Origin of the sequence: Epilithonimonas sp. (genome assembly GCF_032055105.1) — a bacterium.
Taxonomy (GTDB): Bacteria; Bacteroidota; Bacteroidia; order Flavobacteriales; family Weeksellaceae; genus Epilithonimonas.
Genome location: NZ_DAMBRK010000005.1, coordinates 173,014 through 215,071, shown reverse-complemented (window position 1 = coordinate 215,071; position 42,058 = coordinate 173,014). Strand labels below are relative to the sequence as shown.

35 protein-coding genes and 2 tRNA genes (1 of these 37 cut by a window edge) are annotated in these 42,058 nt (G+C 33.2%); 9 read left to right on the top strand and 28 right to left on the bottom strand.

The window, feature by feature from the left end; all coding sequences use genetic code 11:
• Positions 1 to 103: 103 nt before the first annotated feature.
• Positions 104 to 322 carry a hypothetical protein gene (locus tag RTY06_RS06395; protein WP_312823645.1) on the top strand — a complete coding sequence of 73 codons (219 nt, stop codon included), beginning with the start codon at positions 104 to 106 and terminating at the stop codon, positions 320 to 322.
• 748 nt (positions 323 to 1,070) lie between these two features.
• Here the strand turns inward: RTY06_RS06395 and RTY06_RS06390 are convergent.
• Positions 1,071 to 1,141, bottom strand: a tRNA-Gln gene (locus RTY06_RS06390).
• 100 nt (positions 1,142 to 1,241) lie between these two features.
• On the opposite strand from RTY06_RS06390, the gene RTY06_RS06385 reads away from it, so the two are divergent.
• Positions 1,242 to 2,303, top strand: a complete 1,062-nt coding sequence (locus RTY06_RS06385) for a long-chain fatty acid--CoA ligase (RefSeq protein ID WP_312823643.1) — start codon at positions 1,242 to 1,244, stop codon at positions 2,301 to 2,303.
• Position 2,304: 1 nt separating this feature from the next.
• Positions 2,305 to 2,697, top strand: coding sequence for an alternative ribosome rescue aminoacyl-tRNA hydrolase ArfB (arfB, locus tag RTY06_RS06380; RefSeq protein ID WP_312823642.1), 393 nt, complete (start codon positions 2,305 to 2,307; stop codon positions 2,695 to 2,697).
• Here arfB and RTY06_RS06375 read toward each other — a convergent pair.
• Positions 2,687 to 3,214 carry a hypothetical protein gene (locus RTY06_RS06375; protein WP_312823641.1) on the bottom strand — a complete coding sequence of 176 codons (528 nt, stop codon included), beginning with the start codon at positions 3,212 to 3,214 and terminating at the stop codon, positions 2,687 to 2,689. The two genes, arfB and RTY06_RS06375, sit on opposite strands and share 11 nt — an antisense overlap.
• A gap of 78 nt (positions 3,215 to 3,292) precedes the next feature.
• Between RTY06_RS06375 and cdd the strand changes: the two genes are divergently transcribed.
• Positions 3,293 to 3,772 carry a cytidine deaminase gene (gene cdd / locus RTY06_RS06370; protein WP_312823639.1) on the top strand — a complete coding sequence of 160 codons (480 nt, stop codon included), beginning with the start codon at positions 3,293 to 3,295 and terminating at the stop codon, positions 3,770 to 3,772.
• Between the two features lie 393 nt (positions 3,773 to 4,165).
• Here cdd and RTY06_RS06365 read toward each other — a convergent pair whose 3' ends face one another.
• From RTY06_RS06365 to RTY06_RS06350, 4 genes are all read right to left on the bottom strand, one after another.
• Positions 4,166 to 5,893, bottom strand: coding sequence for a T9SS type A sorting domain-containing protein (locus RTY06_RS06365; protein ID WP_312823638.1), 1,728 nt, complete (start codon positions 5,891 to 5,893; stop codon positions 4,166 to 4,168).
• Positions 5,894 to 6,021: 128 nt separating this feature from the next.
• Positions 6,022 to 7,128, bottom strand: a complete 1,107-nt coding sequence (gene recF / locus RTY06_RS06360) for a DNA replication/repair protein RecF (protein ID WP_312823636.1) — start codon at positions 7,126 to 7,128, stop codon at positions 6,022 to 6,024.
• A 68-nt stretch (positions 7,129 to 7,196) separates the two neighbouring features.
• Positions 7,197 to 8,996, bottom strand: coding sequence for a hypothetical protein (locus tag RTY06_RS06355; protein ID WP_312823652.1), 1,800 nt, complete (start codon positions 8,994 to 8,996; stop codon positions 7,197 to 7,199).
• 174 nt (positions 8,997 to 9,170) lie between these two features.
• On the bottom strand, positions 9,171 to 9,935 hold the full coding sequence (locus RTY06_RS06350; protein WP_312823634.1) for a hypothetical protein: 765 nt from the start codon (positions 9,933 to 9,935) through the stop codon (positions 9,171 to 9,173).
• Between the two features lie 290 nt (positions 9,936 to 10,225).
• Between RTY06_RS06350 and RTY06_RS06345 the strand changes: the two genes are divergently transcribed.
• A complete protein-coding gene (locus RTY06_RS06345) occupies positions 10,226 to 16,114 on the top strand; it encodes an MG2 domain-containing protein (protein WP_312823632.1) in 5,889 nt (1,962 codons plus the stop codon).
• Between the two features lie 353 nt (positions 16,115 to 16,467).
• Entirely contained in the window at positions 16,468 to 18,687 is a 2,220-nt protein-coding gene (locus tag RTY06_RS06340; protein WP_312823630.1) for a zinc-dependent metalloprotease, read from the top strand.
• A gap of 161 nt (positions 18,688 to 18,848) precedes the next feature.
• Here RTY06_RS06340 and RTY06_RS06335 read toward each other — a convergent pair whose 3' ends face one another.
• The 3 genes from RTY06_RS06335 to lpdA form a co-directional block, all read right to left on the bottom strand.
• A complete protein-coding gene (locus RTY06_RS06335; protein WP_312823629.1) occupies positions 18,849 to 19,529 on the bottom strand; it encodes a porin family protein in 681 nt (226 codons plus the stop codon).
• 147 nt (positions 19,530 to 19,676) lie between these two features.
• Complete coding sequence (aroB, locus tag RTY06_RS06330; RefSeq protein WP_312823628.1) at positions 19,677 to 20,723, bottom strand: 3-dehydroquinate synthase; 1,047 nt, start codon at positions 20,721 to 20,723, stop codon at positions 19,677 to 19,679.
• Positions 20,724 to 20,869: 146 nt separating this feature from the next.
• Positions 20,870 to 22,273, bottom strand: coding sequence for a dihydrolipoyl dehydrogenase (gene lpdA / locus RTY06_RS06325; RefSeq protein WP_312823626.1), 1,404 nt, complete (start codon positions 22,271 to 22,273; stop codon positions 20,870 to 20,872).
• Positions 22,274 to 22,399: 126 nt separating this feature from the next.
• Between lpdA and RTY06_RS06320 the strand changes: the two genes are divergently transcribed.
• Positions 22,400 to 23,050 (top strand): YggS family pyridoxal phosphate-dependent enzyme, encoded by a 651-nt coding sequence (locus RTY06_RS06320; RefSeq protein ID WP_312823624.1) that lies wholly within the window; start codon positions 22,400 to 22,402, stop codon positions 23,048 to 23,050.
• A gap of 18 nt (positions 23,051 to 23,068) precedes the next feature.
• Here the strand turns inward: RTY06_RS06320 and RTY06_RS06315 are convergent, their stop codons facing one another.
• From RTY06_RS06315 to RTY06_RS06235, 17 genes are all read right to left on the bottom strand, one after another.
• Positions 23,069 to 24,160, bottom strand: coding sequence for a glycosyltransferase family 1 protein (locus tag RTY06_RS06315; protein WP_312823623.1), 1,092 nt, complete (start codon positions 24,158 to 24,160; stop codon positions 23,069 to 23,071).
• Positions 24,160 to 24,948: a polysaccharide deacetylase family protein gene (locus RTY06_RS06310; protein ID WP_312823622.1), complete on the bottom strand. Its 789-nt coding sequence runs from the start codon at positions 24,946 to 24,948 to the stop codon at positions 24,160 to 24,162. Before RTY06_RS06310 ends, RTY06_RS06315 begins: the two co-directional genes overlap by 1 nt.
• A 93-nt stretch (positions 24,949 to 25,041) precedes the next feature.
• Positions 25,042 to 25,971, bottom strand: coding sequence for a glycosyltransferase family 2 protein (locus RTY06_RS06305; protein WP_312823621.1), 930 nt, complete (start codon positions 25,969 to 25,971; stop codon positions 25,042 to 25,044).
• Positions 25,972 to 25,984: 13 nt separating this feature from the next.
• Positions 25,985 to 27,154, bottom strand: a complete 1,170-nt coding sequence (locus RTY06_RS06300; RefSeq protein ID WP_312823620.1) for a glycosyltransferase family 87 protein — start codon at positions 27,152 to 27,154, stop codon at positions 25,985 to 25,987.
• A gap of 145 nt (positions 27,155 to 27,299) precedes the next feature.
• Positions 27,300 to 28,112, bottom strand: coding sequence for a 2,3,4,5-tetrahydropyridine-2,6-dicarboxylate N-succinyltransferase (locus tag RTY06_RS06295; RefSeq protein ID WP_312823619.1), 813 nt, complete (start codon positions 28,110 to 28,112; stop codon positions 27,300 to 27,302).
• A 102-nt stretch (positions 28,113 to 28,214) separates the two neighbouring features.
• A complete protein-coding gene (locus RTY06_RS06290; RefSeq protein ID WP_312823617.1) occupies positions 28,215 to 28,748 on the bottom strand; it encodes a C40 family peptidase in 534 nt (177 codons plus the stop codon).
• Positions 28,749 to 28,894: 146 nt separating this feature from the next.
• Positions 28,895 to 29,680 carry a phosphatase PAP2 family protein gene (locus tag RTY06_RS06285; protein ID WP_312823616.1) on the bottom strand — a complete coding sequence of 262 codons (786 nt, stop codon included), beginning with the start codon at positions 29,678 to 29,680 and terminating at the stop codon, positions 28,895 to 28,897.
• 17 nt (positions 29,681 to 29,697) lie between these two features.
• Positions 29,698 to 30,720 carry a sulfite exporter TauE/SafE family protein gene (locus tag RTY06_RS06280; protein WP_312823614.1) on the bottom strand — a complete coding sequence of 341 codons (1,023 nt, stop codon included), beginning with the start codon at positions 30,718 to 30,720 and terminating at the stop codon, positions 29,698 to 29,700.
• Between the two features lie 80 nt (positions 30,721 to 30,800).
• Complete coding sequence (locus tag RTY06_RS06275) at positions 30,801 to 32,630, bottom strand: LTA synthase family protein (protein ID WP_312823613.1); 1,830 nt, start codon at positions 32,628 to 32,630, stop codon at positions 30,801 to 30,803.
• Positions 32,631 to 32,828: 198 nt separating this feature from the next.
• Complete coding sequence (locus RTY06_RS06270) at positions 32,829 to 34,112, bottom strand: HAMP domain-containing sensor histidine kinase (RefSeq protein ID WP_312823612.1); 1,284 nt, start codon at positions 34,110 to 34,112, stop codon at positions 32,829 to 32,831.
• 27 nt (positions 34,113 to 34,139) lie between these two features.
• Positions 34,140 to 34,502, bottom strand: coding sequence for a four helix bundle protein (locus RTY06_RS06265; RefSeq protein ID WP_312823610.1), 363 nt, complete (start codon positions 34,500 to 34,502; stop codon positions 34,140 to 34,142).
• A gap of 23 nt (positions 34,503 to 34,525) precedes the next feature.
• Positions 34,526 to 35,203, bottom strand: a complete 678-nt coding sequence (locus RTY06_RS06260; RefSeq protein ID WP_312823608.1) for a response regulator transcription factor — start codon at positions 35,201 to 35,203, stop codon at positions 34,526 to 34,528.
• A 251-nt stretch (positions 35,204 to 35,454) separates the two neighbouring features.
• A tRNA-Ala gene (locus RTY06_RS06255) sits at positions 35,455 to 35,528 on the bottom strand.
• 132 nt (positions 35,529 to 35,660) lie between these two features.
• Positions 35,661 to 35,888 carry a DUF2007 domain-containing protein gene (locus tag RTY06_RS06250; RefSeq protein WP_312823606.1) on the bottom strand — a complete coding sequence of 76 codons (228 nt, stop codon included), beginning with the start codon at positions 35,886 to 35,888 and terminating at the stop codon, positions 35,661 to 35,663.
• Between the two features lie 65 nt (positions 35,889 to 35,953).
• A complete protein-coding gene (lat, locus tag RTY06_RS06245) occupies positions 35,954 to 37,273 on the bottom strand; it encodes an L-lysine 6-transaminase (protein ID WP_312823603.1) in 1,320 nt (439 codons plus the stop codon).
• A gap of 11 nt (positions 37,274 to 37,284) precedes the next feature.
• Positions 37,285 to 38,088: a hypothetical protein gene (locus RTY06_RS06240; protein ID WP_312823601.1), complete on the bottom strand. Its 804-nt coding sequence runs from the start codon at positions 38,086 to 38,088 to the stop codon at positions 37,285 to 37,287.
• Positions 38,089 to 39,627 (bottom strand): aldehyde dehydrogenase family protein, encoded by a 1,539-nt coding sequence (locus RTY06_RS06235; RefSeq protein ID WP_312823599.1) that lies wholly within the window; start codon positions 39,625 to 39,627, stop codon positions 38,089 to 38,091. It abuts the gene before it with no gap.
• A 186-nt stretch (positions 39,628 to 39,813) separates the two neighbouring features.
• Here RTY06_RS06235 and RTY06_RS06230 point away from each other — a divergent pair, with 186 nt between their 5' ends.
• Positions 39,814 to 40,017 carry a hypothetical protein gene (locus RTY06_RS06230; RefSeq protein WP_312823597.1) on the top strand — a complete coding sequence of 68 codons (204 nt, stop codon included), beginning with the start codon at positions 39,814 to 39,816 and terminating at the stop codon, positions 40,015 to 40,017.
• On the opposite strand, the gene RTY06_RS06225 is transcribed toward RTY06_RS06230, so the two are convergent.
• Positions 40,014 to 40,439, bottom strand: coding sequence for a DoxX family protein (locus tag RTY06_RS06225; protein ID WP_312823595.1), 426 nt, complete (start codon positions 40,437 to 40,439; stop codon positions 40,014 to 40,016). The two genes, RTY06_RS06230 and RTY06_RS06225, sit on opposite strands and share 4 nt — an antisense overlap.
• A 65-nt stretch (positions 40,440 to 40,504) precedes the next feature.
• Positions 40,505 to 41,380, bottom strand: coding sequence for a GTPase Era (era, locus tag RTY06_RS06220; RefSeq protein ID WP_116035022.1), 876 nt, complete (start codon positions 41,378 to 41,380; stop codon positions 40,505 to 40,507).
• 148 nt (positions 41,381 to 41,528) lie between these two features.
• Here era and RTY06_RS06215 point away from each other — a divergent pair, with 148 nt between their 5' ends.
• Positions 41,529 to 42,058: the 5' portion of a T9SS type A sorting domain-containing protein gene (locus RTY06_RS06215; protein ID WP_312823594.1), read on the top strand. 157 nt of this gene lie beyond the right edge of the window; only the first 530 of its 687 coding nucleotides appear in the window; the start codon lies at positions 41,529 to 41,531; its stop codon lies off the right edge, out of view.

Here is a 42,058-nt window from a genome sequence, read left to right as displayed (position 1 = left end):
ATTATTTAATTTTGTCTAAACTTTTGGGTGCAGTCTATGAAAGGCGGAGTTTTTTGTTTTTGGAATTATGATGCTTAAATTTGAAATTACTTTATTCAATAAAATGAGAGACCCTAAACGCACAAAACCCTTCTTAGAAAAAATAGAAAAAATTTGGTTAGAAAATCCTGATTATCGTTTTGGTCAGCTTATTATGGCTATTACAAGAACTAATGAGCACAATCCAAAACTATTTAATATTGAAGAGGAAGAATTTGTTAAGAAGCTTGAGGAGCTAAAAGAGCTAATAAATAAGAATAATAAGTTATCTAAAACTTGCTAACTTAAAAATGCGCAAAGAAAACTCAAGCAAATCCATCAAACAGTGCTAATAACGGAACAACTGTTACAACTCACGCAACACAAGGCACTGGCGGAGAAGGCAGACAGGCTCAAAAAAATAAATATATTGACGGGCGAAAGAATATATCTTTTGCCTATTTTTTTAAAATCAGACGTAAACTAAAAAAAAAGAAAATCTTAATATTTTTATTACTAATAATCATTTATTCTTGTTCCTAAAAAAAATCTTCAAATCAAATAACAACGAATAATCGACACTAAAAAGCTTGGGATTATCTGGATAAAAAAAACATCAAAGCCTTCATATAGTTTGAAAAAGCCAAGGATTTTTCTTAAACAAAAAAATGATTTAGGAGTAGGAAAATGCCTTATGAACATCGCAATCATCCAAGAACAATTGGGAGATAACTTTGGCAGCCAGGAAACATCTATAAGCACATTAACTTTTTTTAACGAAAACAAAGTATAACTTCCTCCAACTAAAAGACTTTTATTAAAACTTTTAAAGTTATAATGAAATTTATTTTAATAAGTATGGAAATCCGTAAAAAAATTGAAGTATTTTTGCAAAAATAACAAGGAGATTTCACAATGGAATGCAATTAAAAAACACAATTTATATATTAACCAATTATGAGGCTTCGAATTTTGAAGTCTCATATTTTTTTCTGCATAAATTATAAAAAAAATAACCAACTGAAATTCAGTTGGTTATTAACTTACGATTGTAGACCCACAGGGATTCGAACCCCGACAGGCGGTACCAAAAACCGAAGTGCTACCGTTACACCATGGGTCTGTCGTTTATTGTGCTGCAAATGTACAGCTTTTTTTTTAACTTACAAACTTTCTTCAAAAAAAATTACATATTTTTATAAAATAATTTTTCAAACAACTCAATGTTAATCAACCTTTCCAAAGCATCACCAATCAACCAAACCTCATCTAACGAATTTGAAACCAAAGTTTTAAGCTTCTTAAACGAGTGGTTTTCGGAGTCAAAAACCGTGAAAATTCAGAGTTCTGGTTCTACCGGAATTCCTAAAACTTTTTTCATAGAAAAATCAAAAATGTTGAACTCGGCAGAGATGACTTGTGATTTTTTAGGTTTGAAAGAAGGAAATTTGGCTCTACTTTGTCTTCCGATTGAATATATCTCAGGAAAAATGATGGTCGTAAGAAGTATTTCGAGAAAATTAAAACTGAAAATTGCTCCAACTTCTCTTAATCCTTTAAAAAATATTAATGAAGAAATTGATTTCTGTGCAATGACGCCTCTGCAGGTTGAAAATTCTTTGGACAAAATTCATTTGATTAAAAACTTAATTATTGGAGGAGCATCAGTTTCTGAAACTTTAAAAAAGAAAATTCAAGAATCATTAATTAAAAAAGAAAAAGGCTTCGAGAACCTCAGCCTGACAAATAATTCTCAAACCAAAATATTCGAGACTTACGGAATGAGCGAAACCCTTTCTCACATCGCTTTGAAACAGATTTTCCCAAATCCAGAAGATTGGTTTACAGTTTTTGAAGGCGTTGAGATTTCTCTGGACGAAAGAGGTTGTTTGAAAATATTTGCTCCAAAACTGAATTCGGAAATTTTACAAACGAATGATTTGGTTAAAATTAATGATAAAAAGCAATTCAGATTTTTAGGAAGAATCGACAATGTAATTAATTCTGGAGGTGCCAAGATTTTTCCTGAAGAATTAGAAAAATTGGTAAAAAAAGAAATTCCGAATGAAGTTGTTTTCCTAGGAATTGAAGATGAAAAACTAAGTCAGAAATTAGTTTTAATAATTGAAGGAGAAAATGATGAACATTTAAAATCTAAAATTTATAATTTAAAATTTGAAAAATCATTTCATAAACCAAAAGAGATTATTTTTGTAGAACAAATCCCAAGAACGCCTAACGGAAAAGTGAGTCGTCTTGAATTAAAAAAATTAATCAAAAACTAAAATGAAAGATTTTTCTACCGAAATCAGTTACAAAACTTCCCGCTCTTCTGGAGCTGGCGGACAGAACGTGAACAAGGTGGAAACAGCTGTTACCGGAATTTGGAACGTAATGGAAAGTCAGTTTTTTTCTTTTGATGAGAAACTCCGAATCTCGGAAAAACTCAAAAACAGAATCAATTCTGAAGGTTTACTGCAAATGACTTCATCTGAAAGCAGAACGCAACTCAAAAATAAAAAAATTGTGACTGAGAAAATGCTAGAACTGGTTAAAAACTCACTTTTTGTTCCAAAGAAACGACTCGCTACAAAACCTTCGAAAGGTCAAATCCAAAAACGCATCGATAACAAAAAGAAATTGTCCGAGAAAAAGGAAAACCGAAAATTCAGGTTTTAAAATCTGACAAATTCTCTATTTCTTGATTGATTTTCTCAGTATATTCATATTGTTTGTCGTGAATTCTTCCGTGATTGGTCACCGTTTCATAATCCTGCTGATAATCCTTGTAATCATCATAAATCTCAGTATAATACTTTTGAAGCGTTTTCGCATCCATTGTTTTTTCGCTGATTAATTTCCTGAATCTCCTCGCAAACAATTCGGCAATATCAAAATGACTTTGCTCGTGCATCAGAACCAAATCCGTTTTGTGTTCATTGTGCGCCCAAGATTTCGACGGAACAAAAAACGATTCTATTTTCACTTGTTTGGAAGTGAATTTTTTGGTCGGACTATTCAATAAATAAGAAATCCCGCAAAATGTTGTTGCGGCTGTTTTGGAAGTATTTGGCTGGATTCTGGACTGGAAATCCGTCCATTCCAACTTGAGATTTTTGTCCCAGAAAATTTTGTCCTGAGCATTCATCAATCCAAAGAAAAATAAGGGAATTAGTATCAAAAATTGTCTTATCATAACAGTTGGATTATTTTTTTCATTAAATGTTAATTTATTTCCACAAAACTTGTATTTTTACCTCCCTGCATTTAAAAAATGGAAAAAGAGATAAAGATCAATTTTGAAGTAATCCCGAATTACGACCAACTCAACGATATAGAAAAAACACTTTTCGAAAAAGCCAAAAACATCCGCGAAAAGGCTTATGCCAAATATTCCAACTTTGCAGTTGGATGCGCTCTTCTTCTGGAAAATGGCGAAATCATCACGGGAAGCAACCAAGAAAACGCCGCATATCCATCTGGTTTGTGCGCAGAAAGAACCACCATTTTTTGGACTTCTGCCAATTATCCCGATGTCAAAATCAAAAAAATATTTGTGATTGGAGGACCAAAAGATGTGGAAAGCTCCGTTCCAATTCCACCGTGTGGCGGTTGCAGACAAGCGATTTTGGAATACGAAGCCAAACAAAAGGAAGTCATAGAAATCTACTTTGCAGCGCCAAATGGAGAAATTATCAAAACAAAATCTGTCCGAGACCTGCTACCTTTCTCATTTGACGGAACTTTTTTATAAAATTTTTAGGAGCACGACGATTGTTTTATCATAGGACATTTCCAACCTGCTGTCCACTATATCTTTTTTGTTTTTTCACGACGTTGGTCATTCCGATTGACTAAGAACCAAAAAAAACAAAAAAGGATGCCGTTTCCATCAGGGCTATCTTGACGTTTTGTAATTTTTTTCAACAATTAAAACTTTGATTATTAAAATATCGCAGATTTGGGAGATTACGCGGATTTTACATAAAAACAGATCTGCAAAATTTGCTTAATCTGCGAGAATAAAAATTTTCTTGAATAATCTTTATCTAAGCAATTAAAAAAACTTATAAAATCGAAAAACCCATTCAAAATATGAATGGGCTTTTCTTTTTAAAATGTAGATATGGATATGAAAGTTTGGTTATTAGTTTTTAATCACCTTCTGAATAGTTTTTTTACCATTGTCTAATTGGATTTCTACAACATACACACCTTTCTCCAAACGAGAGAAATCAATAGTAGAATCTGATGTCAATTTTGCATTCACACTTTGTCCTGCAAGATTATAAACTTTATGAGTTTTGATTTTGCTTGTTGTTTTTACATTCAAAACATTTTTTACAGGATTTGGGTAGATAGAAACAGTTGTGTTTTTAACATCTGCAACACCTAAAACAGCCAATTCTTTTTCCTGAGATTTATCCGAATATTTTTTAGACGCATCTACAGATTTTACACTCCAAAAAATCTTCGAAGGTAAATTAGTTTTGTCAAGATACCAGTTTTTTGTCGTCACAATATATTTTGCTATATCAGCTTTTCCAGCTTCTGAACCAACTGACAATTCATATTGAAGAGAATTTTCTGGCGTTTTATCATCTGTTGCTCCAGACCAAGTAAACTTGACTTTACCATCGTCATCCGTTGCAGTTAAGATGGTTGGCGCATTTGGTTTTTGATTGGTCACCGTCGTTTTATTTTTGAATAATTTGGTGTAAGGCATCAAGTCTGGGTCTTCCCAATCAAAACCATTTGCTAGAATATCAAGATTTCCATCGTTATCATAATCAAAGACAGCAACAGTTCCCTGACTTCCTAAATTATAAAGATTCGCCGTTTCATCTTTTTCAAATTCTTGAAGTTGTGGATTATAAAGGAAAACTTTGGAATAGGCTACATAATCGTTATCACCTGTAACCACAAAGTCATAATAACCATCGTTATTGAAATCTCCAACTTCTACTCCACCGCCAGACAAACCTTCGTCCTCGATTTTATTTTCTGTAAAGTTACCTTGTCCATCATTGATGAAAACTGCTAAATATGGGTCATAATTTTCATCCTGCCCAGCAAATACAAAATCCTGAAAACCATCTCCGTTGAAGTCGGCAAAAGACATTTTACTATCGCTTACTTCAGGAAGTTCAGATTTCTTAACCAAACTTCCATTTTCATTAATGTAAACAGAGAAAGTTCCGTCATAATCAGCATTGTATCCGTTGACAATCAAATCTAACTCATTGTCATTATTAATATCAATGACTTTAAAACTTCCATTTTGTGTTCCTGCCGCCCAAGCTTCATTTTTTTGAAAACCTTGTGAATTATTAAGATATAAATCCAAATCGTGCGTAAAACCTACTCCTTCAACATATTGAGTTCCGTTGACTGCATAATCCTGTTTTCCATCGTGATTGAAATCGAAAACATCTAATCCACCGTAGATTTTTCCAGCTGCATTATCAACTAAAGTAAAACCAGAACCTGTATTTTTGAATCTATATTGTTGATAATTTACAATATCGTTATAACTTAAACCAGTTGTAATAACGTCCAAAAGCCCATCGTTATCAAAATCAATGAATTTAACAGCACTCAAATGAACCGAATTTTCTCCAAACTCCTGGACGGAAGAAAAATTTCCAGCCGTATTTTTGTAAAGATTATTGGAAGTCAAATCAACATTGGTATCTTCATCAGAATCTATTGCTCCAGTAAAAAAAATATCTTGAAATCCATCATTATCTACATCCGCAACTGCCGCTGCAGAATAGAAATAATTTTTAAGATTAGGCTGAGAGATTTCTTCAAAACTTTGTGCTTGGCTAATCATAGCAGATAAGAAGAAGAGAGAAACGTAAAACTTTTTCATAATAATTTTATTTAGAATAATTAAAAATTACTTCACAAAAGTATAGAGTTCTTATTACCAAAAAGTATTTTGAAATATGATATTTATCTTGTTTTGGAGAAAATTAACTTGGGTTCAGAAGATGAGAATTATGAAATTTCAAAAATTCTACTCTCTTCGTTAATGCGTTTTACAACGTTTTCTGTTCGTTCTTTATGCGTATCTGTAATGAAAATCTGACCAAAGCTTTCTTTATTTACCAATTCAATCAATTGGGAAACTCTTGTGTCATCTAGTTTGTCGAAAATATCATCTAACAGGAGAATTGGAGATTTTCCTGTCAATTCTTTGATTCGGTTGATTTGAGCTAATTTCAAGGAGATTAAAAATGATTTCTGCTGACCCTGAGAACCTATTTTTTTGATAGAATTACCATTCATTTCAAACAGTAAATCGTCTTTGTGAGTTCCTTTGGAAGTGTAAGTCAAAGCTCTATCTTTGTCAATTGAACTGGATAAAAGTTGCTTAAAAAATCTGTCAGGTTGAGCGGAGTCGAAGCCATCCAAAAGATGAGATTCATAAATCACGTTCACGATTTCTTTTCCGCCTGAAATGATTTCGTAAAAATGCTGAACAATAGGATTTAGTTTTTCTACAAAGTCTTTTCTTTTTTCAAAAATTCGGGTTCCGAAGTTTGAAATTGGGTCATCATAAATCTCCAAAGAATCTTTGTCAAATGTTCTGTTCTTAGCAAAATATTTCAATAAAGCATTTCTCTGCTGAATCGTTTTCTGATACTGAATCAAATCAAAAAGATAAGAAGAATCGGTCTGAGAAATCATTGCATCCAGAAACTTTCTTCTACTTTCTCCGGAATCAGAAATCAAATTGGAATCATACGGCGAAATCATCACACTCGGCAAATAACCAACATGGTCAGCTAATCTGTCGTAAGATTTATCATTTTTCTTAATGACTTTTTTGGATTCTTTTGGTTGGAGAATTTTGATAATATCTTCCTTTTCTTCATTCTGAATTTCGGATTCAATCACAAAAAAATCTTCGTCAGATTTCACATTATTAAGGTCAGAATTTCCAAGGAAACTTTTCCCAACAGAAAGATAATGAAGCGCATCCAGAATGTTGGTCTTCCCTACTCCATTATTGCCCACAAAACAATTGATTTGAGGCGAAAAATCAAAAGACTGTTCCGAGTGATTTTTGAAATTTATGAGTGAAAGTTTGTTAATGACCATTCTTGAAATTGATTTTACAAAAATCGTTTAAAAATAAAAGCTTTCAAAATTTATTATTAAAAAAGAATTTAGTTCCCAAAATTCACAAAGTGCGGAATGTCTGTTCCAAAATTGTTCAATGGTAAAACATTATTTCGATTGCTGTTAAAATCAAAAACCGAATTATTGTCAAAAGGAACTCGGGGATAATAAGTAAAGGAAATCTGAATCCTGTTGAAAACCAAATAAGGATTGTTAATCAAAACACCAATTCCAATTTTTGTATTAGCCGTTGTTTTAAATAACTTATCATCTGGCATTCCAAGCCAACCAACAGCGGTTGTTAAATACGGACTAAAGTGAAAATTTTTCCAAGTTTTGTTAACAAAAAGTTGAAGCTGATATCTCAAAACCAATTTCTTCGTTCCGATGTAATCTGCATTATAAACAGGAAAATCTTCAGGCGAAGAAAGATTGATTCTGTCTCTATAAGAATAATTATGTTGAGGATTTCCAAGTGCTAAAGTCGGTGAAAAGAAATGTCTGGCTTTTGCGAATTTCCAATCCATTAGATTCGTAAAATAAGTTCCGTCCAATCGGAAAGATTCGCGGTTTTCTCTTTCTTCATTAAAAAACCGACCAAACTGAGCTTTAATATTGAAATAACCAATTTTGGTAAAATCTCCGTAAGATGCAGCAACACCGGCGTAAGGCATCACTTCATTACTTCTTGACAAAAACCCTGCAGTTAAGTTGAATGTATTTCCGTAAGCAATATCTTCGGGCAAATCATATTGAAAAATGTTTTTTTCAACTGCAAATTTCCTTTTAATAAATCCCGCTGACATCAAAAAACTACTGTACGAACGGAAATATCCAAACTGGTCAATATAAGGACTATCTTTATACTGATAATTTTGAAAACGTCCTATCAATGCAATATTACTGGAGATTTTATCATCAGGATTAGACGAAACCGGAATCTGATAACCTCCCCACAAATCCTGACTGTAAACTTTGATTTGAACTTCAGGAAAAGTTGTGTCTGTTTCTATTGGGAGTAAAACATTTCGCATAAAATATTCAAAAGTGAATCCGCCTGCCCATTTTGTTAATGGTGAGAAAAAGTCTCTTTTAACATTAAAATTAATTCTTTCATTTTTCACAAAATCTCTTTCTCCCAAAACTTGAGCGTTGATGTAACTTCCAAAAAGATTGTAAGCCGTATAACTTCCGTACATATAATCTTGTTTTTCCTTAGAATCGTTTCTGTAAAGGAAATCCGCTTCGTGACCAAGACCTAGAAAATTCTCTTCTGTAACTCCAAGACCGATTTTACTTCCAGAATAACTCACTCTCGGCTTCAAACTCCAAGAATCGAGAACTTTTATCAGAACATCAATAGAATCCTTGGTAGAAGTGCTGTCAGAAATGCTGATATTAACTCTATTGATGAAAGGCATTGTTCTTAGCAAACGTTCGGATTCATAAAGTTTTTGCGCATTATATTCTTCGCCTTTTTTGAAAAGCAAATAATTATAAACCGTTGAAACTCGCGTGTTGGAATGAAGATGATTTGTAAACCAATCGTACCATTTGGACTTTTCTTTTTTCTCTTTGGTATTATATCCAAAAGGGTCAATCGTTTCAATTTTAATATTTCGGATGTATCTTCCGTCGTAAGTTCCCTGAGCTTGTTTGTCTGTTCTGGTTTTAACCGAAGCCGAATCTGCTTCGCGACGAAATATAAAACGATGAATGAATTTTGTAAATTTTCTTTTATCCGAAAATTCTTCAATTTTATAATAAAGCGAATCTTTTCCTTCCTGAGCATTAGCAAAAGAAAAGCAACTTAAAACGAAAATAAAAATCAGAATCGATTTGTTCATCAATAATCGGAAAAATATTTTAAAAATAAATAAACAACATAGGCAAAATAGATTTATTTCATCTAATTAAAAAGTTAAAATAGTTTCAACTATTTAATCTTTAATTATCAATCAACCAAGTATTATTAAACTATGTGTCTATGTGGTTTAAAGTAAAATTCAACAAAATCTGTATTAGCAATTTATAAGCCAATGCAAGAAAAGCCATAACAAAGGTAATCCGCTACAACTCTCTACCCAAAAAGAAAAGTATGATTCTTGATTGCTATTTTCAGAAAAATAAATCAATATAAATGTGATAATTATAGTCAAGAAAAAATAAATTCCGAATCCTAAATCAAGGTAAAAAATACTCAACAATCCAGAAATAAAAATCAGTATATAAGCCAGAACTTTAGTTTTCTGAACGCCAATCAGAATGGGAAAAGTTACAACGTCATCACTTTTCATATCTCTTATATCAAAAGGTAAAACCAAAGCCGAAATGAATAGCCAAGAAATTAAAAAAATCGGCCAATTAAATTCAGGAAGAATCAGCCAAGAATTGATCAAAGCCCAAGTCAATCCAACATAGAAAATCTTTAACAAAGGTATTTTTCTAATGAATTTCTCCAAGAAGAAAGAATTGTAAAGCAAACCAAGGATGACAATAATTGCCCATTTCAGAAGTCTGTATTCGTTATGATTTTTGAGAATGAGAATGACGCTGATAATTCCGCAAATACAATTAAAAATCAGAATCTTGAGAAACTTCTTTTTGTCGTACTGATATTTGGTATAAAGATAACCGCTAAAATATGTAATGAAAATCAACAGCAAAGTCGGCCATCGGAATATCTTTTGCTCCAGCATAAAAAAACCAGCCAGAAAAGTTCCCATTAATGAAACATAAACCTGACTGTCAATGAGATATTTTTTTGCTAAATTTAAAATCGACATTTTATTTTAACAAATGTCGGAAAAATTGTTCTAAATAAATAAAATCTTCAAAATGCTAAAACCACATAGACACATAAAAAAAAATAAATTATTAGTCTTGAAAACATAAAATAGAAATAAATATCTAACTATTTAATATTAAAAATTTGAAAAAACTATGTGCCTATGTGGTTATTAATTTTAATAGACTTTACATTTCAAAAAAATTAGTTCTCTTTCCAACCTTATGATAAAATAATGCATCTTTATAAAGTGATTCAGTCACTCATTCAAAAAAATACAATCTACATATGAAACTCCTAAAATCCTTATTAGTATTCTTGTTGATATTTGCTACTATGAATTTTTCCGCACAAAACTATTACGACCAGCAATGGAAAAAAATCGAAGACAATTATAAAAAAGGAACTTACAAATCCAATCTTCCGATTATTCTAGAAATACAAAATCAAGCTTTGAAAGACAACAACGCGATTCAAATCATCAAATCTTTGAAAGCCGAATTCAGTATTACAAAGCAGACTTATGACGATACCAAGAATGACAAAAATTCAAAATTCTTTGCGAAACTTCAAAGCACAGAAACCAAATTGAAAGGCGATGAAAAGCAATTGTTTCATCTTCTGACTTTGGAATTCATCAAAGATTATTATCAAAATAATTCTTGGAAAATCAATCAGAAAACCAATATTGACAACGCTGATTTGTCACAAATTGAAACTTGGAGCAAGCTGGATTTTAAAAATTATTTGTCGAAGAATTATTCAGAATTAGAAAAAGAAAACTCTGTTTTGAAGAAAATATCGATGCAGAAATACAAGGAAATCTTTGACGAATCTGATAATCTAGACTATTTTCCGACACTTTCCGATTGGTATAATTACAATTATATTGAGTTCTTAAGAAATCAAAATCTCTTCACACCTAACGAATTGAAAGTAAATTCGACAAAAATCAATTCCATTTTTGATTCGGAAATTGCTTCACTTTCTGGTAATTCTCAATTGTATTTTAAACATCAGAAAATCAATTATCAATGTGAATTCAATAATTGTAAAGACAAATTTGTTCAACTTGAAAAATTGGTTGAAGACGAATCTGTAAAAGGCGATTACAAAGTCTTGATCATTGATGATATGATTGAGATTCTTCAGCAAAAAGAGGATAACAAACTGGCTTTAATTTGGATTAATGATGCCAAAAAAATGTTTCCAAAATCTAAGTATTTAAGTAATATCACTAACAAAGAAAATCAGATTAAGAATCCTCAACTTAATATTTTCTATGAAAATGAAACTCAAGCTAACAAACCGATTCACATTGTTGCGGAAGGAAAAAATGTTCAGCAATTTTCTTTGAATATTTACGAAGTAAAAGATGACACACAAGGTTTTCTGAATCACGTTTTTGATTCTTACAAAACACCATTTGCAAAAGTCAAAAAATCGTTGGTAAGAAAAGACCAATTCACGCTTCCTGAATCTTTGGATTTCAAAACACATAAAACGTCTTTGGAGTTGAAAGCGCTTCCTGCAGGAATTTATTTGGCTGAATATGTTGTGGAAAATTCGGTTCAGAGAAATTTTTATTTCATCGTTTCTGATTCGAAAATTATTTATTCTAAAAAGGATGATTCTAATCCAAAAGCTAATATTCTGAAACTCGTAAACAACGAAAACGGGAAACCTTTTACCAATGAAAATCTTGAAATCATCGAATATGTAAGAGGAAAACAAATCGTAAAACATTCTGTAAAAACTGATGCTTCTGGAAATTTTCAAATTCCAAATTCTGACAATAAAGAATATTACAAAAATTATTTCATCAAAAATGGAAATAATTACACTTTGACAAATGTTTACGGTTATGATTATGGAAACCGAAACAAAGCCGAAGACAAAGAATCTGCAAAAATTTTCCTAGACAGAAAAATCTACAGACCTGGACAAATTGTTTACTTCAAAGTCATTGCAACAGGAATTAATGGCGAAACTCAGAAAGTAAAAACATTAGAAAAAATTCCATTGAATATTACTTTGAACGACGCCAACGGTGAAGAATTACAGACTTTGAAATTGACAACCAACGAATTTGGTTCCGTTAACGGCAGTTTCACACTTCCTAAAAATAAATTGAACGGAAATTTCAATATTGAAGTTGATAATGATGATGATAATTCTGATTATAATATTTCTGGTTACACAGATTTTCAGGTTGAAGAATATAAACGTCCGAAATTTGAAGTGACTTTTGAACCAATAAAAGACGAATACAAATACGGTCAAACTATTGAACTGAAAGGAAAAGCGATGATGTTTTCAGGCGTTCCTTTGAGCAATTCCACTGTAAATTATGAAATCAAAAAACAGAATATCCGTTGGAGATATTTCTGGTGGTATCCTCGTGGAAATGATAACGAAAATTCGATTCTTGGAGATGTAAAAACCAACGAAAAAGGAGAATTTACTATCAAAATTGAGTTGAAAAAAGATGAAACGTTGGAAGGAATTCAGATTGATAATTATGCCATCAATGCTTCTGTGACGGACATCAACGGAGAAACGCAATCTGCAAATACCAATGTGAAAGTAGCTTCGGTTTCTCATTACATTACTGCGAACGAAATAGGGAATACATTTTCCGATGAAGCTGTAAAACTGAATGTTGACACCAAAAATTATAACGACCAAATTCTGAAAAAACCTTATAATGTAAAACTGGAAAAACTGGAAGAACCAAAACAGATTTTCAGAGAGAATTTTGCATCTGTTGTTCAAGATCTGCCAAAACTTTCTAAGGAAGAATTTGTACAGAAATTCCCTCACGACAGATTTGATAAAAATGATGATGTGAAGAATTGGAAAGTTGAAAAGGTTCTTATTGAAAGGCTTCGAGAGCCTCAGCCTGACAATTCTAAATTAGATTTGGGTAAAATAGAAGCTGGAACTTATAAACTTCAACTTTACAATATCGAAGGAAAAGACACTATAAAAACTGAGCAATTTTTCAAAGTTTGGGATAAAAAATCGTTGGGGCAAAATCAAAATCCATTCTTGGAAGTGATTAAACCAACGCAGGATTTCAAACGAGGAGAAAAAGCAAAAGTGTTTATTTATTCTGCAATTCCTGATGCTTTGGTCAATATTTTCATTCAAAATGGAAAAGGAGAAACTGTTACCGAAACCAAATCTTTCAAAAATGGAGTTTTGGAATACGAAACTGTGATTCCGAAAGACGAAAGTATATCGAGAATTAATTTGCAATTCCAATTGGTTGCGTTTAATGATGTAAAAACGGAATCGGTTGATTTGAAAATTGCTGACAGCAAAGATGATTTGAAAATTGAAACTGTTACTTTCCGAGACAAATTACAGCCTGGACAAAAAGAAAAATGGACGATAAAAATCTCTGGCGCTGATAAAGAAAAAATCAATGCTGAAGTTCTAGCGAATATGTATGATAAATCGCTTGACCAATTTGCTGTGAATTCTTGGAGTTGGCAAAAGTTTTATTCTCATTTTTCCCAAAGTTCTTATGATGTGAGAAGTGAACTTAATGAGGAAAACTATAGTAAAGACTTTAAATATCTAAGTGAAAATAATATAAGCCTTCCTCATTTTAATTGGTTTGATGGTGGTTTGGAACTCGAAGGAGTTGTTATAACTGGAATGAAGTTAAAAAGACAGGCAAAATCATTAGGTTATGCTTCTACTCCTGCTCCTATGGCAACAAAAGAAATGATGTCTGATAAGGATGAAGTTATGCAAAACGTTGTTCCAGAACCTAAAAAAGCTCCGAAAATTGACACTAAATCAACGGATAAAAATGATTTAGACAAAATCCCTGTTCGTCAAAACCTTAACGAAACGGCATTTTTCTATCCCAACCTTTTAACAGATAAAGATGGAAATATCTCATTTGAATTCACCTCTCCAGAAGCTTTGACACAATGGAAAGTAATGTTTCTAGCTCATACGAAAGATGCGAGAAGTGCAATTTTGGAAAAATCGGTTGTGACACAAAAAGAGTTTTCTATCACACCAAACTACCCAAGATTCTTGCGAGAAGGCGACGAGCTTAATCTTCAAACTAAAATCTCTAGTTTGGTTAATCAAAAATTAAATGGTTTTGCACAATTGCAGATTTTGGATGCTTTTACGAATGAAGATATTACTGAAAAATTCGGAATTAATCAATTGACTGCGGTTTCAGGATATAATAAAGAACAATCTTTTTCATTGGCTGAAAATGGGAACACATCTGCAACTTGGAAACTGAAAGTTCCAAACAATGTTTCTTCAATTATTATTAAAATCGTTGCCAAAGCAGGCAATTTTTCTGATGGCGAACAAAAAGCAATCGCAGTTCTTCCAAATAGAATGTTGGTGACAGATGCGCTTCCGATTTTTGTAAAAGAAGGACATACGAAAACGTTCACTTTGGAAAATCTGAAAAATTCGGATTCTAAAACTTTGACGAATGTTTCTAATACTTTGGAACTGAAAACTAATCCGATTTGGGAAATTATGTTTGCGCTTCCAAGTTTGAAAGATGATACGAATAATTCAGCAGATGTTATTTTCAACAAATGGTTTGCGGATGTTTTGGCTTCGGAGATTTTCAAAGCAAATCCAAAAATGAAAACTGTTTTTGATGAATATCAATCCAAAGGTCTCTTGACTTCGAATCTTGAAAAAAATCAGGAATTGAAACAATTGTTATTGGATGAAACGCCTTGGGTTTTAGAATCGAAAAATGAAACGGAACAAATGCAGAAATTAGCAAGATTATTTGATGCGAATACAATGCGAAATTCAATCCAAAATGATTGGTCAGAATTGGTAAAATTACAAAATCCTGATGGCGGATTCAGTTGGTATCAAGGTTATCCAAGTTCTTATTACACTTCGCTTTATATTTTGAAAAACCTTGGAAGAATTAATGACTGGCTTAAAGGAAATCTTTCTGATTATCAAAGTTCTGAACAGAAAGAAATGGTTAAAAAACTGGTTTTTTATGTGGATAATGAAGTGAATAAATATTGGAAAACTGACAAAGACAATGTTTGGAATAATTTTGTTCTCGATTATCTGGACACGAGACATTATTGGGAAAAAGAATATGCTTTGAAAGCAAAAGGGGCGACTTTAAAAACTTCAATTATCTCTAAAGCTAAAAAAGCAGAAATCAAAGATTTCACATTCTTTGGATTGCATCGTTCTGCTTTATTATTCAATAATTATGGATTGAAAGATGTTTCGAAAAAACTGATGACTTACTTGAAAGAAACTTCGACAGAAACAGAAACTCAAGGTGTTTATTGGAAACAAAATCTGAATGATTGGGGTTGGTATTCTTCCAAAACGGTAAATCACGCTGGAGCGATTGAAGCATTTCAAAAACTGACTCCAACTGATGAAAACTTCATCGAGGAAATGAAAATCTGGTTGATTACTCAGAAAGAAGTGAATTCTTGGGGAAATTCCAGAGGGACAGCGGAAGTTATTTTTACGATTTTGAATTCAGGGAAATCTTGGACTTCTGCAGAATCTGATAAAGCTGAAATCACTTGGGGCGGAAAACAATTGAATCCTCAAACGCAAGCGACTGGTTATGTAAAACAAACTTTAACTTCCGACCAATTGAATAAAAACCTTTCAACAGTTACAATCAAAAAAGAAAGCGCAGGAATTGTTCAAGGTGGTTTGTTCTGGCAATATTATGAAGACCTTGATAAAATAAAATTTTCGGAAAGTTATATTTCGATTTCTAAAGAGTTATATAAGAAAGTGAAGACTGAAAATGGCGAACAATTAATGAAAATCAATGAAAATTCGCCAATCAAAGTTGGAGATAAAGTGACCGTGAGAATGATTCTGAATACCGACAGAAATATGGAATTTATTCATCTAAAAGATATGAGAGCGGCTGGTTTTGAACCTTTGGATGTGATTTCTGGTTATCAATGGAAAAACAATTTGGGTTATTATCAATCCACAAAAGATGCTTCTACCAACTTCTACATCGAATATATGCCGAAAGGAAAATATGTTTTCGAATACGATTACGTTGCCAATGCCAGCGGAAAATTCTCAAACGGAATTACAACTTTACAGAATTATTATGCTCCGGAGATGAATGCTCACACGCAGGGAACGAAGATTTTGATTTCTGAATAGCGTTAAATTATATCCCATTAAAAAGAGGTTACAAAATTTTGTAACCTCTTTTTTTCCAATTAACATAAAAACTATAAAATGACTGCAACAACCTTGAAAGCATTTCCATAATTTTTCATATTTTAGCAAAAAAAAGAAACTAAGCAAATCTTTTTTTTACATATTTTTTAATTTTTAATTATTTTTTTTATTAATAATCAAATCTACATTCGACTAAATTAACTTAATAAAATTTGATTTAGATACATTAATTAAGGTTAACACCTTTAATCTTAATTATCAAATTAATAACAAAAAACTAAAAAATTGTAGTCACATAAAATTCAAAAACAGAAAAATTAAATATTTTAAAAATGAACAGAAAATTACTATTTACAGCAGGTGTATTGTTCTCGGGATTGCTTTTCTCGCAGAAAAATTACTGGAAGCCAGTAGCTGGTGTTGATAACAAAGCGGCAGTTTATGATAAAACTTCGACGCCGTCGAAATATAAACTATACAAACTGAATACAGAAGAGATTAAAGCTGATTTGGCCAATGCTCCAAAGCGTTTTTCTAATAACGAGTCTCTGGTTTTAAAATTCCCTACAGCGGAAGGAAAACTGGTAGATTATGTCATCCAAGAAGCTTCTGTAATGGATCCTGTTTTGCAGGCAAAATATCCAAACATTAGATCTTATGTAGGTTATGAAAAAGGGAAATCAGGAAACTCCATTCGTTTCAGTGTATCTCCTTATGATGGTGTTAATGTAATGTATTTCAATGCTGGAAAAACAGCATATTTGGATGCTTACACACAAGATAAGTCAACTTATATGGTTTACAATCGTCAAGATTTGACAGCTGATTCTGAAGGTTTTGTGTGTGATTACAAAGATCCTGAAAATGAAAACATTACAGATTCCGCACCACAATCTTTGGTACAAGATGGACAGTTTAGAAATTATCGTCTAGCACTATCTTCAACAATGGAATACTCTAGATATCATATCAATAGGGCAGGATTGACTTCAGGAACGGTTGAGCAGAAAAAAGAAGCAGTACTTGCTGCTATGAACACAACAATGACTAGAGTAAATGGTATCTATGAAAAAACTATTTCTCTTACAATGACAATGATTGCGAACAATGATCTTTTGTTATCGATAGATGTTGATGCTTATGAGCCTGGGTTCACTAATAATAATGGTGCAACTTTACTGAACGAAAACCAAGCTTTCATAGATGCAACCATTGGAAGTGCAGCCTATGACATCGGACACATCTTCAGTACTGGAGGTGGCGGTATCGCTCAGCTAAACTCTCCTTGTAACAATAGTGGAAAAGCACGTGGAGTAACAGGCCGTTCTGTTCCTAGAACAGATGCTTTTGACATCGATTATGTAGCTCACGAAATGGGACACCAATGGGGAGCAACTCACACGTTTGATAACTCTTGTGGTGGCAACAGAACAACTTCAACATCTGTAGAACCAGGAAGTGGAAGTACAATTATGGCTTACGCAGGAATTTGTGCTCCTAACATTCAAAATAATAGTGATGCTTATTTCCATGTTGTGAGTGTAAACCAAATGTACAACAATATTACTACTGGAATGGGGTCAAATTGTGGTGTAAAATCAGCTAACAATAATCAGACTCCAGTGATTCAAACTTTATCAAACTATACAATTCCAAACGGAACTGCATTTGTTTTGTCAGGAACAGCTACAGACCCTGATGGAGATGACTTAACGTATCTTTGGGAGCAAACAAATATAAGAGGAACAACTACTTCTGCAGCACCCATTCCTACACAAACAACTGGTGTTGTCTTCAGATCATTTTTACCAACAACTTCTAATGAAAGATATTTCCCAACAATGTCTGCAATCGTAGCGGGAAATCTTGCTACAACATGGGAAGTAATCCCTACTGTTGCAAGAAATTTGAATTTCTCTCTTTTTGCAAACGATAACAAAGCTACGGGAAATCAAGCAGCAAGGGCTAACATGACAGTAACTGTTAATGCAGCAGGTCCTTTCAAGGTTACATCTCACGCTTCTAATACCGAGTACAACGGTGGAGAAGCTACAACAGTTACTTGGGATGTAGCAGGAACCAATGTAGCTCCTATCAATACTCAATTTGTTCAAATACTACTAACAACAGACTCAGGAGCTACTTTCACAGTACTAGGAGATGCTCCTAACAATGGTTCTGCAACTGTAACCTTGCCTAACATCAATACAACCAATGCAAGATTAGTAGTAAAAGCTGTAGACAATATCTATCTAGCAATGAACTCTTCTGACTTTGCTATCAAAGAAGTTTTAGCAGTAAATGAGTCTGCATTTGAAAAAGGTTTTGCAATCTATCCAAACCCTGCGAAAGGAGAAGTTAATATTTCTCTAAGTAAGACAACAAAAAGCGCAACTTACCAAATTGTTGATCTTTCTGGAAAATTAGTTTCAAATGGTTCTTTAGAAAATGAAAAAACCAAAGTTAATATCTCTAAGCTAAAAACAGGAACTTACAGAATTGTAATTTCTAATAATGGAGAAACAACTAGTAAAAATCTTATTGTTAAATAATCAAAAAGATAATATAAGCAAAAAACCAACTTCTTTGAGAAGTTGGTTTTTTTATTCAAAATAATTGGATCCAATCCAGATTTTCACCAATATGAAAACAGATTTTCAAAAAAAAAAGACCGAATTAATCGGTCTTTAAGAAAATTCAATATTTTGTTGTTTTAGAATTTAAAATAAACTCCGGCTTGGAATGTATTATTTCTGTTCTTGTTCCCATCATTTTGAAGAGAAGTATTACCATCCGTATTACTATCTTTCTTATTGATGTCTGTGAAGCCTGCTACATATCTCGCATTGATACCAAAATTAGGCGTAATGTCATAACCAAGACCTAAAGCTGCTCCCATATTAAATCCTGAGAATGAATCTTTCATATCTTCTGATGTATTAGTAGAAGAATTTTCCGGAGAACCATTAACATATGTAGTGTTGATATCTTTTGCCTTTGCGCTAGTCAAGAAACCAAATTCAGGACCTGCTTCAATATAGAAAGCTGGCGTTGCTCTGAACTGAAACATAATTGGAACAGTTACATAATCTAGATTTAACTTAGCAGTTGATCTAGCTTCATAAGTATTTCCCAAAACAGTTCCTGAAACACTATTTGTAACTTTTGACCCCATTTGGCTATACATCACCTCTGGTTGGATGCTGAATTGTTCAGAAACAGGAACATTCACGAATAAACCACCTGCAAATCCAACTTTAGACTTCGCATCATCATATCCATCTTTTGAAATTGATGCTACGTTAATTCCACCTTTAATACCGAACGACGGACCAGTTTGTGCAAAAGCAAATGTTCCAGCTACAAGACCTAATCCTAAAAATAACTTTTTCATAATTTCAAATTTTAAATTTTTGTTTTACGGGAAGGATACTTCCAAATTCTTTGCCAAAAATTTAAAATCAAAAGCTATTTTCAGAAAATAAAATAATAAACAACTAATTATCAAGACACTAAAAACGCTATTCTATAAATAAAAACACTAGTTAGAATTGATATTTTTATAGAAATCTAAGGCTAAAATGATTTGATCAGCACTCAATTTTTGATCAAAAAGGCAAGAACCAACTCCATTGATTAATGAAAAATTGATATTTCCATCTTGATTTTTCTTGTCATTAAACATCAAATCTATGATGGCACCATTCTTAAATTCTGAAATATCGATGTAAGGAAAAAATCTTTGAATCTTCGTAATAATAGTTGACGAAACCTCAACGTCTATCAAACCTGCTAGTAGAGCCAAATGCGTCTCACAAATCATTCCAAGAGCAACCGCTTCACCATGAGGAATAAATTCTCCTTTTTTCATAAAAAGACTTTCCACCGCGTGACCAATCGTATGTCCGAAGTTGAGAATCTTACGAACATTTTCTTCCTTAAAATCTTTGGTCACCACTTTATTCTTGATTTCCATACTTCGATTAATGAAAGGCGCAATATCTTCCGGCGTAACTTTGAATAATGAACTTAAGTCATTCCAATGATTAGAATCTGCAATCAATCCGTGTTTCAGCATTTCAGCAAAACCACTTCTCAGTTCTTCGAATTTCAGAGTTTCTAGGAATTTTGGATAAAAGAAGATTCCTTCGGGCAAAGCAAAAGTTCCAATGATATTTTTAAGATATTGATGATCAATTCCCGTTTTTCCACCAATTGAGGCATCACACATCGACAATAGAGTTGTAGGAACATTAATGAATTTGAATCCTCTCTTATAAGTGGAAGCGACAAATCCACCCAAATCCGTCACAACACCTCCTCCAAGATTGATAAGAAGTGATTTTCTGTCTGCCTCCATTTCGGAGAAGATTTCCCAAAGTTGTGTTGCTGTACCTATATTTTTGTTTTCTTCACCAGCTTCAATCTCGATAACTTCGAAAGGCGCATCGGTTTCCAGATTCGGGAGTAAAATTGGCAAACAGTGATCGTGTGTATTTTCATCCACCAGAATAAAAATTTTACTCGGGTTGAGTCCTCTAATATATTCATTAAGACTTGTGAAATCTTTATCCAGTTCTTTTATCATAACCAAAATTTTAACAAAAGTAAGAACAAAAAAGAGATTAGATGTTAGATATTAGACATTAGATTTCAGATATTCTATTATAATTATCTTTAAAAACAAAAAAGAGAGACAAAAGCCTCTCTTTCTAAATATATTGTTTTAAAATCTTACATATGAATCGCACGCTTCCCAGTCGCATCCAAAGCAGCTTCTTTTACAGCTTCTGCGTAAGTTGGGTGCGCGTGAGAACTTCTAGCGATATCTTCTGCACTTGCACGGAACTCCATTGCCATAACGCCTTCTGCTACTAAATCTGCAGCTCTTGCTCCAATCATATGAAAACCTAGAACTTCGTCTGTTTTCGCATCTGCAAGCAATTTTACAAATCCGTCTGTGTCGCCACTTGCACGGCTTCTTCCTAAAGCTCTCATTGGGAAATTTCCTACTTTATAATCTACACCTTCAGCTTTCAATTGTTCTTCTGTTTTACCAACTCCAGCAACTTCCGGCCAAGTGTAAACAACTCCAGGAATCAAATTATAATTGATGTGAGGTTTTTGTCCAGCCAAAATCTCAGCAACCAAAGTCCCTTCTTCTTCCGCTTTATGAGCCAACATTGCACCTGCAACAACGTCTCCAATTGCATAGATGTTAGAAACATTAGTCTGAAGATGGTCGTTTGTTTTAACTCTTCCTCTTTCGTCAAGCTCAACACCCGCTTTTTCTAATCCAAGTCCATCTGTGTAAGGGCTTCTTCCAACAGAAACAAGAACATAATCACTTTCGTAAGTTACTTCCTCGCCTTTTTTGTTTTTAGCAGTAACTTTTACAGAATCTCCGTTTCTCTCCACTGCAGAAACCGCTGTAGAAAGTTCGAATTTCATTCCTTGTTTTCTAAGAACTTTCTGCAATTCTTTTGACAAAGAACCGTCCATTCCCGGAATGATTTTGTCCATAAACTCAACCACAGTTACCTGAGAACCTAATCTCAAATAAACAGAACCAAGTTCTAATCCGATAACTCCACCACCAATAACAACAAGATGTTTAGGAACTTCTTTCAAGTTAAGAGCTTCTGTTGAAGTGATTACTCTTTCTTTATCCAATGTAATGAATGGTAAGCTTGAAGGTTTTGAACCTGTTGCGATGATTGTATATTTTGATTCGATGGTTTCTGATGAACCATCATTTTTCGTCACTTTGATTTGAGTTGCAGATTCGAAGCTTCCAACACCTTCAAAAACACTAATTTTGTTTTTGTCCATTAGGAAATTGATTCCTTTTGTTGTTTGCTCTACTACTCCATTTTTACGCTCAATCATTTTTGCCAAATCAACTTTCGGCTCGTTGATGATGATTCCGTAATCAGCAAACTCGTGTTTTGCTTTTTCGAAATGTTCAGAACTGTCAAGCAAAGCTTTGGAAGGGATACAACCCACGTTAAGGCAAGTTCCGCCCAAAGTAGGATATTTCTCAATAATTGCTGTTTTGAAACCCAATTGTGCAGCTCTGATTGCTGCTACATATCCGCCAGGACCAGAACCGATAACGGTTACATCAAATTGACTCATATTTTTTGTGATTATTATTCGAAATAAAATTTCCTCAAATTTACGAATTTTAGACCAATTCTTAAACTGATTTTATAACATAATTAATCTCTATTTTTGCATCAGATTTTTCTAAATTCAATTATAATGTCACTCGAACAAAATTATCAAGATATCCTTTCTCAGCTTCCTCAAAATGTAAAACTAGTTGCGGTTTCCAAAAATCATCCTTCGGAGAAAATCAAAGAAGTTTATGATTTGGGACAAAAGGTTTTTGGAGAGAACAAAGTTCAGGAACTGTTGGAAAAACAACCTGTTCTTCCCAATGACATAGAATGGCATCTCATAGGTCATCTCCAAACTAACAAAGTGAAATACATTGCTAGTTTCGTTTCAATGATAGAAAGCATTGACAGTGAAAAACTTTTGAAAGAAGTTGATAAAGAAGCTTTAAAAAACAATAGAAAAATCAATGTTCTGCTTCAAGTGAAAATCGCTAAAGAAGACACTAAATTTGGTTTAACAACAGATGAAGCAAAAAACATTTTCAATCAATATCTTGAAGGTAATTTTCCAAATATTGAAATAAAAGGTTTAATGGGAATGGCAAGTTTTGTAGATGATGAGACTCAAATCCGTGAAGAATTTTCTATTCTCAAAAACCTTTTTGATGAATTATCTCAACTAAAACCATTAGAAACTTTATCAATGGGAATGAGCGGAGACTTTCCGATTGCTATTGAATCTGGCTCTAATTCTGTAAGAGTTGGTTCTGCGATATTCGGTTCAAGATTTTAGATTCGAAAACTCATAATTTTAAACTTTTACGTAAACCTTCATCATTTCGTCAGCAATCGTTTCATCATTGAATTTCTGAACAAACTGCAAACCTTTTTCCAAACGACGATTTCTCTCGGATTCATTTTCCCAGAGAAAAAGAATTTTGGCTCGTATATCCTCAACACTTTCCGGATTAACGTAGACAGAATCTGGCCCGCCCGCTTCAGGTAAACAACTCGTATTACTTGTAATCACAACGGTTTCTGAGAATAAAGCTTCGATGACAGGAATTCCAAAACCTTCGAAAAAACTCGGGTAGATGAAAATTTCAGCAAGTTTGTAAATCCCAGCCAATTCTTCCATAGAAACGCCAGAAAGAAATTGAACTTCTACTTTTCCATTCTTGATTTCTTTCTCGATTACTTTGAAATATTTTGGCTTTTTTGCTCCAACTACAACCAATGGAATTTTGGAATCTTTCAAAGCTTTTATAATATTCAATAAGTTTTTTCTTGGTTCAATAGTTCCGACATTCAGAAGAAATTTATCGGGAAGATTGAATTTTTCTTTGATTTGAGTGAGAATTTCCTGCGATTGTTTTTCTTTGAAACTGGCGTGACAACCTTGATAAACTACTTCGATTTTACTTTCCGGAACTTTCAGATAATGGATAATATCTTTTTTAGTTTGTTCCGAAATCGCAATGATTTTATCCGCAGATTGCGCTGCTTTTTTGAATTTCCAAAAGTGGATTTTCCGGTCAATCCACGTGTAATATTCTGGATATCGTTCGAAAATCAAATCGTGGATGGTAACGACTTTTTTAATCGGTTTTTTGTTCCATCGCAAAGGTAATTCACCTGATAAACCGTGGAAAATGTCCGCATCGTTATTTTGTGCATCGATTCCAGTTTTCAGCTGTCGGGAAAGTGTGCCTTTTGTTGTCTGGACGAAAGTCACATTGGGCAATTTTAATATTGCTTCGCCTCGTTCAGATTTTTTTTTATTGAATAATAAATATTGATTATCCGGAAAATACGTAGATAAAACCCGAACCAAATCGCGGGAATAATTTCCTAAACCAGACCAGCTGGAAAAAATACGTTTGGCGTCGTAAGCAATCTTCATTAATTTTTATTTTTTTGAGTCCAATTTTCCAAAAATTCTCTGGTAGTAGAAAACTGATAATTATTTTTTTTTGCCCATTTAATAAAATCATCGAAACGACTTTCCATCGATTCTGCTGTATTTTTAAAAGTAAATGCCGGCAGTTTATATTTTGGATTTGAAATATCTGCAAATTCCCAAGGATGAAAGTAAATATTCAAAAACCCTGTTGAACTTAATGATAATTTGGACAAAAATTTATAAATCCAAAGTGGAAAGTTATGAAAACTTAACCAAAACAAAGGAACTCTAAACATCGTAGAAACCGAAGCCGGAAATTGCAACACTTTCTTCTGCCAAAATGGTTTTCGACTAACCTTGAAATTATTATATCTTCCGGGTAAATAAGTTGGATTGATAGACGAATTATAAAAATAACCGGCATCAGAAACCGCATCTTCCGAAACAGGACTCATTCTCGGCATTCTTAGTCCAACCACTTTTGCATCAAATAATCTTTCTAATTCCTGTTTTGATTCAGCCAAATGTTTCTCCTCAAACTCCGAATGAAACCAAGTGTGAGAAGCCAATTCGTGACCTTCGGAAAGTAATTGCTGAACCAAATCTTGATTATTCTCAGCAAAAACAACTGTCGAGAAAAAAGTAGCTTTGATTTGATTTTCTTTCAGAATTCTAAGAATATTCTGCAAACCTTTTCGGGAAACCGCCAATTGTTCTTCCAAAGGAATCTCGCCGTTATATTCCAGAGGCATATCAAATTCTTCGATATCGAAACTTAGTAAAATCATTAATTAATTGATATTTGCAAATGTATTATAATTGAATCTTAATGCGAAGATTTTTTAAGAAATAAGAAAATCTTTGCTATAAAAAACTAAATCCTAAAAATTTTTCGAGCGAATAATATAATTGGGTCTTTCTTTGACTTGTTTGAAAATTTTACCCAAATAAATTCCGAATATTCCTAAGATTATCAATTGTAAACCACCAAAAAAAACGATGGTCATAATGAGCGATGCCCAACCTGAGATTTCTGTTCCAGACACAAAAGATTCAATCACATAAATCGCATAACCAATTACTGAAAAAGCCGAAAATATAAAACCCAAATACGCCGCCAGATATAATGGTTTCACACTAAAAGCGGTGATTCCTGTAAAAGCAAACTTCATCATTTTTTTAAGATTATAGCTGCTTTCGCCGGCATTTCTCGTCCCTGCAAGAAAGTTGACTGTGGTTTGTTTATAACCCATCCAGCTCGTGAGTCCTCTGAGAAACAAATCGTCTTCGTTAAAATTTCTGAAAGATTGGATAACATTAGCATCCATCAATCGGAAATCGGAACCGCCGCCTTTTTTCAAATCGACATCAGAAATTTTGGATAGAAAGTGGTAAAAAATCTCTGATGTTTTTTTCTTGAAATAGGAAATTTCTTCCGGATATTTTCTGTTAGTCAACACCACATCAAAACCATTTTCCCATTTTTCTATAAGTTCTGGAATCAGTTCTGGCGGATGTTGCAAATCGGCATCCATCGAGATCACAGCGTTGCCGTTTGCAAAATCTATTCCTGCTTTTACGGCGGGTTGATGACCAAAATTACGGGAGAATTCTATGAATTTGACATTATCAAATTCCTGACTTAATTGTTCCAAAATCGTCTGAGAATTGTCCCTACTTCCATCGTTCACGAAAATTAGCTCGAAGGTGTAATTTTGGAGCTTTGAAAAGACGGTTTTAATTCTTTGATGAATCAGCGCAATATTGCCTTCTTCGTTATGAACGGGAATTATGATGGAAATCTTTTTCATCAGTTCAAATGATTTAATCTAATTGATAATCTTTCTCAAAATCCTTTGTCAGCAATTCATACATCACTCGGAGCCAAATCATTATACACGGAATTGCTTTCGTAGAATATTTAATAAAAATACCTTCTTTAATTGATTTTGGAAATAAATCCGAAAATGCAAAACAAGTGAAAATCATCACAAAAATCAATAATCCAATGTCTATTTTAGTCAATTTCTTTTGCATCAAAAACCAAAGCATTACTCCTGCCACCGCAATGATGTAAGTTGGGCTTTCTGAACCTGAACTGAAAAGCACTACAAACAATAATGTTGAGGCTAAAATCATCAATTGAAATGGTAAATATTTATATTGCTTGATTCTGAGATATGGCAACATAAAAACAATTGCTCCAGGAATCAGAAAAACCAGATTTGAAATATTGGGATTTTGTAAAATCCTTCTCACAACACCCATCAATGAATAATCCTGTCTTGTACCTAAAGCCTGATTTTCAAGGTTTTTTCCAGACAAAGAAACATACCAATCGATATAAGACTGAACACCAAATTTCGGACTGGAAATCAGCATTGGTAAAACAAAAAACAGGATTGCAATAATGATGAAACTTAGTATAAACTTAAATTTATTTTTAATAAAAAAGAAAGCTGATAAACCAACAATGCCGTAAACTTTAACAAAGGTTCCAATGAGAATTGAAAATGCAGACTGCGCTTCTTTTCTTTCATAAATATAAATTGCCGACAACATCAACAATCCGGTCAAGATAATATTAAACTGAAAATAAGTAGCCGCAGTGATGAATTCCTGCAAACAAAGCCAGGCGAAAAATGATTTTTTTCTGTCAGAAAATGGGAGTTTGTAAATGGCATAAAGAAAAACCAAAGTAATCGCAACGTTCCATAGAACTGCACCAAAACCATCTGGCAACATTGCAAAAGGCGCAATCAAAAGACTAAAAAATACGCCGTAATGATTGCTGTCAAAAAACAAATCGGGATATTGCAGAAAAATATTTTTCTCCTGCAACGTGTTGTAAAAAACCCCTTTGAAAATCAAGTAGTTGTTGTAACCACCTGTTCCTCTTTTGTATTTACTGTAAGCTGTAACGGCGGAGACTATAATGTAGATTACAAAAATAATTCTGTAATCGGAAATCAATTTCAATAACTTATCTTTCAATGTTGTCTTAGGTTATTAATTAAAAATGTCATCCTAACAAGAAATTTAATTCTCATTAAAATGACAAATATAAGTTTAAAATCAATAATTTGCTTATGGCGAATGGCTTTTCACTATTGGCTTTGAAAATTAAGGATTTTTTAATTTAAACTGCTACATTATTTTCTCTCAACGCATCATTCAAGGATGTTTTCTTGTCTGTCGATTCCTTTCTTTTTCCGATAATCAAAGCACAAGGAACTTGATATTCTCCAGACGGGAATTTCTTAGTATAACTTCCAGGAATCACGACGGAACGTTCCGGAACGTAACCCTTCATTTCCACAGGTTCATCACCGGTTACATCAATAATTTTAGTGGACATTGTAAGACAAACATTCGCTCCTAAAACTGCTTCTTTCCCAACACGAACACCTTCTACAACAATACAACGAGAACCAATGAACGCATCATCCTCGATGATTACAGGCGCCGCTTGCAATGGTTCCAAAACTCCTCCAATTCCTACACCTCCACTCAAGTGAACGTTTTTACCAATCTGAGCACAGCTTCCTACAGTTGCCCAAGTATCAACCATAGTTCCTGAATCTACATAAGCCCCGATATTAACGTAAGAAGGCATCATAATTACGCCGCTCGCTACAAAACTTCCGTGTCTTGCAATGGCGTGAGGAACAACTCTTACACCTTTCTCTGCATAATTTTTCTTCAAAGGAATTTTATCGTGGAATTCGAAAGGACCAACTTCTATGGTTTCCATTGTCTGGATTGGGAAATACATTACCACACCTTTCTTTACCCATTCATTGATTTGCCATCCGTTTTCCGTTGGCTCAGCTGTTCTCAGTTCTCCTGCATCCAGCTTCGCAACTACTTCTCTTACGGCATTCTGATACTCTTCTTCTTTCAAAAGTTCGCGGTTATCCCAAGCTTTTTCAATTTTTTCCTGTAAAGACATTTCTTAGTTATAATTGATTAATAATTGTTTTTAATAAAATAAAAAAGTCCAATAAAAAAATTATTGAACCTCATCATTATATCCTTTGGCAAAAATAATAAATTATAGAACACTTCTCGCAAAAAGAAATGCTTTATTCCAATAAGCATCATTTAAAGAAGAAATGATTACGCCCTTGGATGTAGAAGAATGTACAAATGTAACCTCTCCATTGAGAATTTCATTAACAATCCCTACGTGAGTTACTGCAGATCCGCCTGCTGTGGCAAAAAAGAGAAGATCACCAGGTTTTACTCTGGAAACATCAACAGAAACCCCTTCTTTACCTTGATCTGCGGAACGTCTTGGCATTTTAATATTATTTTCATCAAAAACTTTGCAGACCAAACCGGAACAGTCAAAGCCTGCTTTTGTATTGCCTGCATATTTATAAGGTGTTCCCAGATAATGTTCCGCATCATTAATAACAGAAGCTCGGGTTCCTGAAACATTTCCTGAATAATTGGAATTCAGTTTTTTGAGATTGGCAGATTTATAAGTTGTTGTTTTTTTGTAAGAATATTTTTTTGCGGATTTAGAAGTTCCACAAGAGACCATCAATATCGAGAATAATATGAGTAGTACAGATTTTTTCATTTAATTCAATTTAAAAAATAGTTTTTCCTCAATTAGCATTCGTTTTTCCGATAACTTAACAAAAATAGGATACTTATCTAAATTAAACAAGAGTTTGAAATGAAATCTAGATTTATTAATTCATAAACTAAATGAAATTAATGTCTTTAAAAATTTTTCACCAACCCAATTCCTGCCGTTTTATTCTGATAGAAAGGCGTAACCATCGTTGAAGAATTCTTATTTTTTCCTGTTAATAATTTATTGATTTTTGGATACAACCAGTAAGAAGCTTCCATAGACAAAATCCCGATTCCCGCTCCTGCAATCACATCACTGAACCAATGTTTGTCATTCAACATTCTGTAAACACCTGTGAAAACTGCAAAAGAATAACCGGAAACTCCCAGCCAGAAATTGGTGTCTTTATATTCTCTGTACATAAACTGTGCGGATGCAAATGCAAAAGCCGTGTGACCGGAAGGAAACGACAACCGATTCGATTGGTCGGGTCTTTCTTCTTTTGCCAAATGTTTTGTAGGCATTACAACAGCGGAAGCCAATAGTAATGATGTTCCGTAGATGATGCTTCGGTCTCGGAAATGATGTTTTCCCTCAACTCCAAAAGCATTTAATCCATAAACCAAAGCGGCAGGAGCAAATTGCGTGTAATTATCCAATCTGATGTGGTCTGGCTGATGTTCGTTAATTTCAGTTCTTGTGGAGAAATTAAGCTGTTTTAATTTATCAATTTTCAAAGTTGCAACACCGTAACCTATAAATGCAGCTGGGATAATTAGTTTCTTGTAACTGAACTGATAAGCTTTATCAAGAGGCAAATGAGGAACAGAAACACTGTCAATAGAATCTTTTTTCACGTTTAAACTGTCCTGAGCCAAAAGGTTTTGAGAACTTAATAAAATAATTAATAAGCTTGAGAATATTAGTTTCATATATAATAAATTCTAAATTAACTTTCAAATTTGGTAAGCTGATTGTCTTTGTAACAATAGAATTCGTAGGAAGGTTCGTTTCGGAAAGTGAAAACTTTTTCCAGATGAATGACATCGTAATGATTTTTCAGAGAATCATATTTGGTTTTAAGATGATTGGGTAATTCTTCGGGATGAATTGGTCTTTCAATTTCCAAACCGTCATCGAAGGCAAATTCAATCACAAAATCTGTCGACCTCCACGAGATAATCGATTCATTTTTTGCAATCGTAACGCCCAATTTATCTTGCTGAATGATTTTATCAGAAGTTCCAATCAGCAAAGTAATTCCGGCAACAACCATTGCTCCGTACCCAATTTTTCTGAAGAGATTTTCACTCAAGTAAGGAAGAATATATTTTACAGTATAAGACGAAATAATCGTTGCAACAGCAATCGCTAATCCCAGCCATAAAGCAAGATTGGAATACAATCCAAGAGAAATATAAATCACTAATTTGATGAGATGCAGAAAAACCTCATTCGCCGCACGTGTCGCAACAATTTCTTCTTTTTTTAATCCGAATTTCAGATAAAATCGATTAAACAAAAGTCCAATCGCGCCTGTAATTCCGGAAACAAATCCTGCCAGAAAACCGATGATTGCTAAAACATATTTCGGAGACGCTTTTTCATCTGTTTCGTCGTTCTTTACTTTTTTGAAAAGTTGAGGAACATTGGCAATAAGGAAAAAGGCTACAATCAATTGCAGATAATTCGGATTGATATATTTGATAAGGTAAGCGCCCATTAAAACCGCAGGAATCGAAAACGGAACAAACCAAAAGAAAATTTTCCAGTTAATATGTTTCTTGAAAACCGCAATTCTTGAAACTGAACTCGTAAACGTCCCGATTGTCAATGAAAACGGAACAACAGAAGCCGGTAACAAAAGATTTAAAATTGGAATTAAAATAAGGCTTGCACCGCCTCCGCAAATCGCACTCAGCCAGAATGCGAGAATGGTTCCGAAGAACAATAAAATAACTTCAACAATCATTTTTACTAATAAAAAAAGGTTACACCATAAATTTTACTTTACAAAGGTGCAACCTGATTTAGAAGATATTTTGAAGAAAATTATTTCGCTTTCATTTTTCCGTTTTTAAATCTTTCACTCGCGGTTTGGTAATAAGAAATTGTCTCAGAAACTAGTTGTGGATTTTTAGATTTAATTTCTTTCAAGGACTTGTCAGAATCTTTTACGGCAAATTGTTTTACCTTTTTTCTGTCATCAATCTGAGTGAAAATATTACCTTTCAACATTCCCAAAGTTCTGTAATTTCCGATGAAAGCGCATTCATCGCCAATTATAGTCTGATTAATGTCTTTTCCGTACAAACTTGTCGTGTAATTCCAACCGAGATAACCGAATAAAGTTGGCATCAAATCAATCTGAGAAGTCAGACGATTGATTTTCTCCGCTTTTTGAGGAAGATTGTAAATAATGGCTGGAATATGATGTTTATCGATATTGATTTCCCATTTTCCGGCACTGCTCGCACAATGGTCGGCAACGATGACGAACACAGTATTTTTGAACCAAGGTTTTGTTTTTGCATCAGCCAAAAATTTCCCCAAAGCATAATCGGTATATTTCACAGCCCCATTTCTGTTGCCTTGTGAAAGGTCGATTTTTCCGGCTGGAAAAGTGTAAGGTTTATGATTGGAAGTCGTCATCACAAACTGGAAAAACGGTTTGTTTAATTTACTGCTTTTATCAGCATATTTAATCGATTGCTTGTACAAATCTTCATCACAAATTCCCCACGCATTTTCAAAACTCACCTCGTTGTCCGGAATATTGAAACGTTGTGTTTTGATTTCGTCTGACAAAGGATTTCCACGATTTCTGTCCACAATATCAAAGCCTTGCCCTCCGAAAAAATTATTCATATTATCAAAATAACCGTCGCCACCGTAAATAAAATAAGGCTGATAATTTTTCTCTTTAAAAATAGTAGCCACAGAAAACAAATTCTGATTATCTGGTCTTCTCACAATACTATTTCCAGGAGTCGGCGGAACGGACAAAGTCAAAGCTTCCATTCCACGCACTGTTCTGGTTCCGGTTGCGTATAGATTGGTAAAGAAAATGCTTTCGTTAGCCAATTTATCATAGTTTGGAGTAAGATTATCTTTGTTCCCGAAAGCTTTCAAAAAATCTCCGCTGAAACTTTCTATCGCAATCAGAATGACATTCGGACGTTGCTCATTTTCAGATTTTGTAGTTCTGGAAATATCGTCCCATTTGTTGGAAACATAAGCTTGATTTTCCTGTAAAAGATTTTTCTTCAGAACAGAATACGCTTCTTTATCATCAATTTTCGGATAGAAAGTTTCGTAGTCTAGTTCATTGGATTTGAAAGCGGTGAAAAATGAGAATGTTCCGTTTTTTCCTAATTCATTTAAAACTAAATTGTTGCTGAAATCTGCCTGTTTATTTTTCAATATTAAACTTAAAATTAAAGCCGGAATCAATAAAGAAAAAAATGCAAATCTTCTGGAAATTGGTCTTTTGTCTGAAAATGTATTTCTGAATATTTTTCTTTTTTGAAGGAAAACGAAGGTTAAAACAATCAACGCAACCAATACAAAAATGATTAATGGCAACGGGTAAGATTCGTTGATGTTCGAAATCACTTCGTAAGTGTAAATCAGATAATCAACCGCAATAAAATTGAATCTCACTCCAAATTCATCCCAAAAAGGAATCTCTGCCAACAAACTGAAATAGATGATGAGAAGGACAATCGCCAGATAAACATACGTGAAAATCTTATCGAATCTGGAACCAACCCATCGTTTCGGAAAAACCAAAAGATAAATTGAATACAGTAATAAAAATAAAGTTCCAACCGCAAAATCGTAGCAGAATCCTGTGAAAAATGCCCTTAAAATATAGAACAAATTGAAATCTAAATCCTTTGAAGACCAGAATAAAAATCCAATCCTGATAAGGGATGAGAATAAAATATATAAACTTAAAATTGAGAATAAAACGGCAAATCTGCTGTCAAATATTTTTTGAAATTTTTTAAGAATCATTACTTTTTACGCGTTTAAAAACGTGTAAAGATGAAACTCAATTTAGAAGAAATTTAGAATTTACAGTTTTACCGAGAAAATATGATTATTATTTTCGAATCTGTAATCAATAGTCCAATTCTGAGATTTGCAGATTTCTTTCACAATTGCAAGCCCAAGTCCGCTTCCGTTATTGTCTTTCGAGAACCTTGAAAACCGTTTGAACAGCAAATCTGAATTCAATTTTTCTGTTCCGGAATTAGAAACTTCGAAAACAGAATTGTTTAATTTAATAGAAATCGAACCGTTAATTGAAGTATGCCGAATAGCGTTTAAAATTAAATTATTAATCAAAACTTCGGTTAATCCAATATTTCCGTTCACTTTTACATTAGAGGAAATTTCAGTGTTTATCGAGATGTTTTTCTGTTCAAAATGTTCCTGTAAAATTTCCATACTTTGATTCAGTAATTCATCCAAATGTATTTCAGAATTTTCAAACTGATTATTTTCAATTTTTGCTAGTAACAAAAGGTTTTTATTGATTCTGGAACTTCTGGACAAAGCGCGGTTCATTTCTTCGGCAATTTGATATTGTTTTTCCGTCAAGTCTTGATTTTGCAAAAGAATATCGAGTTTGTTTTTCAGAATCGCCAAAGGTGTCTGCAACTCGTGAGAAGCGTTTTCTGTAAACTCTTTCTGTGTTTTATAAACCGAAATATTTTGTTCTATCAGCTTACTTAATGATTGATTAAGTTCATCAAATTCGGAAACATCAGTTTTAGAAAATTCAATCTTAGTTTGTTGATTTAGATTGAAGGTCTTTAATTTGTCTAAAGTATTTCGAAAAGGTTTCCAAACAGATTTTGAAAGTCTTCTGTTAAGGAATAACAATCCGCCGACAATCAGAATAAAAAGAATAACTGTTGTCACCGAGATGAAAAAAATAGTTTCCTGAGATTCCTCAATATTGGTTTCTATATTGAAACGATAAGGTTTTTGGTTGAGATAGATAATCTTCGACAAACATCTGAACCGGTCAATGTCTTCAAAATCCAGAAAATCGTGTGGTTTTTCTACAATGAAAATACTGTCTTTGAAATTGTCGTTTTTCTTTACATTCTGTATGTTTGTGGTCGGTTGTACATCGTTCCAGAGCTTTATCGTTTCATTTAATTTTTCATCGGATAATTTTAGACTATTGATTTGAGATGACGTTTTTTCAGCAACAATCTTGTTATGTTCATCCAGCTCGTGTTTCCAGATAGCATCGACCACCAAATAATACACAGGAATACTGATTACCAGAATAATCAGGACATAAATAATGAAGGGTTTTGTGGTTTTGTTTAATAACGGCTTCACGAAGAATTATAAGTTATGAATTATAAATTATGAGTTTTTTGTTTTTGTTGTAATGATTGCACTACGAATCATTTTCAATATTTCTGATGCATCATTATTAATATTCTCGTATTCTGCGGAAGACAAATATTCGGTTTGAAATAAAAGTTCGAGCCAATAAAGAGATTCGTCACATTCTTTTTGAGCAATAGCGAGTTTATGAATGAAATCTGCTTTACTTTCAGCATTTTGAGCTTCTCGAATCAATGCGCCAATTGCAGTTCCACTTCTTAGCAATTGCTTACTTAATACGAATTCCTTTTTATCTGTTACAAGATATTTGTAAAGTTTTACAATTCTTATCGCAAAACTAAAACTCTTATCCTTCAAAACATTTTTCTTTTCATTCATAATTCATCCTTTATAATTCATAACTAACTTGCCTCCCATTTGTAGCCAGTTCCGTATACCGTTTTTAGATACTGCTCACAACCTGCATCGTTCAATTTCTTTTTTAAATTTTTAACGTGGGCATATACAAAATCGTGGTTGTCCAACATATCTGCAAAATCTCCTGAAAGATGCTCTGCTAAAGTACTTTTCGATATGACTTTGTTTTTATTACCGATAAAATAAATGAGTAAATCAAACTCTTTTTTAGTCAATGCAATCACTTCATTATTAACAGAAACTGTTTTGGATAAAAGGTCAATTTGTAATTCATTTTGAGTAATGATATTAGAATTATTGAATTGTTTTCTACGAATAATAGAATAAATTCTTGCCATCAATTCCGACAAATGAAACGGTTTTGTGAGATAATCGTCGGCTCCTAATTGCAAACCTTTAATTTTATCATCCAAAGCATTTTTTGCAGAAACAATGATGACGCCGTCTTGTTTATTTTGAGATTTTAACTCTTCCAAAATCTTGAGTCCGTTTCCATCTGGAAGCATAATGTCGAGAATAATACAGTCGTACTGAAATGTCTCTATTTTATACATCGCATCCGTGAAAGTCTCTGCAAACTCACACAGATAGTTCTCTTCGGAAAGGTATTCTGCAACACTTTTCGCCAATTCGGTTTCGTCTTCTATAATCAGGATTTTCATCAGTAGTTCTATTTTATAAATATCGGAATTTTTCTTCAGCGAATTTATATTTTGAATTTAGAAGAAATTTAGAATTGATAATATTTTTTACTACGAATTATTCGATGCAGTATAAAAAATTAAGAGGGCAACTAGTGCCCCCTTTAATCAATAATCAGGTTTCTATGAACTCGAATATTTGAAGTAATGAATACAAATTTCTTGCCATAAAACAAAATAAACTTCTGAATTTCAGAAGTTTAATATTTAAGTGGAGAATACGGGGATCGAACCCGTCACCTTTAGACTGCCAGTCTAACGCTCTAGCCAGATGAGCTAATTCCCCGTTCGGATTACAATGATAAGGATTTTACCTGAATAAATATTAAAACAATTAATGAAAATTTAAAATAAAAAAATCGGGCTCAAATCAATTTGAACCCGACTTCTGTAAAACGTAAAATTTAAAAATATGAAATCAATTTTGATTTGATTTTAAATATTCATCAATGATATCAAACGCTCTTTTCTCGTCATTGATATCAACTTTAATAAAAGTATTGGTTGCAGTGGGAGTTGACAAAAAACTTAAGTAAGAATTTTCAACATCGCATTTGATTCCTGCATCTTCCAGCTTAGATTTCATAAGCTGAATCTCCTGTGGACTGCTACTTTCGTAGACAGCTACTCTAGTTGTTGCATCCATAATTTTGATTTTGATTTTGTTAAAGCATAGCAATTTATGAAAAAAATATCAAAATCTAAAATTCCTTATATTAAATTCTCAAATATTGAATTAATTTTATCTAAAATAATTTGAATTTCTTCTTTCGTTACATTAAGATGCGGACGGAATCTCAACGACTGGTCACCACACGTCAAAATGATAATTCCTTCGTCGTAAAGCTTACTTCTCAGCCACTCTCTGCTTTCTCCATCTTTGAGGTCAAAAGCACACATCAAACCTTTTCCTCTTGCCGAAGAAATATGGTCAGGATATTTTTGTTCCAACTGCTTCAAACCATTTAATAAAAACTCTCCAACAACTCTTGAATTTTCAACCAAGTTCTCATTTTCAATAATTTCTAAAACCAATTGAAAACGAAGCATATCAATGAAATTCCCCCCAAAAGTGGAATTGATTCTGGAACTTTCTTTGAAAACGTGATGTTCTACTTCGTCCAGTTTTTCTTTATTGGCAAGAATTCCACAAACCTGAGTTTTCTTTCCAAAAGTAATCACATCCGGAATAATGTCAAGATGTTGGAAAGCCCACATTTTCCCCGTCATTCCGATTCCAGTTTGGACTTCGTCAAGAATTAAAAGGATTTCGTTTTCGTCACAGATTCTTCTTAATTCAATAAAGAATTCGTTTCTGAAATGATTGTCTCCACCTTCTGCTTGGATTGGTTCGATAATCACGCAAGCCACTTCATCAGGATTCGCCAAAATCGCTTCTTGGATATGCAATAATGCTAATTGCTCGTGCTTGATCGTTTCCTCCAAATTATCTTCTGTGATTGGGAAATTCAGTTTTGGATTGTTAATTCTTGGCCAATCGAATTTTGGAAAATATTGGTGTTTTCTTGGGTCAGAAGTGTTGGTCAATGATAATGTATAACCACTTCTTCCGTGGAAAGATTGTTTGAAATGGATAACCATTCCTGCTTCTTTCTCAATATTCTTTTGCCAGTTCTTTCTGATTTTCCAGTCAAAAGCCGTCTTCAAAGCATTTTCTACAGCCAAAGTGCCACCTTCTACGAAAAAGCTATAAGGTAATTCTTTCGGAATTGCAACTCTGGAAAAAACCTCCATAAAATCTGCATATTCCTGAAGATAAACATCGCTGAGAGTTGGCTTGTAAATCGCCATTTTCCCCAGCCAATTGGCTTTTTCCAAAATGTAAGGATGATTATATCCAACAGAAGCTGATGCAAACATAGAGAACATATCGAGATATTCTTTGCCTGTTAATCGGTCTGCAATGTAAGAACCGTGGGATTTTTCGTAATCCATCACAAAATCGAAACCATCTGCAAGGATGTGTTTTCCGAGTGTTTCTTTTACTTTATTTTCTGTAGTCGTTATCATATTTTGTATTTTTAATTACAGTTTTTTTCAAAATAATTTGTGGTTTGTGTAGGGTCAAAAGTTGCATTATAAAAATTCCCATTAAAAACATATACTCCATTTTCCAAATCATAAGATTTAGAATCAGTCTTATGATAAATATTTTTGGAGAATGCCATATAAAAAGCACCATTAATAAAGAATTTTCCTTTTAGAAGATTTTCCTGAGTATCATAATCAGAATAAATAACTTCGATTTTGCCATTGACATTTCCATTTAAATCATACCTCCATTTTATAACTTTGGTAAGATTTCCATTTTCAACAGTCAAAGTTTTTATAAGTCTGTCATTTGTTTTTTCCAGAATTTGATTACCTGAATATTCATATGTATAAATTACTGGATCAGAATTTAAAAAGGGATATTTTGAAGTAACTTTTCGACTTATAATTTTACCATTATCAATAACAAATTCTTTATCATAAGGCCTTGTTGTCATATTTACTGAAATTTTAACTGAAACTGTATTTCCTGAGTATGTGATTTCGTCTGATGCAATATTACTTAGATAGAAAGCACCTAGATCTCCTGATGAACCTGCAATTAAACTTCCTATTACTTTATTGATCCTTTTTTGAGAATCATATTCAAAAGTGAACTTGCTGAAGTTGACATCAAAACTAGAAGTTGATATTGTCACATCATCAAATTGATAATTGTATGTTTTTGCGGTAACAATTCCACATTCATTTTGAGGAATTTTGAAATCATCTTCATTTCTAGAACAAGATAAAAATGATAAAAATGTTAATGTTAAAAAAATACATTTTTTCATTTACAAATCGAATTTAATTCCCTGTGCTAAAGGTAAGCTGGTGGTATAATTGATGGTGTTAGTCTGTCTTCTCATATAATATTTCCAAACGTCGGAACCAGATTCGCGTCCGCCTCCAGTTTCTTTTTCGCCACCAAAAGCACCACCGATTTCTGCTCCGGAAGTTCCAATATTCACGTTTGCAATTCCACAATCCGAGCCTCCGTTGGAAAGGAATAATTCTGCTTCTCTTAGGTTTTGAGTCATAATTGCAGAACTTAAACCTTGCGGAACATCGTTCTGTAAAGCAATTGCTTCGTCTAGGGTTTTATATTTAATCAAATAAAGAATTGGAGCAAAGGTCTCGTGCTGAACGATTTCATAACTGTTTTCAACCTCGGCTATACAAGGTTTTACGTAACATCTAGAAGTGTAATTTTCACCTTCCAAAACACCACCTTCAACGATAAATTTACCGCCTTCCGATTTACATTTTTCGATGGAATCTTGATATTGTTTTACTGCAGATTTGTCGATAAGCGGACCAACGTGATTAGTTTCATCCAACGGATTTCCGATTTTCAATTGTCCGTAAGCTTTTACCAAACGGTTTTTAACTTCATCATAAACAGACTCGTGGATAATTAATCTTCTTGTAGATGTACATCTTTGTCCAGCCGTACCCACCGCACCGAAAACTGCGCCGATGATTGACATATTAAGATCCGCATTTTCTGTAATGATAATCGCATTATTTCCACCTAATTCCAGAATTGATTTTCCGAAACGTTCCGCGACATTCTTCCCTACGATTCTTCCAACTCTGGTAGAACCTGTGAAAGAAACTAACGCTATTTTTTTATCATTAACTAATTTATCTCCAATCTCGTGATCAGCAATTACCAAGTTTGAAATTCCTTCCGGCAAACCATTTTCTCTTGCAACTTCAGCAAAAATATTTTGACAAGCAATGGCGCAAAGCGGTGTTTTTTCTGACGGTTTCCAAATCACAACGTTTCCACAAATCCAAGCCAAAGCCGCGTTCCAACTCCAAACAGCCACAGGAAAATTGAAAGCCGAAATCACTCCAACAATCCCAAGCGGATGATATTGCTCGTACATTCTGTGTCCAGGTCTTTCAGAATGCATAGTATAACCATGGAGCTGACGAGACAAACCAACTGCAAAATCGCAGATATCAATCATTTCCTGAACTTCACCCAGACCTTCCTGCAAAGATTTCCCCATCTCGTAAGAAACGAGTTTACCCAAATCGTCTTTGTATTCTCTCAATTTATTTCCAAATTGCCGAACCAAATCTCCTCTTTTTGGTGCTGGAATTTGTCTGAATTCTTTATAAGCTTCCTGCGCTTTTGCAACTACTTTTTCGTAGTCATTAACATCAGAGATTTTAACAGAAGCTATCAATTTTCCATCTACCGGAGAATTGCTTTCTATCTTATTACCAGATGAGAAAAATTCTAATCCAGTTGAAGTTCCGTTGTTTTCTGTTGAGATACCTAATCTTTTAAGACTTTCTAATATTGAAATTGAGGACATATATTTTTAATTTTTGAATTCTCTAAAGATAAAAATATAATTTGACCGGCAAAATTAAAAACTAACAATCGTTAGTAAAGAAGTTGGAGCGTTGTAGAAAAGATTTGAGAGCTAAAAAAAAATGGAGTTTTTCCTGACTTTTAGTTATTTTGAATAAATCTAAACTGTAGAATTTTTCTTATTTTTGTGAAAAATAAAAAAATGGAAGACCAGCAAGAGACAAGCGAAGAAAAGAAATTGCCGAAGTGGAAAAGTCTGCTAAAAAAGTTTGGAATTGGAGGAATTATTTTTTTTACGGTAAAAGGAATTATCACTTCTACATTAATTTATTTTCTGGGGAAAAATTTTTGGATAATTATTAAAGATTATGTAGCACAATGGTTTAATTAATAAAGATCTTCTTTTTTAGAAAATAAAAAATCCAAAGAAAATTTTCCGGAGCCTAAGATCAACAATGTGAGGTAAAAGAAAAAGTAAACCAAACTCAATTCTTTTGTTGCATAGGAATCTGAACCATGAACGACAAAAAACGCAACAAGCATTGTTATCATTAAAGGTATTGTAGCAAGCCTTGTAATGAATCCAAAAATTATAAAAACAGAACAAAGAAGCTCTGCAAAAACCACCAATACTAAAGAAATTGCAGATCCTAGTCCTAGAAAATTTATAAATTCTATATTATCATTCGCAATTAATTTCTCGAATTTAGGCAAAGCGTGAGTCATCATTGATATTCCTACAAATAGTCTAATTACTAATATTAGTCCGTTTAAAACGTTATCATTCACTTTTGTAGAATTAAAATTTCTCATTATTAAAATCGAATTTAACTCAAAGCTACAAAAAAATCCTTTATAGAAAAGGATTTTAGATGATTTTAACGGTAACCAAAATTTTTGAGATCTCTATCATTTTTGCGCCAGTCTTTTTTGACTTTTACAAAAAGATTAAGATGAAGTTTTTTATTAAAGAATTTCTCAAGGTCAATTCTAGCCTCGGTTCCTACTTTTTTGATTGCCTCGCCTTTGTGACCAATGATGATTCCTTTCTGTGTGTCTCTTTCGACATAGATTATCGAATCTATGATAATTACACCTTCTTTTTCTTTGAAAATCTCCGTAACTACTTCTACAGAATAAGGTATTTCTTTGTCATAATTAAGAAGAATTTTTTCACGGATTGCCTCATTCACAAAGAATCTTTCGGGTTTATCTGTGTACATATCCTTGTCATAATAAGCCGGATTCTCAGGCAACATTTCCTTCAATTTTGGAAGAATAACATCCAAATTAAAATTGTTAAGTGCCGAAATCGGAAGAATCTCAGCTTTTGGGATTCTCTCGTGCCAATCTGTTGCTATTTTTTCTAGATCCTGTTGATTGGTTTGGTCAATTTTATTTAATAATAATAAAACGGGAACAGGAATTTTGTTCAGTTTATCAATTAAAAATTCTGATTGTTCACTTTTATCCGTCACATCTACAATAAACAAAAATACATCAGCATCTTGCAAAGAATCTTTTACAAAATCCATCATTTTTTCCTGTAAACCATATTTTGGATCCAAAACGCCAGGCGTGTCAGAAAATACGATTTGAAGGTCTTCTTCATTATAAATTCCGAAAATTCTATGTCTTGTTGTTTGAGCTTTTTGGGTTACAATCGCCAGCTTCTCTCCCATCAATTGATTGAGAAGTGTAGATTTTCCGGCATTAGGTTTCCCTACAATATTTACGAATCCTGCTTTGTGCATTGTTGTTTTGAATGAAATTGAAATGAACGACAAAGGTAAGGAAATTTTGAGCGTAGAGTTCAAAACTTATAGCATTAAATATATCAAGGTTTTACAAAATATTATAAAATAGTTTTAACTTTATAAACAAATAAAAAAACTTGCGTTTATGAAAAAAATTTACACATTATTATTCAGCTTTTTGTGGCTATTTGGATTTTCCCAAAATCCTGATTTACTAAATACAGACTGGAAAATTAGCAAGTTTGTGGGAGAATTGTCCCCAACAGAACAATTACCTCCGTCTATGCCTTATCAGCAGGTTACAAAGTTCGAAACAAGTCCGAATCGTCTTAATTTATCCTTTTTTAATATGCTTTCGGCGGATGTAACTTTTAATGAACAAAATAGCTTGACAGTAAGCAATAAGACTTGTACTTTAGCAGACTATTTGGGCGATAATGGCCAAGTTAACCAGTTTTTTGGGTTGCTCTGTTCTTTTTTCGCAATTAATGGAAACTATTTTTACACCATACAAAATAATGGAAATGAAAAGACATTGATAATTAGTAATGCTATTTTTCAGTCAATTTATTTTAAATCTGCAATCCTTTCCGTAAAAAATAATGAGTTAAAAAAGTCTAACGTTTTTCCAAACCCAGTTTTCGATTTCTTGAAAATCGAAAATCTGAAGCCTAA

Excerpts from the sequence above, each read along its gene's own strand:
- RTY06_RS06280 (WP_312823614.1), bottom strand. The coding sequence starts at position 30,720 with ATGATTGTTGAAGTTATTTTATTGTTCTTCGGAACCATTCTCGCATTC.
- RTY06_RS06250 (WP_312823606.1), bottom strand. The coding sequence starts at position 35,888 with ATGGATGCAACAACTAGAGTAGCTGTCTACGAAAGTAGCAGTCCACAG.
- RTY06_RS06375 (WP_312823641.1), bottom strand. The coding sequence starts at position 3,214 with ATGATAAGACAATTTTTGATACTAATTCCCTTATTTTTCTTTGGATTG.
- arfB (WP_312823642.1), top strand. The coding sequence starts at position 2,305 with ATGAAAGATTTTTCTACCGAAATCAGTTACAAAACTTCCCGCTCTTCT.
- RTY06_RS06350 (WP_312823634.1), bottom strand. The coding sequence starts at position 9,935 with ATGTCGATTTTAAATTTAGCAAAAAAATATCTCATTGACAGTCAGGTT.
- cdd (WP_312823639.1), top strand. The coding sequence starts at position 3,293 with ATGGAAAAAGAGATAAAGATCAATTTTGAAGTAATCCCGAATTACGAC.
- RTY06_RS06340 (WP_312823630.1), top strand. The coding sequence starts at position 16,468 with ATGAACAGAAAATTACTATTTACAGCAGGTGTATTGTTCTCGGGATTG.
- RTY06_RS06335 (WP_312823629.1), bottom strand. The coding sequence starts at position 19,529 with ATGAAAAAGTTATTTTTAGGATTAGGTCTTGTAGCTGGAACATTTGCT.
- RTY06_RS06365 (WP_312823638.1), bottom strand. The coding sequence starts at position 5,893 with ATGAAAAAGTTTTACGTTTCTCTCTTCTTCTTATCTGCTATGATTAGC.
- RTY06_RS06385 (WP_312823643.1), top strand. The coding sequence starts at position 1,242 with ATGTTAATCAACCTTTCCAAAGCATCACCAATCAACCAAACCTCATCT.
- RTY06_RS06320 (WP_312823624.1), top strand. The coding sequence starts at position 22,400 with ATGTCACTCGAACAAAATTATCAAGATATCCTTTCTCAGCTTCCTCAA.
- lat (WP_312823603.1), bottom strand. The coding sequence starts at position 37,273 with ATGATAACGACTACAGAAAATAAAGTAAAAGAAACACTCGGAAAACAC.
- RTY06_RS06345 (WP_312823632.1), top strand. The coding sequence starts at position 10,226 with ATGAAACTCCTAAAATCCTTATTAGTATTCTTGTTGATATTTGCTACT.
- RTY06_RS06305 (WP_312823621.1), bottom strand. The coding sequence starts at position 25,971 with ATGAAAAAGATTTCCATCATAATTCCCGTTCATAACGAAGAAGGCAAT.
- RTY06_RS06265 (WP_312823610.1), bottom strand. The coding sequence starts at position 34,502 with ATGAATGAAAAGAAAAATGTTTTGAAGGATAAGAGTTTTAGTTTTGCG.
- RTY06_RS06295 (WP_312823619.1), bottom strand. The coding sequence starts at position 28,112 with ATGTCTTTACAGGAAAAAATTGAAAAAGCTTGGGATAACCGCGAACTT.
- RTY06_RS06355 (WP_312823652.1), bottom strand. The coding sequence starts at position 8,996 with ATGAACAAATCGATTCTGATTTTTATTTTCGTTTTAAGTTGCTTTTCT.
- RTY06_RS06285 (WP_312823616.1), bottom strand. The coding sequence starts at position 29,680 with ATGAAACTAATATTCTCAAGCTTATTAATTATTTTATTAAGTTCTCAA.
- RTY06_RS06235 (WP_312823599.1), bottom strand. The coding sequence starts at position 39,627 with ATGTCCTCAATTTCAATATTAGAAAGTCTTAAAAGATTAGGTATCTCA.
- RTY06_RS06260 (WP_312823608.1), bottom strand. The coding sequence starts at position 35,203 with ATGAAAATCCTGATTATAGAAGACGAAACCGAATTGGCGAAAAGTGTT.
- RTY06_RS06290 (WP_312823617.1), bottom strand. The coding sequence starts at position 28,748 with ATGAAAAAATCTGTACTACTCATATTATTCTCGATATTGATGGTCTCT.
- RTY06_RS06315 (WP_312823623.1), bottom strand. The coding sequence starts at position 24,160 with ATGAAGATTGCTTACGACGCCAAACGTATTTTTTCCAGCTGGTCTGGT.
- RTY06_RS06225 (WP_312823595.1), bottom strand. The coding sequence starts at position 40,439 with ATGAGAAATTTTAATTCTACAAAAGTGAATGATAACGTTTTAAACGGA.
- era (WP_116035022.1), bottom strand. The coding sequence starts at position 41,380 with ATGCACAAAGCAGGATTCGTAAATATTGTAGGGAAACCTAATGCCGGA.
- RTY06_RS06395 (WP_312823645.1), top strand. The coding sequence starts at position 104 with ATGAGAGACCCTAAACGCACAAAACCCTTCTTAGAAAAAATAGAAAAA.
- aroB (WP_312823628.1), bottom strand. The coding sequence starts at position 20,723 with ATGATAAAAGAACTGGATAAAGATTTCACAAGTCTTAATGAATATATT.
- RTY06_RS06310 (WP_312823622.1), bottom strand. The coding sequence starts at position 24,948 with ATGATTTTACTAAGTTTCGATATCGAAGAATTTGATATGCCTCTGGAA.
- recF (WP_312823636.1), bottom strand. The coding sequence starts at position 7,128 with ATGGTCATTAACAAACTTTCACTCATAAATTTCAAAAATCACTCGGAA.
- RTY06_RS06240 (WP_312823601.1), bottom strand. The coding sequence starts at position 38,088 with ATGAAAAAATGTATTTTTTTAACATTAACATTTTTATCATTTTTATCT.
- lpdA (WP_312823626.1), bottom strand. The coding sequence starts at position 22,273 with ATGAGTCAATTTGATGTAACCGTTATCGGTTCTGGTCCTGGCGGATAT.